The sequence below is a fragment of the Steroidobacter cummioxidans genome (assembly GCF_003104955.1).
In genome coordinates this window covers 1-48,100 of the sequence record NZ_LSRW01000086.1, presented here as the reverse complement: position 1 = coordinate 48,100, position 48,100 = coordinate 1, and the positions used below count along the sequence as shown (strand labels likewise).

43 protein-coding genes and 2 pseudogenes are annotated in these 48,100 nt (G+C 57.0%); 8 read left to right on the top strand and 37 right to left on the bottom strand.

Annotation, left to right across the window (positions count from 1 at the left end):
• The 7 genes and pseudogenes from D0550_RS30120 to D0550_RS30085 form a co-directional block, all read right to left on the bottom strand.
• Positions 1-596, bottom strand: a pseudogene (locus D0550_RS30120) (hypothetical protein); the annotation flags it as partial.
• A 323-nt stretch (positions 597-919) separates the two neighbouring features.
• Positions 920-1,816: a competence protein CoiA family protein gene (locus tag D0550_RS30115; protein WP_116812898.1), complete on the bottom strand. Its 897-nt coding sequence runs from the start codon at positions 1,814-1,816 to the stop codon at positions 920-922.
• Positions 1,817-1,960: 144 nt separating this feature from the next.
• Positions 1,961-4,459, bottom strand: coding sequence for an Hsp70 family protein (locus D0550_RS30110; RefSeq protein WP_116812897.1), 2,499 nt, complete (start codon positions 4,457-4,459; stop codon positions 1,961-1,963).
• Positions 4,456-4,833, bottom strand: a complete 378-nt coding sequence (locus D0550_RS30105; protein WP_116812896.1) for a hypothetical protein — start codon at positions 4,831-4,833, stop codon at positions 4,456-4,458. The genes D0550_RS30110 and D0550_RS30105 overlap by 4 nt, the downstream gene beginning before the upstream one ends.
• Before the next feature lie 4 nt (positions 4,834-4,837).
• Positions 4,838-6,958: a tetratricopeptide repeat protein gene (locus D0550_RS30100; protein WP_116812895.1), complete on the bottom strand. Its 2,121-nt coding sequence runs from the start codon at positions 6,956-6,958 to the stop codon at positions 4,838-4,840.
• A 196-nt stretch (positions 6,959-7,154) separates the two neighbouring features.
• A complete protein-coding gene (locus D0550_RS30095; protein ID WP_116812894.1) occupies positions 7,155-7,712 on the bottom strand; it encodes a hypothetical protein in 558 nt (185 codons plus the stop codon).
• A gap of 768 nt (positions 7,713-8,480) precedes the next feature.
• Positions 8,481-9,413: a hypothetical protein gene (locus tag D0550_RS30085; RefSeq protein ID WP_116812892.1), complete on the bottom strand. Its 933-nt coding sequence runs from the start codon at positions 9,411-9,413 to the stop codon at positions 8,481-8,483.
• Positions 9,414-9,529: 116 nt separating this feature from the next.
• On the opposite strand from D0550_RS30085, the gene D0550_RS34750 reads away from it, so the two are divergent.
• A complete protein-coding gene (locus D0550_RS34750; protein ID WP_153067419.1) occupies positions 9,530-9,946 on the top strand; it encodes a hypothetical protein in 417 nt (138 codons plus the stop codon).
• Positions 9,947-10,042: 96 nt separating this feature from the next.
• Here D0550_RS34750 and D0550_RS30075 read toward each other — a convergent pair whose 3' ends face one another.
• The 9 genes from D0550_RS30075 to D0550_RS30035 all read right to left on the bottom strand — a co-directional run bounded on the left by D0550_RS30075 (position 10,043) and on the right by D0550_RS30035 (position 18,564).
• The gene (locus D0550_RS30075) at positions 10,043-11,977 is read right to left on the bottom strand and encodes a helix-hairpin-helix domain-containing protein (protein WP_153067418.1); all 1,935 of its coding nucleotides are present in this window, start codon (positions 11,975-11,977) and stop codon (positions 10,043-10,045) included.
• Between the two features lies 1 nt (position 11,978).
• Positions 11,979-12,767: a PP2C family serine/threonine-protein phosphatase gene (locus tag D0550_RS30070; protein WP_116812889.1), complete on the bottom strand. Its 789-nt coding sequence runs from the start codon at positions 12,765-12,767 to the stop codon at positions 11,979-11,981.
• Positions 12,768-13,454, bottom strand: a complete 687-nt coding sequence (locus D0550_RS30065; protein ID WP_116812888.1) for a vWA domain-containing protein — start codon at positions 13,452-13,454, stop codon at positions 12,768-12,770.
• Positions 13,455-14,140: 686 nt separating this feature from the next.
• Positions 14,141-14,686, bottom strand: a complete 546-nt coding sequence (locus D0550_RS30060; protein WP_116812887.1) for a DUF2726 domain-containing protein — start codon at positions 14,684-14,686, stop codon at positions 14,141-14,143.
• 101 nt (positions 14,687-14,787) lie between these two features.
• Positions 14,788-15,132: a hypothetical protein gene (locus tag D0550_RS30055; protein WP_153067417.1), complete on the bottom strand. Its 345-nt coding sequence runs from the start codon at positions 15,130-15,132 to the stop codon at positions 14,788-14,790.
• 175 nt (positions 15,133-15,307) lie between these two features.
• Positions 15,308-16,078, bottom strand: a complete 771-nt coding sequence (locus tag D0550_RS30050; RefSeq protein ID WP_116812885.1) for a hypothetical protein — start codon at positions 16,076-16,078, stop codon at positions 15,308-15,310.
• 1,095 nt (positions 16,079-17,173) lie between these two features.
• On the bottom strand, positions 17,174-17,524 hold the full coding sequence (locus tag D0550_RS30045; protein WP_116812884.1) for a suppressor of fused domain protein: 351 nt from the start codon (positions 17,522-17,524) through the stop codon (positions 17,174-17,176).
• A 91-nt stretch (positions 17,525-17,615) separates the two neighbouring features.
• On the bottom strand, positions 17,616-18,047 hold the full coding sequence (locus D0550_RS30040) for a DUF7832 domain-containing protein (RefSeq protein ID WP_116812883.1): 432 nt from the start codon (positions 18,045-18,047) through the stop codon (positions 17,616-17,618).
• 121 nt (positions 18,048-18,168) lie between these two features.
• On the bottom strand, positions 18,169-18,564 hold the full coding sequence (locus tag D0550_RS30035) for a DUF4279 domain-containing protein (protein ID WP_161966134.1): 396 nt from the start codon (positions 18,562-18,564) through the stop codon (positions 18,169-18,171).
• A 154-nt stretch (positions 18,565-18,718) separates the two neighbouring features.
• Here D0550_RS30035 and D0550_RS37275 point away from each other — a divergent pair.
• A pseudogene (locus D0550_RS37275) lies at positions 18,719-18,919 on the top strand (phage integrase N-terminal SAM-like domain-containing protein); the annotation flags it as partial.
• A 789-nt stretch (positions 18,920-19,708) separates the two neighbouring features.
• On the opposite strand, the gene D0550_RS30020 reads toward D0550_RS37275, so the two are convergent.
• On the bottom strand, positions 19,709-20,116 hold the full coding sequence (locus tag D0550_RS30020) for a hypothetical protein (RefSeq protein ID WP_116812880.1): 408 nt from the start codon (positions 20,114-20,116) through the stop codon (positions 19,709-19,711).
• Positions 20,117-20,162: 46 nt separating this feature from the next.
• A complete protein-coding gene (locus D0550_RS30015) occupies positions 20,163-20,642 on the bottom strand; it encodes a zinc-ribbon domain containing protein (protein WP_116812879.1) in 480 nt (159 codons plus the stop codon).
• Between the two features lie 644 nt (positions 20,643-21,286).
• On the opposite strand from D0550_RS30015, the gene D0550_RS35065 reads away from it, so the two are divergent.
• Together D0550_RS35065 and D0550_RS30005 are read left to right on the top strand one after the other, a co-directional pair.
• A complete protein-coding gene (locus D0550_RS35065) occupies positions 21,287-21,460 on the top strand; it encodes a hypothetical protein (protein WP_161966133.1) in 174 nt (57 codons plus the stop codon).
• Between the two features lie 52 nt (positions 21,461-21,512).
• Positions 21,513-21,953, top strand: coding sequence for a hypothetical protein (locus D0550_RS30005; protein ID WP_116812877.1), 441 nt, complete (start codon positions 21,513-21,515; stop codon positions 21,951-21,953).
• A gap of 1,499 nt (positions 21,954-23,452) precedes the next feature.
• Here D0550_RS30005 and D0550_RS29995 read toward each other — a convergent pair.
• From D0550_RS29995 to D0550_RS29910, 16 genes are all read right to left on the bottom strand, one after another.
• Entirely contained in the window at positions 23,453-24,100 is a 648-nt protein-coding gene (locus tag D0550_RS29995) for a hypothetical protein (RefSeq protein ID WP_116812875.1), read from the bottom strand.
• 620 nt (positions 24,101-24,720) lie between these two features.
• The gene (locus tag D0550_RS29990) at positions 24,721-25,128 is read right to left on the bottom strand and encodes a DUF4279 domain-containing protein (RefSeq protein WP_116812874.1); all 408 of its coding nucleotides are present in this window, start codon (positions 25,126-25,128) and stop codon (positions 24,721-24,723) included.
• Between the two features lie 75 nt (positions 25,129-25,203).
• Entirely contained in the window at positions 25,204-25,581 is a 378-nt protein-coding gene (locus tag D0550_RS29985; RefSeq protein WP_161966132.1) for a DUF4304 domain-containing protein, read from the bottom strand.
• A 1,031-nt stretch (positions 25,582-26,612) separates the two neighbouring features.
• Positions 26,613-27,293 carry a phytanoyl-CoA dioxygenase family protein gene (locus D0550_RS29980; RefSeq protein WP_116812872.1) on the bottom strand — a complete coding sequence of 227 codons (681 nt, stop codon included), beginning with the start codon at positions 27,291-27,293 and terminating at the stop codon, positions 26,613-26,615.
• Positions 27,294-27,606: 313 nt separating this feature from the next.
• Entirely contained in the window at positions 27,607-28,107 is a 501-nt protein-coding gene (locus D0550_RS29970) for a DUF5063 domain-containing protein (RefSeq protein WP_116812870.1), read from the bottom strand.
• Positions 28,108-28,136: 29 nt separating this feature from the next.
• A complete protein-coding gene (locus tag D0550_RS35205) occupies positions 28,137-28,586 on the bottom strand; it encodes a hypothetical protein (protein WP_116812869.1) in 450 nt (149 codons plus the stop codon).
• A gap of 571 nt (positions 28,587-29,157) precedes the next feature.
• The gene (locus tag D0550_RS29955) at positions 29,158-29,733 is read right to left on the bottom strand and encodes a hypothetical protein (RefSeq protein WP_116812867.1); all 576 of its coding nucleotides are present in this window, start codon (positions 29,731-29,733) and stop codon (positions 29,158-29,160) included.
• Positions 29,734-29,819: 86 nt separating this feature from the next.
• Positions 29,820-30,317: a hypothetical protein gene (locus D0550_RS29950; protein WP_116812866.1), complete on the bottom strand. Its 498-nt coding sequence runs from the start codon at positions 30,315-30,317 to the stop codon at positions 29,820-29,822.
• A gap of 118 nt (positions 30,318-30,435) precedes the next feature.
• Entirely contained in the window at positions 30,436-31,203 is a 768-nt protein-coding gene (locus D0550_RS29945) for a hypothetical protein (RefSeq protein ID WP_116812865.1), read from the bottom strand.
• A 58-nt stretch (positions 31,204-31,261) separates the two neighbouring features.
• Positions 31,262-31,804: a hypothetical protein gene (locus tag D0550_RS29940; RefSeq protein ID WP_153067416.1), complete on the bottom strand. Its 543-nt coding sequence runs from the start codon at positions 31,802-31,804 to the stop codon at positions 31,262-31,264.
• Between the two features lie 331 nt (positions 31,805-32,135).
• Positions 32,136-32,444, bottom strand: coding sequence for a hypothetical protein (locus tag D0550_RS29935; RefSeq protein WP_116812863.1), 309 nt, complete (start codon positions 32,442-32,444; stop codon positions 32,136-32,138).
• 191 nt (positions 32,445-32,635) lie between these two features.
• Positions 32,636-33,319: a TonB family protein gene (locus D0550_RS29930; RefSeq protein WP_116812862.1), complete on the bottom strand. Its 684-nt coding sequence runs from the start codon at positions 33,317-33,319 to the stop codon at positions 32,636-32,638.
• A 610-nt stretch (positions 33,320-33,929) separates the two neighbouring features.
• Positions 33,930-34,241: a DUF3601 domain-containing protein gene (locus D0550_RS29925; protein WP_161966130.1), complete on the bottom strand. Its 312-nt coding sequence runs from the start codon at positions 34,239-34,241 to the stop codon at positions 33,930-33,932.
• A gap of 21 nt (positions 34,242-34,262) precedes the next feature.
• Complete coding sequence (locus D0550_RS29920) at positions 34,263-34,796, bottom strand: hypothetical protein (protein ID WP_116812860.1); 534 nt, start codon at positions 34,794-34,796, stop codon at positions 34,263-34,265.
• Between the two features lie 90 nt (positions 34,797-34,886).
• A complete protein-coding gene (locus tag D0550_RS29915; RefSeq protein ID WP_206606625.1) occupies positions 34,887-35,321 on the bottom strand; it encodes a ribonuclease E inhibitor RraB in 435 nt (144 codons plus the stop codon).
• A gap of 555 nt (positions 35,322-35,876) precedes the next feature.
• Positions 35,877-36,308 (bottom strand): site-specific integrase, encoded by a 432-nt coding sequence (locus tag D0550_RS29910; protein ID WP_116812859.1) that lies wholly within the window; start codon positions 36,306-36,308, stop codon positions 35,877-35,879.
• Positions 36,309-36,657: 349 nt separating this feature from the next.
• Here D0550_RS29910 and D0550_RS29905 point away from each other — a divergent pair, with 349 nt between their 5' ends.
• Complete coding sequence (locus D0550_RS29905) at positions 36,658-39,936, top strand: ELWxxDGT repeat protein (protein WP_116812858.1); 3,279 nt, start codon at positions 36,658-36,660, stop codon at positions 39,934-39,936.
• Positions 39,937-40,064: 128 nt separating this feature from the next.
• On the opposite strand, the gene D0550_RS29900 is transcribed toward D0550_RS29905, so the two are convergent.
• Complete coding sequence (locus D0550_RS29900; RefSeq protein ID WP_116812857.1) at positions 40,065-40,757, bottom strand: tetratricopeptide repeat protein; 693 nt, start codon at positions 40,755-40,757, stop codon at positions 40,065-40,067.
• 1,119 nt (positions 40,758-41,876) lie between these two features.
• Here D0550_RS29900 and D0550_RS29895 point away from each other — a divergent pair.
• The 3 genes from D0550_RS29895 (at position 41,877) to D0550_RS29885 (ending at position 45,010) form a co-directional block, all read left to right on the top strand.
• The gene (locus D0550_RS29895) at positions 41,877-42,266 is read left to right on the top strand and encodes a BlaI/MecI/CopY family transcriptional regulator (protein ID WP_116812856.1); all 390 of its coding nucleotides are present in this window, start codon (positions 41,877-41,879) and stop codon (positions 42,264-42,266) included.
• A complete protein-coding gene (locus tag D0550_RS29890) occupies positions 42,256-43,557 on the top strand; it encodes a M56 family metallopeptidase (RefSeq protein ID WP_116812855.1) in 1,302 nt (433 codons plus the stop codon). The genes D0550_RS29895 and D0550_RS29890 overlap by 11 nt, the downstream gene beginning before the upstream one ends.
• Positions 43,558-43,633: 76 nt before the next feature.
• Positions 43,634-45,010, top strand: a complete 1,377-nt coding sequence (locus D0550_RS29885; protein ID WP_161966129.1) for a S41 family peptidase — start codon at positions 43,634-43,636, stop codon at positions 45,008-45,010.
• Between the two features lie 105 nt (positions 45,011-45,115).
• On the opposite strand, the gene D0550_RS29880 is transcribed toward D0550_RS29885, so the two are convergent.
• Both D0550_RS29880 and D0550_RS35060 read right to left on the bottom strand, forming a co-directional pair.
• Positions 45,116-46,747 carry an NAD+ synthase gene (locus D0550_RS29880; RefSeq protein WP_116812853.1) on the bottom strand — a complete coding sequence of 544 codons (1,632 nt, stop codon included), beginning with the start codon at positions 46,745-46,747 and terminating at the stop codon, positions 45,116-45,118.
• A gap of 260 nt (positions 46,748-47,007) precedes the next feature.
• On the bottom strand, positions 47,008-48,100 hold a 1,093-nt coding region (locus D0550_RS35060; protein WP_161966128.1), incomplete at its 5' end, for an endonuclease/exonuclease/phosphatase family protein.

The window sequence follows — 48,100 nt, the reverse complement described above, 5'->3', positions numbered from 1 at the left end:
GCCACCTCGCCTTCTACGCGGTGCCAGCCATCATCCACGACGACCGCCTTCCCTATGAGGTTGCTTGCCTCTGGTTCCAGCGGAGGGACGTGCCCGACGAGTGGCACAGTGAGACTCACTGTCACTGACTGGTTGATTGACACGATGGTCACGGGATTGTCGGCGACGGCGGCGGATAAATTCAGGGCTTCTTCGACGTGCTGCACCCATTTCGTATCGTCGATCGTTACCGTCCGTGGATTCCGCAAGGCTCCGACGGTCAACTTCTCCGCCCAGTACATTGGCGCATACGTCTCACTGCCTTCCGAGTTGCGGCCGACGTATTCACGATTGACGTCGGTCATGACGGGCACGTTATCCGGAAGGTCGGTTTCAAGCCAGAAGGTAACTTGGTCGCCCTCGAGCTTCCCTCTGATCTCGAAACGATCCGCGATTACTTCGGGCAAAGGCGCGGGGGCCGATGCTCCTGAAGAAGACGCGGCTGGATCCGCAGACGCAGAGGTGGATGGCGGCGCGGAGGATCCGCAGGAAGCACCAAAGGCCGAGACCAGAACAGTGATCAAGGCTGGTCCTGCTTGCGTCAAGCGAACATTCATGTTGTTGCCGTCTCTGGGGGCAGCTTGTGCGAAGGCTGAAGTGTACCCGCAAGAAGCGGGTAGGAGTCCGTGACACGCGCACGTTCTTGGTGAACGAGAGCTGCCGACGGCTCGGACCCCCAGAGCCGGAGTACCTGGAAGAAGGCTCTGGTTTGCTCCCGACAGTGAGCCTCATCTTTGTGAACGCTACCCCAAGCGGTAGGCGGGATTCGACGGTTCAAAATAGGGGCTTTCGCGAACGGACGCGGCCGGCGATCAATTGCGCTTCCGTCGAGTTCGCGGTCAATTATGACCTTGAGCCCCTCCCTCTCCTTGATCGGAGATCATTTCGACTTACGCTTGGCAATGGCTTCCCTGAAAACGTCGGCCGTCTCCAACACAGTCGGGTATCGGCCATGGTGAGCGAAGAACTCCGCCATCGGGTTCTCGACGTCGCTTTTAGGCATGGATTTTACCGCTTGGCGAATGGGCTCAGCTCGACCCTCATTCGCCTTTGCGCGCACTGCTTGCTCACGGCGTTGGCGTTCTAGTTCCTGGCGATAGAGTTCTTCAAGCCGTCGCTCGCATTCCAACTCGCGTGGGTGGAAAAGCCAGCACTTGCCGGCGGTGTTGTTCAAGATGCGGGCTGCAAGCGCGGAACGCGATAGTCGAGCGTGCTCTGGCATCAACGTGAGTTCGAGCGCCGGAAGATTCAGCTCGCGAAGACGGTTTTGCTTCTCTGCGTCCACGGAGTGGTGAACTGCAATTTCGAGCAAAATCGTGCGAGCGGAGCCATCGCGCGCCTGCGTCGTGAGTACCACGTCCGGTACGACCTCCTCGAAGACGCGAGGTTCGATCAAGACCTGCGACAGGCGAGCTCGCCCTCCAGAGACAATCGTCTTTTCAAGCTTGACTAGCTGATCTCTAAGCGCCCGCTCGCCGCGCCAGGTGTAATCTGGGAGGATGAAAACCGAAGCGGCGCTCAGAATCTCCTTGGCGAGACGATGCAGGAGCGTCTCAAGCGCGCCGGTGCACTGGTTCTGCTGAGCATGAGCAAAATGATGAACCCGAATCTCACCCTGCTTAGCTATCAGCGGTTCGGCGCAACTTACGCAGCAGCAACCGCACGCCTTCCCGCGCGGCACGCAATCAACATGCACGAGCTCGCCCGACTCATTGAGGCCATAGCCAATGTATTGATCATCGTGCGGAAGATCACGGCGTGTCACTGTGCTGGCCATCGGCTGGTCTGCGGACTCAATCGTGCGGTGTTAACTCGCGCTCGAACATACGTAGCCCGTATGGACCACAACTCGTCGTGATAGTGACGCTTCACTTGACGGGAGGTGTCTTGCGCTCCTGGTGCGGCGGTGTGCTGCTGCCTGTCACATGATGCCGGTGTGTAGCCGAATCTCTTCGACTGTCCGCTCCCGATCAGGCAGCAGATCCAGGAGTCGCCCCACGACCTGGGCGAGGTCCTGCCAGCGCTCCTGACGCAGATGTGACTTTCCAGCTTCGATGAGCTGACGCGCCTGCACCGGATCATTCATGGAAGGTTGGTCAGACATCAGACGCTCAAACATGGCGATCTGGAAGTCGGGCAGCCGGATCAGGATGCTGTAGCGCAAGGCTTCCAGTTCTGACACCGCAGCCTCGATCCGCTCGGGGTTCGTAGACTCGATGAAGGCCGCCTCCGCGTTAACGACATCCGCAAGACGATGCCGATCGCGATCGTTGCCGTGTTTCTGGACGAGTTCGGCTGCGAGTTTGCGCGATTCCCGATAGGCCTTTCGACCGGCGTCCAGGCGCTTCGTGGAGGTCATCTGGAATACGGATTGCGCCACTTGCCGCTTGCGGTCTTCCAGCTTGAAGCGGTCATCCGTCACATCGTCACTGGCAAGCTTAGACGCCTGAGACATTAAGGCCTGCGTTTGCTCGAGGAGCTTGTCGAGTTCAGCGACCAACTGCGGCTTTTGATTGTCCTGCGCCGTTTCCTGCTCCTGCTGGATCAATTCCTCTAGCTGCATCAGCTCCGTCGACAGAATGGCTACCGGCACACTGCGCGCCTTCGGATCGAAGACCTGCGAGAACTCCTGCCCGGTGCCGTTTAAGTAGGCGGAGACGGTGAGGTCGCGCGATTCACTCATGGTGAATGACAAGTCCACTTCCGTGCCGCGCAACAAGTCCTTCGAGAGCTGACTGCCGGTGATGCGAAGTACACCGAGGGGTTTATTCGTGGAGGAGTGATGCTCCGCGGAGCCCTCCACGATGATGATGCGAATCTCATCGGTCGAGCCCTTCAGGATCGACTTGGCCACCTCCACCGTGCGCTTCGCTTTCGCCGGCAGCACCGTGTTACGGGTGAATACACATTCCAGTCGCGTGTCGTTCTTGGCCACGTCATCCTTAACGAGGCTCAAATCCTCGGGGAGCATCTGGCCGGCCACGCTGTAGCGGCCCTGTGCAATCTGGATCGTGTCAACGCCACAGGGGATCGCCGTGCCCTGCCCGTCCACCACCTTGAACGAAAAGACGTTGTAGGCGCCCGCACGCAGCGGCAGGTCCTCAGAGATCCGACTGGTCAGCGCCTTGAGTCCGCTGTCGAAAGCGCCATCATCGCGCTGGATGCGATAAAACAGTCCGGCGAGATTGCCTTCCGCCTTGGCATTGAATGCCTCCTCGTCGTCCTGTGAATTGCGATTGTAGTTCACCCGAAGCTTCAAGCTTCGGGCGGTTGGCGCCGCGGAACTCTGAGCGTCGCCTGCGATCTCGCGCGTGGCGGAGAAAAAAGCCGCGCCGACGGCGATCGCGTTCGTCGGGTCGATATCAGTATTCACTGGAATGCCGAGCAGTTCCTCGATTCGCTTACGCACGAACGGCGTATACGTCGTGCCGCCCACCATGAGCACGAACTTGAGGTCGGCCGGCTGCAGTGAGTTGCGGGTCAGGATCTTCTTCAGCATCACTGCCGTCCCATCGACCGCCTCCTTGATCAGCCCTTCGTATTCCGAGCGCGTAATCGAGATGAGGGCATCTAAGGACTTGCCGTCGTCGTCCTCTAGGTTTCGCACCATTCCGAGATCAATTTCGGCAGACGATTTCGCCGACAGCTCCATTTTGGCCTCTTCTGCCTTTTGCAGAAGCACGGGGTACAGTGAGGAATATCGGCCCGACTCGCTACGCAGCTGTGCGAGCAGGTCATCGAAGCGGCCGCGCCGCTCGAGCGCCGGAACAATGAGCTTCTCGACGATTAGCGCATCGAAGTCCGTACCGCCGAGGTAGTTGTCACCTTCATGGTCGACCACGGTGAGCTCGCCCTCGACGATCTTCACCAGGGCTACATCGAACGTGCCGCCGCCGAAGTCGTAGACGATCCATTGGCTGTTGCGCAGATCCTGCGCGCCGGTGCGATTGGCGTAGGCAAGGCTCGCCGCGATCGGCTCCTGCAGCAGGAGCACGTGCTTGAAGCCCGCGAGCTTGCCCGCCTCCTTAGTCGCGTTCGACTGCAGAGTGTCGAAAGAGGCCGGAATCGTAATGCAGGCCGCATCCACCTGTTCGCCCGACTGCACGAAGTTTTTCAGCTCCTTCAAAACGAAGGCCGACAGCTCCGTTGGTGTTTTAGACCCATTTACGGATTTAATCTTGAACGTCTCGGACGTGCCCATCTTGCGCTTGAAGCGGCTGACGACACTCTTCGCATCCTTCTCTGCGTACACGCGTGCGGTGTCGCCCACCATGATCCGATCGTTGCGGAAAGCGACCACCGAGGGCAGCGTCTCCTTGAACCCAATCGGGTTCTTGAACACTTCCACCTGCCCGCGGTTAAACCGGGCGATCAGGGAATTGGTGGTACCGAGGTCAATGCCGAAATTGATCGTGCTCATTGGGGTACTGATGGCGAGTTTTGGTGTGCTTGGGCGTCCGCTCGAACGACGACGATGCCTTTCTGGATCACTCGGGAGGTGGCTTCCGTACCGGCTCGAATAATGGGTTTGATGACTTCCACGACACTCAAGGAATCGGTGGCTTCGCCACTGATCGTGGCTTCAAGGTCGGTGCGCGTTTCATCGAACCGCTCGCCCATGGGATCTTCGTAAAAAAGAAGCGCGTTCTGCTCGATTTCTTCGCGGATGCGCTGCACATTGCGTGTCACATTTCCGGGGTCGCCATGCACGCGCAACTTGCTTTCGATCTCGTAGAGCTGGTTCAGCGTCGTGATGACGTACTTCACCAAAGGGATTTGCAGCACTTGGCTCATGGTTTCACTCGGGGTCGCGGGCCAGCAAGGGGAGTAAGACCGCGTTCTGCGTCAGCCGCATGTCGAACGCGATCTGGTTTTTAGGTGTCAGCTTGTCCCAGACTAGGACGTTGCCATTGACGACCTTCGACTCGATCTGGGTCCAGGGGACGTGCACCCGCTTGTTGGTGAACCAGCCGGCGCGCTCAAATTCGATGCCCGCTTTCGTGAGTTTGCAGGCGCCGACGAATAAAGGTTTGTTGGCCTTGAGCTGCTTATCGATGCGCTCCAGTACGTGAGGCACGACATAGCTAATGGCGGCATCGAGTAGCTTGCCAAAGTGCGTTCGATTCGCCTCGATGTCGGTGGCCGTCTTCCAGCTGAAGAGCAGTTCTTCCGCATTCAGATCCATGAATCCGACGGTGAACTCGACGATGCCGTTGTCGTTAAGTGCGCCCCAACGTAACGCTTGAATTTGCGTGACTGGAAGGTTGCGATCGCCTTGCTGGACGAACTCGCGCGTGATCTTCCACTCCGACTTGCCGCTCGTGAGATGAGCTTCATGTTTCTTCTGCTCTCGAAGCATGTCTTGCAGCTTCGAGTAATCCTCCTCGAGCTGATGATTGAGTGCAGTCGATTTAAAATGGAAGGCGCGCGTGAGCTCAAGGATGGAGGTTGCAAGAAGCGTGTCGTCGTGTTGATTGTGAGCGGCGAGCGACATGTCTCGGAGGGATTTGACGGCTGCATTCTGCAGATCCCGAAATGGGTGCGGCAGTAGGTTCAGGATCGCGACCGCCGGCAGTTTCGTCAGTGCTTCGACCTTCGCGAGATCGGGCTTCGTCTTCTCAGCCTCGCTCGCCGCATCGCGAAACGGTTCCAGCAGCTGCTCGACATGCCGCCGACCCGCTTCAAAGCACTGGTCCTCGTGTTCCGGAAGAACCCAGCGCCGGCCATCGAACAGTACTTCAAGGAGCGTAAGGTTGCGGGTTTCGAATGCCTTGTTCAACACCGCATTGTATTGACGAGCGAACATGGAGCTGAGCCACGGTAGGAAAGTGTCCTCGTCGGAATCCATCGTTTCCAGCAGGTCGATCGGGGAGCGTGTCGGCGCGGCGGTGAAGAAAGCGTGAGAACCTCGGGACAGAAAATCCAGCAATGGCTTCTCGTTGAACACCAGCCAGTGCGCCTTTCGCTTGGTGTCATCGTTGAGCTCTTCGCAGACGGCCAATGCCCGAGAGCGGTCAACCACATGATCTGCCATCCAGCCGAGCTTACCCTCTTCGAGCTCAATTTCGCTCATCAGCTGTTTCTTCAACCTCTGAAGCACCTTGGCATCGAGCATGTCGAAGGTGTAGTTGGTTTCGCGGATATTGAGCAGCTCAAACGGATTCAGGTAGGTGCTGAACCAAGCTTCCGCATCGAGGACCGAGTCGGCACCGGCACGAAGTTCGGTTCTCAGTTTGAGAAGGCGCGGCAGCACTTCCGCAATCTTCTTGGACGCCTTGGCGGCTGCAGGTTCTGCGGGATAACGGTGCTCACACAGGCGCCAGGCGTCGATCGCATCCACGTCCTGTGAGATCTCAGGATCGTTATAGACCAGGCCCATGTTGAAGAGGCTCGAAGCCTCCTCTTTCTTGCGGGCGCACTTGCGATAGCACCTCAGCGCATCGTGCGGACGGTCATGTCGCCAGTGCGCAGTACCTAGTCGAAGCACAAGTGAGTGGTGGTCGAGATTACCGAGTTCCTCCAGCCTCGCGAGCGCCCCGTACTCCCCTTCCTCATCCTTCTGCTCTTCGCACCATTCCGCGAGATTGAAGAGGGCGAGACCATTCTCTGTCCCAAGCCTGAACGCGTTGCGCAGCGGCTCCTCCGCCTCGTCCCGTCGACCCACTTCATACAGTGCGTTCCCGTACAGGGCCCAGGCGTCGGCGTAATCTGGGGCAAGTTCGGTCACCTTGCCAAAGGCCCGCGCCGCACCAGCGTGATCCTTCAGTCCAAGGCAGGCTCGGCCCAGCATCCACCACGCATTAGGTTCATTGGCATCCTGCCGCGTCGCTTCTCTAGCAGAGATCTGCGCTTCGTCATGGCGCCCACGACGCAACTGATCCTTAGCCTTCGCTACCAGCTCTTCTACGCTTAGAGTCATAGATGACCTTGAAGGTCTCCTTGAGTTGTGTTGGCGACTCGGCACCCGCTGAGCGCGCCATGTTGTCCAGTCATCATCCTGCACTGCTCGGGAGCGTTCAAGAGCCTTAAAGGGCTCTGCGAGTTATGTCGCAAAGGGAGCGAGCGTTGTTAAGACATAGATGTGGCGACAGAACGGCAGCGGGTGTTTTGATTGTTCAAAAGTCCGACGGTCCCACGCCTGAGCGGTGCTCTTCAAGCATCGCCCGCATGTACCACTGCTGATGAAATTCGTTGTGATCCTCCATCTGCCGAGATAGCACGCCCAAGATACCTCCGGTCCACTCGCCAAAGGCGTGCTCGCCGGTCGGCCGGTACAAGTTCGAAGGAAGCGTCCGGATCGTGTACATTGGGTTCTGCTCGCCGAACTCCTTGCCTAAAGTCTGAAAGTACTCCCCTTCGAGGAGAAATTTGGGTTCGCCACGATAGGCGAGCGTCACGCGCTCGTAGCGATGGCTTTCTTGCCTCTGAGCAAACTGAAATAGCAGACGAGTGACGTCGGCCATGCTCTTCTCGCGGTCAACTCGGCGCAGGTCAAACACAATCGAGCTCGGTACGAGGAAATAGTCGAAGTGAGCAAAGGCGCGGATGCCATCGTTGCGAGGATCCTCTTTCATCGCCTCTGCAAGGCTTCGATGAACGAAGAGGTAGTTCACGGTCAGCACGAGGACAACGCCTGCAACGATTGCGATCGTGAACTTCTGCCAGCCCTTCATGCCTAGTCTCCTCTACTGACCTTCAAGCCGCGGTTCTTGTGTCACTACGCCGTGGACTTCGCCTCGGAGTTGAGCGCCATTGACTGGCCGCGACACGAGCCAATCCGAGATTCTGTTGGCGATGTCTGCTCCGAAGTGACCACCTCTAGGGTATGCAAATCTTATGTTGTCGCACTCGAGTGAGCGCGGCGCCTCCCAAGCTCGCGCGCCGCGACAAATTACGACAAAACGTTCTCTTCGTTGGGCTTGTGGAATGAGAACTTCGTGTAGATACCGTCTAGCGATCTGAGCGCTAGGCAAATTCTTGAGAAATGATTCGGAGAGAAGCTTAGCGTTCTGCGACGCGTACGGACATACATTAAAGATGGCCACGTTCTTGACCAGCTCCTGTTTGCTCAGACGGATTCGCTGCACGCGTGAAAAGAACCACTTATCCCAGCGTGGTATCACTATTGGAAAGTCGTGCTCCCCCGTGATCTGCTGAAAGAGGATTCCTCTGCCTTCTTCCGTCTCCAAGAACTCCTTGTCTGGCCCCTCAATCCCTGGATTAAGAAAACAAGCTACTATCGGCGCTGTCTTTAGCCGCCCGTTTACATGTCCGGGTGGAATCGAAAGCTCGAAGATCTGGCGATGCTTATCGACAAGATACCGATCCGCAGGATGCACATGTTCGCCTGGCGGTAGTGTCTTCCAATATTCGAAGAACATCGCCTGCCTACCTGCCCGTGCTCATCTGTGATTTTCGCGTACCCTCGCTGCGTGCTTTGATCACGGCGCGTCCTCCGACACTTCGGTATAGCTCGAAGCGGCGCTACCGCGCCACTTCGCTGCCAACTCGGCATATACCTCTGCCGCCCGTTCGTTGACGGCGGGTGCGTCAATCTCAGGAGGCACCGGGTGCCCCTCCCGGGATCGGTCACGAATTGCCGATTCGCCGTACTCCAGCCTCGGAGCTATCGGCAACCACTCGCGCACAGCCCAGATGTGGGCGACTGCATGTAAGTACGCCAGTGGTTCCTCGGAGGAATTTTCCGAGAGAGCTGCTTGAGCGCTCGCGACGTGCGCGGCTGTAAACCACTGCTGCACTAGGCACGCGTCACCCACGCTCGCAACTATAAGGTGTTGTCTAAATCTAACGTAGATGAGCCCGAGTGGCAGCCCATTGCCGAAGTCAAAGCGCAACGAGTGCTGCGGTTCGGGCAGATGAAAGTGAAACACAGACGACGGTATGCGAAAGGCCAGTCGCTGCATGAAACATTTGCGGAGATACGCAAATTCCTCACTGGCGAGAAGTCCTTGCAGCCACTGTTGATACTCCGGCTTCTGGTGATTCCGCAAGCCGGCCTCCCAATACAGCAGGCCGTAGTAAAGCTTCGCGACCCAGTGGACAAAGGCTTCGCGGAGTGCCGTGTTCAGTGGCTCTGCAGAGGGCATGTGTAGTTTGGAAAGCAATTCGAGGTTCTGGTCCATCGACTTGATCAAGCCCAGCATTTGGTTCTCGAATTCGGACCCGACCTCATTGTTGCACGTGGCGTGCGCGGGAACTTTGATCCGGCTGTATGTCGTCGGGTTGGCAAGCGATGAAGCGAGATTCGTCTGCTTGAGATCCAGATACTGCAGGAACTTGTCTCCGAAGATGTGCTCCCGGGAGCGATTCCCAATGATCGGCTGACCGCAGAAGAAGCAAGCTTGAGAATCCATTCTTCAGACTCCGCTGTTTGCGAACATCACTTCAGGCTCCCTCACTCCATGCGATCCACGAGAAGATATCGGATAGGCATAGCATGCTACGGTGCTCGCACGGAGTGCGCGCGCCATTGCCGAAACTGCTGTATGCAGTACACACAAAAGTCGTAGATCGTGAGCACTATCCACTGAAGGCATTGCCAAACAAGTGGCAACAGGAAAGCAAGGATTCTCAAGGCCATCTCGGCGATCGCAACGACCATCATGATGCCCAGGATAATGAGCGCAGCGCCTCCGGCGTTCTTGCCCCAACTCTGGCGATGGCTCAGGCCCGGTATTCCGGTGCGAAGACTGAAGCCCTTCGTGCTGATGGATCCGTGGCGGCTCCGATGACTAATCGATGCACCGGATCCGCTCGTGTTCACGCCCCAACCGTTCCCAAGATTGATCCGTCGTTGAAACCGAAAACCCATTGCATCCTCCGAAGGACACTGTCGTCCGGTGAAGGGAGTCACTTGATGCGTTTGAATCCACAGCGCATTCGCTAAGCATCGCTGCGGGCCCGCGGACCTTTCTTGGAAAAGCCCAATTCCAGCCTTCATATATCGCTCGGCAGTTGTCGACAGCGGGAGCCCTCCCCGCACTCAGTCTTCAAGGTGTCTGTAATCTGCATCCGCCTGGGCATATGCGGCTGCAATGGACTCGGCGCTCTTGAGGAGCTGCTCGCGTTTGTGTTTGAGTTCCTGATGCAGACGCTGAAGATCCTGTGCACCTTGCACCAGCGCTCGCTCGAGCTGCGTACGCTGCTGGACAATCTTGCTCTCCAAATCTTGGATGTCACGGGGATCTACCGCTGAGTTCGGATCGAATTTGAAGCGCACCTCGACACTGCGCCTCCAATCCCTAAGCCGCCCGTATAGGGCGGGACCGAAGCCTGGAACGTGCAGCACCGCTGACTCAGTAACATCGGCCGCCGTCTCAATGTTGTAACTCTCGAGCATCGCTCGTTTAGCCGGCCCGATACCCGGAATCTTGGCGCTCTCGATCTCGAAACGCTCTAGGAAACGCTGGCGCGCATGCTTTTCACGCTCGGCGATGAGCGCTTTCATTTTCCGCTCGCGCGTCGCGGGTAGGTTCAACAATTCCGCGCGCGCCGTCTCGAGTTTCTTCAGTCGTTGGGCGAAACCCTCCGGACCTGTTTCGGCGCGCAGCCTTTGTTCCACTTGCGTGAGCAGGCTCCCCGCCTCCTCGCGCTTCCTGCGGAAAGCAGCGACTTCATCGCCTGCGTTCGCCCAAGAGCCAATGCCGAGCCACAATCCGAGCGCCGCCATGAACCACACGAAAGCGCCATCGGGAGCAACTGCCAACGCGATGATGCCGGCTATAACCACGGCGAGCCGCCCGCCAATCTTGCGTGCCTTACGCGAGGACTGAAGTTCGCGAGCTTGTGGACTTGGCATTGCGCTCGGCAGCGCAATCGCCGGGACCGCCCCTGGCGCGGGAATCTGTGTGATACGCGACCAGATGATGGCAAGATTGAATTGGCTGTCGGGCACCATCGCACCTAGCGGCGCGAGGAACAACAACGTGCCGGCGGAGGACTCGATCGCACACCACGGACAGCTTCCGACCGACGACACGAAGTAGTGCCCAGGGTGCTGAGAGCACCGCGTCGCGCTGGCTTCGAGCGACGTTAGCCGCGCCACCCAATCCTTTGCAGTGGGCCGAGGGCCGCTCTGAGCGGCTTGTTGGGAGAAGGCCCGTTCCCATAGCTCCGCTATGTCACTGGTGGCAACTAGAGCCGTGGGTGCAAAGGGCGGCGGTTCCATGAGATTGGACCGAGCATTGCGCCCGTAGGCATAGCGATACTCCGTGATCGCCTTCTCGATGGGCATCTCGCCCCTGCCGCTGTAACGTCCGGCGAAGGGATGCCGACCGATCATAAGCAGGTAGAAGACCAGGACCGCTAGGCCAAAGTTGTCGTGATTCGGAGTGCGCACCACGCCCGTGAATGGTTTGCCTTGCAGCTCAGGCGGCGTGAAATTCTCCACCCCCACTTCGCAAAATAATGTGCGCCCGTCGGCTTGAATCTGGAAGCTATCGCAATCGATCAGCTTCACGGTCATGTCCGAGCTAACACGAATGCCGCCGTGATTCACGTCGCCGATAACGCAGCCGAGCTCGTGTAGGACGGCGAAGGCGCGAGCGACGTTTGTCGCGGCTCGAATGAGGTGACGCCAGTTCGCCCCCGGAAATTCCGTGCGGCGGCTCTTCGGACCATACAGGGCATGTATGTCCTTGTAGCCCTCGACCTTCTGCATAAGAAAGCCACTGACCTGCCCATTGGCGGCTTGCAGTACATCAATTGGCCAGGCGGTGAGGGCGAGCAGCCGTGGATCCGCCATTTTCGGCATCAGCAGAAGCTTCTGTGACTTTTGCGATGATGGCGGTCGGTGATAAACCTTTGCGACAAGGTCCGTGCGCCCTGCAACATCATAGACGGACCCTTCGCCGCCTCGCCCAAGCTCGCGCCCAAGCACGATACGCCCGCTCGAACCTTTGAGCGTTAGCGCAGCCATATCAGAAGGTCTTTATCCGAGAGGCTAGCAGGAGCGTCTTGTCATCATCAGTGCGGGCGCAAACCGCCTCCGACGACAGATACGTTGCCAGCTTCTGAGAGAGCGCCTCGTCGAATCCCGCCTGCGGGAGGGCGCGCACTGGCGGGAGCATCTGATTGAACCAGCGTGAATGCACTGTGTTGGTCGAGTACTGAAGCACCAGCGGCTCGATGCCATCGGTGAACACGGCCACTTCGTGGACCGGGTTTGCGACAATGGTGAATTCGTAGTTGTCCAGTGAATCGGGCTCGGTGATAAAGCACGTCGTGTTGATGTACTCGCCGTGTTGCGGCCAGAAGATATAACACCACTCCTCAGGGCCTTCGCGAACGATCATGGCCCCGTCCCCCACCTGGACGAACACGGCGTGAGTCGGTGAGAGGATCGCTGCGAGCAACGTGCAAGCGTAGTCGCGCAGCCGCTCTCCATCGGCCGCGGCGCGCACATTTAGCGCCGTGACGACGTTATCGAGCCACTCACGCATCTTCACGCGATCAAGTGCTTCGATGCGGTGACCATCTGCAACGTAAAGCTCAAGGTTCGAGGCGAACTCGCGACACGCAAGTTCGGCTCCGAGATCGGAGAACTTCGCGCTTCCTGCGCCATCACAAGCCATTAAGAGTGCAATCTCACCTTGTTCCTGACTTTGGAACAGAGCGCATCTAAACGCATCCTGACAGGGTGAATTGCTCTTGGCGTGCGAAGTCCCGACGGCACTCGCCCCCGCAATACGCCATGCTTGAAGCTCCATTTATACCGTCGCCCACCCTGTCGGCGAGACCGGGTTCTCGACGACCACTTCCTCGTTCCCAACCTGCGAGCGTGACTTGGCGCCGAGCGAGTTGGATAGCCAGCTGAAGAGTTCGCGGAACTGCAGGCCTTTGAGCATCAGCGGGGTGCGCTCAGGCCCGGCGATCTGCTTAAGGATATCCATGTTGGCGCCCTGCACGCCGACCGCGAAGAACTGAAACTTCTTCTCTCGCTGGCCTCGCTGTAAAGAGGCGGCAGCATCCTGCCAGGCATCTGTCGGCGCGCCGTCTGTAATTAGAAAGATCCACGGTCGGTAATAGGCGATACCGAACTGCCTGTACTCCTGCTTTCGCTGCTCGACCAACGAGATCGCCTGAGTAATGGCGGCCCCCATCGGGGTGTCCCCATTCGCATCTAATATGGGAGGTGTAAAGACGTCCGGCGTAGCGAACGGGCTGAGGACCTGCACGGGCCCAAATCCCACGACCGAGACTTCCACGCGCTTGGTTGCCATCTCATCAGTCAGGAGTTCCCGCTTAAACTGGGCTAGGCCCTCGTTCAACTCGGCGATCGGGCGGCCCTGCATCGATCCGGACGTGTCCAACACAAGGACGCAGGGGCAACGATTTTCTGGGTTGTCGATGAAGTCAGTGGCCGTAAAGGGGACTTGCTCAAAATCCGTTGTCATAAGGGCTCCTCCTCTTGAGGTGGCGCCCGGCGGATTTGCTTTGCGCACCTCACCGCTGATGTTTCTTGTTGCGCCTCTCCAATCGGCGTGGGGCCGACGAGCGCTTCATGCGTCTATGATACGCCTAGCTACACACGTGCGTGCACGGCTTTTTATGGAGCAGTTCACAGCATGAGCGTAAGAGAAATCGACACCCGCTGTTCGCTGGCCTGAGGTCATACGTGGATGTGGGTAGGCGATCTGAAACAAAGAGAGGGTCGCGGGGAGGATTTGGTCGGGCTCCGCAACATCCAACACTCGATCGCATTGAGTTTCACCCGTTTTTCCGGCGAAACTCAGGCCCCTGCAGAGAGATTGCGTCGGTGACTGCTCGGCGATACTCAGCCCTCGCCACCGGGAAAATGGCTCCCTAAAACTCACCAAGAAGCCTCAAAAATCCCGGAGATTTTCAACGCCTCCTCGGTCTCGTACAACTGACGCTCACGATAGGAGCGAATCTTCTCGTACTCACCGTCATGCAGCATCTCGTCAAGCAGGCCGCCCGATTCCCTATCGTCGAAGAGTTCATAGAATGATTCGATAGGTATTGATTGATCCTGTAAAGCCTAATGCCGCGCGTAAGCCGTGAGCATCGGCACTTCGTCGGTGCGAGTTGGACGCCCGCAGGGCGCGGACTTTACGCGCTTTTAATTGCTCTGCCCAACATGCGGCACGGGTCCTCGAGCTGACGAGGTGAGAGAAGCGAAATGCTGATGAATCTCGTGAACTGAGTAGGCCCGCTTCGCCTCAACACTGAGAAGCGGGAGGCGAATGACGCTGCATACTTTCGCCAAGAACTCGTCCCGAGCTTGTACACGCCGGCTGGAATGCGACTTATCATTGAGCTCAACGGCACAGACCAACGATAGATCGCTGGCACGACACACAACGAAGTCAAAATGCTTTGCAGCGACTCGCTTCAACGCCACCTGACGTGCCGAATTAGATAAGCCGGATTTTAGACTTGCCACGTCCGCGACGCGGACTTTACCGAAGACCCGATATTCCGGGCCAACCGCCTGATCAAGAACGCCAAGGAATGATCTCTCTGCTGCAGAGAACAATACCTTGCTCGATTGGTACTGGAGATCGTCCGAGCTGGGTCTGCCATCCCGCTTCTTCATGGCCGCCACAAAGCCAGTCACGGCAATCAACACAAGAAGACCAACAACAACTAAAACCAGCTCTATCATTCCTCGCTCTCCTTGCCACTTAACGTCCCGGCTGAGCCGCGCGCAAAAGCGCAGCGCTTTTTTTAGTCGGGCGCGCTAGGCGCGAGAACTCGAAGCGGATGTTAGATTTCATCTTCAAACATCTTCGCGAAATCCCTAGGACCAGGTTTAGAGTTGAACGTCGGCCTCAGCGCCAGGATCAGTAGTAGCTCAAGCGTGAGCCTGTCCGTCCTGTCGGTGATCTGCATGAACCGAACGCTGGTCCAGGAATCCCACCAGGCGGTGGACTTGTGCGGCGATGTTTTATCGTGCATGCGCCGCTTTATTGGTCGGCCGGCCTCGCCGACATACAGTGCGGTTCCATCTTCAGCGAAGTATGCGTACACGGCTCCGGCACCTGCATCAGCCAACTTTCCTCGGGCGAGATATTCTTCGCGGGTTCCTGCAGCCGCTACAGAGAAGAACAAATCCTTCGCGTCCGAAGTGGTTCGCTCAAGTGAGACTCGCAACGCTGGGATGGAGGGCATTTCTGAAAGCTAACGTAGAGGTGACCGGCACGTTGCGGCAAGGGGCCGCACGGTGCACGATCTCCGACGGCACCGTGCGGCCCCTTGACGCAACGTGTCCGAGTCGACCGATTTGTTAGAAGGCATAGGGCACGACCTTTCGTGCGAGGGCAATGAAAGGCTCCCAGCCAGTGACGAGACCGACCACGGCGCTTGCAAATCCGACTAGAGCAGAGAATCCGGACACAACTTGGAAGGCCCGAGAAGCCCTGAATCTAGTTCCGGACGCTTCGGACACGAGCCCAACTGACTGCAAGATCCAAATTGGCACACCGAGAATAATGGAGACACCGCGCGCAAGCCACTTCAAAGGGTTCAAGAAGGATCTTGTATTCCGACGAACTCTCTCCTCAACCGTCCCCTGATGACGCAGAAGCGCGTCGTCGAGCAGCGCAGCGTACTGGGACTGCAGGCTCCCTCTCGAAAGGATGCTGTCGTCAAAGCACTTCCGGATTTCCATAAGTGCGTTTGGTACGACGACATAGTTCGGGACGATGTAGTTCGCGAACGGCGGACGGAACGATACGATTCCTTCGCTTCCAAGCTGCGCCTGCATCCGCGTGGCGTTCAGCGTAAGCCACTCATAGGTTTCCCGGTTTCCGCTTTCCAGTAGTGACGCGAGCTTCTGACGGAACTCGAAGACAAATAGGAGGGCCGAAGCGTGCCCTGCCCGCGCGATAGCTAGATCGAGGAGACCGACGGCAAGAATCGCCCCGAGCGCGGAGAAGACCCAGCTTGTGCCAGACATATCTGAGATGCCTTGTAACGCCGCCGTTAACCCGGAGCGCGCGTCTTCGCGCGCGATCGGGTTGAACGGCTTGTTGGGCCAAAAGTGGATCTGAACCAAAACGCCTCACGCTCTGCAAACCAGGCTTGGTTCTTCTCGGTCCGAAACTGAGCGAGCTGACGCATCGATATCCTATATCGTTGGAAGAGGCCGATAAGCTCACGCAAGGATCGATCCGAAATGGATTGCGACCTCACAGACATATAGATTATCTGACCTCTGCCGAAGACGGACGAAACAGCCGGGATTGATTCCGCCCACGCAAAGAAGCTCGCTTCGTCCTTCGCCGAGTAGAACAGCACTGCTTTACACTCGAGCTCGATCATCTGCGCCTCTGGCCCAACTTGATTTAGAAGTGCGCTCTGTGACGACTAACCTTGGGCGCTGCTAAATAACGTGGACGGGGACTCTCCCTAAGTCTACGTGCAACCATGAAAATTGACACGCGAACTGTCTACATACAGCACTAGCCACTTATGGAAACCGGAGGTCCAAAGTCTGAATCCGTGCAGTTGCTGGACCGGGCTGCGCGAGCGCATTCTTGGCTTCGGCGCTTACGTTTGCACCGCCCCGAGCACCCCCGGCGATGAGCGCCCTGGGAAGTCGATGCCTTCCTTACCTCATCTCGCCACGGAGCGGGCATGCGGCACACTCCGCCTACAAAGGCACTTGCGGACTGTTCCCTGCTGTATCGCCTGGTCCTCAATTTCGATCTGTCCTGGCCGCAAGATAATAGACCGGCCGAAAAAGCCCGATCCGGGCTCTCGTGGTCGCCTCCCGCGAGGGGATTTGCACCGCCCTTGGCACACATCGACGAGCCGGCGATGTGGCCAGCTAGGGATCGCCGTAAAATCGGCGATACCTCCGAGCCGTTGCTCAGCACATCTATTTCCCAGCCGCGCACAGCTGCTTGTATATTAGAATCGCCACGACAGCCGCAGCTCGAACGCCAGTGCCATATCCAGTGCCAAACTCGGGGATTCTTGAGGTGTTCCGGGGATCTCCCTCTCCCCACAATTCCGTAACTTACGAATTCTCCGATCCGCTACCGAGTTTTCGAGTCCGAGTTTCGCCGAAAAATCGGCGAAACTCACCCTTTACTTTGGAGCCCACGTCATCGAACAATGAAGGTTTGCAATTACGATGCTGTTTTAGTCACCACGTAACCCAGATCGGCTCTTCTTGCGTCGGCAGCACAGACGCAAGCCGGAAGGTCATCTCGAACCCAAACCTGCTGAAGTCTTTCCCGACTGCTTCCTCGTTGTAATAGAGATCGGTGTAGCCGTAAGTGCAGAAGTGCAGATGGTCGATTCCGCCGGCTCGACTTTCGTATGCACTAATTCCATCGATCCGGCCGGGGCCACCTAGCATTGCCTTAATGACCGTTCCCCAATGTTTCGGCTCTTGCGTGCCGTAAACCTCGCGTAAACGGGCGTCGATGGCGTCCCAGCCGGGAGCCGCATCTGAAATGCTGCCGTAGAGCTTCCGGTATTCCCCGAGATCCATATTTGATGACTAACGCTAGCGATGAGCCGCGAGCAAAGGCGCCGCGCTTTCGCGAGTCGGTCGACCAACGGGAGCGAACCCCACCGCTTTCTTAGCCATTTCTTGCCTTCCATTCGGCGAATCGCTTATCGAGAACCGGGCGAAGGCGATCAAAGTTCTCCCAAGTATCGGCGACGTAGTAGAGGTCTCGACCCGGCTCTCCGAGAATAGACTCGTAGTCCGCTAGATACTGGCCCTTCTCAAACTCGAAGTAGTCGCTGGCAAAGCTGTTACCTTCTTCGTTCAGGTCCTCGTCCGTGAACTTTCCGTCGCACGCTTCAAGAAAGAACACTCCCGGCGTTACAGAGCGACTCGCAAGTTTCGGGATGTCGTCGGGAAAGTCTTCGATGTGTATTGAGCCGGCGAGTCCCGAGAGTAAGGCCCAAGCGACGAACATTCCGGCATGGGTCGCGCCGGATTCTTCTGCCAGATCCTTTGGAAAATTGTCGGCTCCGTAGTGCCATGAGGCATCGTCGTACTTCACTTCTTCTCCCGAAGGCTAACGGCGCCGCTGTGCCGCGAGCCCCGGCGCTTCGACGGTGCGAGTCGGAAGCAGCGGCTTGTTGGGCCAAGCGCTCACGCGTGGGGAGTCCATATACAATTTGTTAGCTCTCTCCACGATACAAATCAACATCGATCGTTGCTCCGATGTCGTTCAGGAATGCGATCACTCTTTGGTCGAAGCCCAGGATTGGTGTCGACACTGAGTCATCCGGAGTTATCGTGAGCACGACTTCCAGTACCGCCTCCAAACCGTGCCTCTGCATCGCTTCACGGATGTTCTGTATGTGCGGCTCAAGATCAGCAACCAACGATGCCGACATCTTATACACGTCGATGACCTCGCCTCGCACCCTCTCGCTCGAGTACATCCATGAGGATTGCTTCGGAATAGGATTCGCCTTCCTGGCTGTCTTCGTCGGAGCAACGCCAATCGCCAGAGACTCCGGATCGAAGTCATCTCCGAATAGGCCGAAGTACACCCGCCCTTCGTTCAGCACTGCATTCTCCAGAGCTAACTTGATCTAGAAGTGCGCTCTGTGACGAATAACCTGGGCGCTGCTGAACAACCTGGAGCTCGACTCTCCGGTAAGTCTACGCGCAGCCATGAGAACTGACAGATTATCTGTCCATGCATACAGCATTAACCAACTTATGGAAACCGGACGTCCAACGCTGCAATCCGCGCGGCTGCTCGACCAGCTGCGCGAGCGGATTCGATACTGCCACTATAGCCTACGGACAGAGCAGGCATACGGCTTCTGGGTTCGGCGCTTCATTGTTCCCCCAACTCCGCCATCCATCGCGCGTTGGATCCCTCCTGAGGTTGAGGCCTTCCGTACTATCTCGTCGAACGGCACGCCCTGTCGACTCCATCCGGCAGTTTTTTAAATCGGGCGCGGCGGGTTTCGCCGGAAAACCGGCGATACTCCGAGTCGTTGCTCAGAACATCCGTCCCCAGCCACGCGCAACTGCTTGTATATTTCGAAAGCCACGATAGCCGCAGGGTCTCCGCACCGAACCCAAGTGCCAAATCCAGTGCCAAATTCTGAGATGTTCCGGGGATCTCATCTAACCACAATTCCGTAACCTACGAATTCTCCGAACCGCGGTCGAGTTTTCGAGTCCGCCGAGTTTCGCCGAAAAATCGGCGAAACTCACTCTTTGCTTTGGCGCGGACATCGCGAAGAATTGAAGGTTGCCATACCCGGCCTCTGTTTAGGCACCCTTCCCCTCGATCGCTGCAACTAGCACCCCGCGCTTGGATGCCCGATCACTTGAATAACTCCCGCACACGCGAAAGGAACTATCGCGCGAACTCGAGCCGCATATTAGGCATTCTGCAGCTCACAGTCCTAGCATCTCCCTCAAAAGATTCCCCTTGTCGTCATAAGAGTACGAATGCCACAGACCAGGCACGTAGACACGCCGTCCATCCTCGGATCGGGTGATTGGTATTGCCATTACACCCCAGCCATCCGGCGTCTTCACAATCGAGAATTCGCACGCTTCTCGTGACCGCTTCGAACAGTACTCCGCTGAATCTCGCTTTGCGACCTCAAGGATCGCCTTCTCCGGATGCTGGCTCGTACATGCAACGAGCCCCACCAGTTCCAGCGCTAATGTGATGGCAGCCTTCATTGCCTAACTCCACCGCTGTGCCGCGAGCACTGGCGTCTCGCCTGTGCGAGTCGGAACCAGCGACTTGTTAGCGCTCATGATTGCGACCTCGCAGACTCCACCACGCCAGGCGCGCATAACCGAGCACGCAAAGAAGCCGCCTAGCGTGTACATAGCGGCCTCTACAACCGCGCCCTGTGGGCCGTACTGCAACTCCATTGTTGATGTCATCAGACTGGCGAACGCAAACATTGCAATGATGATCGCGAAGCCCGCCAACGCTAGAGGCCCACCGGGCAAACGGTGCACAAATGTGGAAGCGAAGGAAACCGCACCGAGCACGAGCAGACCAGTGACTCCAATGATCAGCGCAATGATTCCCACAGCGATGACCGCTGATTCGTTCTGCATGAATGCTGCAATGGTTTCCATGGTCTTGACGCTAACGAGACTGTAGCTACGGCCTCAACGCCGCCGTTCAGCCGGTGCCCGTCTTCGGGCGATCGGCTGCAACGGCTTGTTCGGCAATCCGTTGCAGCAGCCTACCTAGCATGTTCTTGGTGGCCGTGTCAGGACGGTAACGCACATATTGCTCCTGTTCCTTCAACAATTGCAGCCACTTCGACAAGAACGCGCTGTCTTGCTGCAGCTTGGATTTCGAATCCGCCCAAGTCGTTTTGCAGCCGTCTATGTCTTGAGCGATGGCGAGTGATCTCTTCCAGCAGTCAGGGCACAGAGTTCTTCGCTGATCGATTGGTGCTTTCTGGACCTCATAAGCGCGCTTCTGATCTTGTGCAGTAAAGATCGCGGGCGCTTGGCAACGCCAACACGAGTACTCGATGTCGCGGTATTCCCGCGTCCATTCAGCTGAAACGGAGCGCTGGCTTGCCTCAGACCACTTCGACGGGTCCGCCGGAGCAACACCTGAAACTGCCACTCGCTTCTTTCCTCGTTTCATCTTGTAGCCGAACTTAGTTTAAAAGCGCGCTCTGTGACGAATAACCTGGGCGGTGCTGAATAACCTGGATCTCGACTCTCCGGTAAGTCTACGCGTACCCAGGAGAATTGACAGACGAACTGTCTATGCATGCAGTTTTAACCAACTTATGGAAACCGGACGTCCAAAGTTGCAGTCCGTGAGACTGCTCGACCAACTGTGCGAGCGCATTCGATACTGCCACTATGGCCTACGGACAGAGCAGGCATACGTCTTCTGGGTTCGGGTCTTCATTCGTTTGCCGCCTCCGCCATCCATCGGCGCTGGGTGCCGCTGAGGTTGAGGCTTTTCTTACACATCCCGCCAAACAGAACGCGTGGGACGTCGACTCTTTCCGGCAGCTATCGAAATGCGCGTTGCGAGTTTTTCGCCGAAAAAAAATCGGCGAAAAACTCACTCTTGGCTTTGACGCCCACATCGCAAAGAATTGAAGGTTTCCATACGGGCCCTGTTACCCCCTCGGCTCCCCCTCGATCGCTGTTAGCCCTTCCACACCCAGACAGAGCGGGCAACCAGCTTGAGCCATTTGTCCACTCACCTCACACCTCTGTCACTGTGTGTTTGGTGGAGGCAGCCACGGCCCACATGATTCAACGATCATTCTGATGCTTGCATTTTTTGGCAGTACGATCGCCTGCATCGTTGCCAGCACCTGGTCGCTGGTCGTGCTTTCCAGAAATCCAGCGTTGCGGAGCCAGGCCAATCTGCGGGTCTCGGGGCTCGCAACCACTTACGCCGTTGTGGCGGTTGCCTTCATCGTTATGCGCGTACTTGCGTGATTCCCGCGAACGCTCGAAAATTCGCACCGCTAAACGCAAACGTCCGACCTCCATGAGCCCATCCACCAAAGCCATCGTTCAGGGTTTCCTGCTCGGCTTCCCTTCCGCACTTCTGGTCACTTACCAGTCGATACGGCTGTATCCCACAGTTGCGGCGCTTTTTTTCGGTTTGCTGATCATGTGGCTCATTCTTGCCCCGATCGGAATGACCGCTGCGTTGGCGGGTCAACGGTTTGCAACGTGGCGCCCAGGTCGGTTTCAAACAACCGCATTGGTGACTGTCATGGCTGCCATTGTTGCATCACTCGCGGTGAATGCTTTGCTTCGCCTGCTGCTGCCACGTTTCACTGCAGAATCACTTCTTGGTGATATTTTTTGTGGACTCGTTACAGGCGGGATGGTCATGCTGTCGCTGACGAAGCAACAGGTCAAGGCAGCGACCCAACTCAGCGCTGAACACGGACGGGCCGGAGACGGCACGTCCGGTGGTTGAGTCGTCAGGCTCCTGAACGGAATCAGAGCATTTCACATGAAGCTTCTGCTCACATCTTCAGCATCAGGAACGCGAGCATTCGCGATGAGTTGATCGATCTCCTGGCAAACCGATCGCCGACTGCAGTGGGGCTGGCGGATCTTTGCCGGAATTCGTTGAGCAGATGCGCTCGCGGGGCGTGGCCTGACAAGAATCGATGAATGGCTGAGGCGGAAGGATTCGAACCTCCGAATGGCTGGCCACTAATGAGTATAAACTGAGCAAGGATTACGTCTTCTGGTTTCGGCGCGCAGCTTCTCCGCATCGAACGCCAGTGCCAAATCCAGTGCCAAATTAGGGGATTCTTGAGGTGTTCCGGGGATGTCGATCCCACCACAATTCCGTAACTTACGAATACTACGAATCGCGGTCGAGTTTTCGAGTCCGCCGAGTTTCGCCGAAAAATCGGCGAAACTCACCCTTTGCTTTGGCGCCCACATCGCGAAGAATTGAAGGTTGCCACACCGGCCCCTATTTAGGCGCCATTCCCCTCGATCGCTGCAACTAGCACCCCGCGCCTGGATGCCCGATCACTTGAATAACTCCCCAGCACGCGAAAGGAACTATCCGGCCCGCTGCAACTGCCTGTTAGGCGTCCGCGATCCGCCGTTGGAAGATCTAGATACCATAGCTCTTCGTCGGATTGTTCACCCTCTGCGTCAAATAGTTTCAGAGTTGCATCGCATCCTTCGCTGGACATCCGTCGTCATGGTAGTCCCCGCCACAGCCAACACAGAGTTTCACTTCGAAGCGCTCTATAAGTCGAACAAGCTGCTTCGCTGCGTCCAAATTGATCGAGATCAACTTCTGCCTAGACACAATCACCACCTGGATACACTGCGGAACTCAACAAATCTGGAATGGTGGCGCACAAACCAGCGCGCCTGACGCCTGCGCCCTCCAAGGCTCAGGCGCGTGCACTCTGCGCGTCGCTCTGGAGCCGTTTGTTAGGGCTCACTTCTCGCCCTGTTCCACTGGGGCACAAGATGGGTCCGGGAGCATGCCTTGGTTGGAAGGCACGCTCTTTACTCTCCAATGCTGCTTCAACCGCGACGTCACCAACTCTACAAACGCTTGTGCGCTTTTTGGATTTGGCTCATGTCCAAAGCCGATTCCCACCTCGTACAAGTTTAGCCCCATATTCCCTGCGATCAGCTGGCCGTTCTCACCCTCCAGCCCGAGGTGGATCAATTCGCCGGAGGTATGCATGTTCTCATTGGTAGCACCGATCTCTTTGAGCCCTCTCATGGTCTCGACACTGGCATCGATGTACTTCAGGCCTCGCTCCGCGGCAATCGATTGCAGGAGCAGCTTGAAGTTCGGGACTTCGCCCGACCCACCCAGACAAACTTGTATCTGTGCGAACGGTCCGCGACCAGGCTGACATCCGAAGAGCGCAGCTACTACTATGAGCGCGACCAAAGGGCGAAGAAGACTGTGCTTCCGCGGCATAAAGCGCCCTAACGCCTCGGCTGAGCCGCGAGCAAAGGTGCACCACCTTTGCGAGTCGGGCGCGCACTGCGCGCGAACTCGAGCCGATTGTTAGGCGGAGCCTGCAACTGAAGACCAACGATCATGTCAGTGACCCATAGAATTTCTTCGCCGCTTTTTTCGCAGAAGTAGCGCCACTCGCCACCGCTGCTCGCCAACTCCAGCACCTGTATGTCGGATAGATTCTTGTCCTTATCCAGTTGCCACAAATCAATGACGGAGGCATCGCCTCTCTGCAGCAGCGCGGCTGCAATGTACCGAGGCAGATTTTCAAGTCGCGTGCTCTTAATGACGTACTTGTTGAGGTCGGTATCCTCCGCCAAGGGAATGCTTGCCTTGACCCAACTTAGAAGAGTTGGTGTGTGAGGCCCGTACATATCTTCGGCAACCCAAGACTGCAGGAGACTGATGACAGAATCTGGAGGCATGAGTACGGCGTAGTGACCCGAGATCCAGTACAGCATCGGAGCGTCTGTGCGAGACTTCAGCTTCACCAAACGTTCCGTGCGCATCGTATCTGAGTTCTGTTGACCGCCACACACTGGTGGGTTGCCGCGATTGCTGGCGCAGCCAGCCAACATGGCAAGTAGGACCAGAATTGAGAGGACCATCTTCATATCAAGCCTAACGTCGCGGATAAGCCGCAAGCAAAAGTTCCTCGCTTTTGCGAGTCGGGCGCACACCGCGCGCGAACTTGACTCGCTTGTTAGATGCTCTGCTCATAAGCCAACCAGATTCACTGCGTCGAACTTTGAATCAGCTTCATTCGAAGAGGGCCATGGCGCGTTGCTTGTGCGACGAATCGAATCTCCAGCGCGAACATAGTCATTGAAGAGCAGATTCTCCACCGACCGAGGGCGACCAAAGTAGAACCACTCCCACCTCACGCGTGACGCACTTGGGATTCGCAGAGTAAAGCCCCGCGCCTTATGGACGTCCGGCTTCCAGACCGTGAGGCGTTCTCCTCCATCGAAACTCATGACGATGTGGTCTGCTCCTGCAGTGCACGATACGCAGGTGTGAACGTTGTCCATCGGTCGACCAAACCACTCGCCCCAAACCTGAAGTGATCCAGAGCGGTTGCGCTGTGGCAGCGCCTCGATCGACGCAGCGATTCGTTCTGTGAGAGTCATCTGGCATCTAACGGCGCCGCTGAGCCGCGCGGCGAGATGGAACAAACGAAACACGCCAAAGTCCCACCGCGTCGGCTCAAGCGGCTTCTTCGGCGCTGCGGCTTTCAAGGCGCATAGATGTCGAAACCAAGCTGAATGCCGCGGTCAGCGAGCTTTCGCATCGTTTCCGGCTCCAGCGTGACACCGCTGTTCGTGCGCTCTAGGAACAGCCCGCAGAAGATATCAACCGTGTACTCTGATGTGACTCGGCGCCACGCCGCGAGATCGGAACTCAACCGCGACAGCATCCATTCCACCTGGGTGTCAAGGTCTGCATCCGCCGAATCTGGAGCAGATAACCGCCAGGATCTCCGCTCTTCGTCTGACTCATGACCGAGCAGAAGCGAAACAGCTTCGCGTTTATCAGGCGGGCAATGGACACGCAGAGTCATTGTGGAGCGATCGACAGCACCTCCAAACCACTCGGTTCCTTCAGGTGCGCCGCTCGCAATGGCCGGAGGTACGGGTTTCATGGTGTTGCAGCCGAACGCCGCCGCTGTGCCGCGAGCAACGGCGCCTCGCCGGTGCGAGTCGGAACCAGCGGCTTGTTATGTGACCACTGCACGACGAACTTCCTTGAACACCAGACCACGCTTTGAGTCCTCTTCTGCCAACAATGCTGCATCTCGCAGGACCGCGCGCGCGGCAAACCATGAGAGTGCGTTTGCTGCGACCTTGCCCGGATCTTCGATATCAAGTCGAACACGTACATGGCACTTATTCTCGGTCGGCAATGCGTCGTCGCCGAGTGAACGAAAGTATGTTCCGAGGTTCACGTAGAAGATGCCGCCGCCCCATTGTGATTTCTGAACATTGAAGACGGCAATACTTTCCACCTGATCCCTGCGCCACGTAGTGCCATATCGCTTGAAGCCGCCCGATTTCAGCAGTGGCGCAATGGACTTCTTGAAGTATTCAGCGTCCATGTTCTGGCACATAACTTGTTTTAGAAGTGCGCCCTGTGACGAATAACCTGTGCGCTGCTGAATAACCTGGAGCGCGACTCTCCGGTAAGTCTACGTGCAACCATGAGAATTGACACCCAATCTGTCTATACATACAGCATTAACCAACTTATGGAAACCGGTGCCCGAAGTTGCATCCGTGCGGCTGTTCGACGAGCCGCGCCAGCACATTCGTGGCTCTCACTGTAGCCTACGGCCAGAGAAGGCATTACGTCTTCTGGGTTCGGCGCTTTGTTCGCTTCCACCCTCCCCCGGCCCCCTCGGGCGATGGGCGCCCCCGGAGATTGTGACCTCCTTACCTATCTCGCCACGGAGCGGCATGTAGCACCCTCCACCCCGCGAGCAGGCCCGGCAGCTGTTCTCTTTCTGTGATCGCCAAGTCCCTCGATTTCGATCTGCCCTGGCCGCAAGACATAGACCGGCCAAAAAGTCCGATCTGGGTTCCCGTGCCCACCTCTCGCGCGAGGGGATTGCACCGCTTTTGGCAAAACATTGACGAGCGCTGGCGATGTGGTCAGCTAGATATCGCCGGAAAATCCGCGATGCACCGAGTCGGCGGCATCAGCAGATGCGGGCCCCACCTCAACCGGATTGCGCTTGTTTATTAGAAGCCCATGACAACCGCATCTTCTTCTCTGCACCGAACCCCGGTGCCAAATCCAGTGCCAAAAACGGGGATTCTTTAGGTGTTCCGGGGATCTCGATCTAACCACAATTCCGTAACTTACGAATTCTCCGAATCGGGGTCGAGTTTTCGAGTCCGCCGAGTTTCGCCGAAAAATCGGCGAAACTTCTTGTCACATTTACACCCGCGGGGTAGAGGCTCGGGTCGCTACGCTGACGGGCTCCGGCAGCGTGCGACGTTGCCAGAACAGCCCGAAGCGAAAAGCATGCCTGGCGATGCCGTCGCTTACGCCAGCGCCCTCCGATACGCCCGCTCGCTGACGTATTGAGCAAAGCGGCGAGCACCGCGCACTGATCGCCATGACCTCTCATAAGGCAGCCTCAGCCCACGCAAGTGACGATGGCAACGACGCACCAGCGAACTCCAGGTGAATCACTCGCCGAGGCTTGAGTGATTTGGCCTTTCGCGAAGCATGAAGAATTAGAGGCCGGAACAACAACGCATCGCCAGCCTGTACCACACACAAATGCTTCCCGCTGCGCTCGGCTGCGCTTGCTGCTTCACCCGCTGGCAGACGACCTAAACGATGTGAAGCAGGAGACACCCACAACGCTCCATTCGTATCATCAGCCGGATCAAGATGTAGCCGTACACTCAACATTTGCTCGAGAACCTGCACCGGCGGCTGGACATGCACGACACCTTCCTTCACCGACCAGGATGGGTAGCCCTCGGCTTCCTCCTGACTTGCAACCGCAATGGTCAAGTCTTGATGCCACGCCACCTGCCAATTGGCATCCAAACTCTTGTTGAAGAGGATCGAGCGGACCAATATGGCTTGCGAACCGAGCACAGGCTCGACCAGAGAGCGAACCGTAGCAGACCGAGCCAGCGCAGCGACGCTTGGCGCTTTGGCGGCAAGTCCGCGGACGCCAGCTGGAGATTCAAGCAGCAATCCTTCGACATCCTGAATGAGATCGAGCCTAGCGCACTCATCCAGAACCCCAGAAGCTATCGCGAATCCGTCGCGCTCAATACTGTTGGGCACTAGGCGTTCCGGCACGGAAACCACACACCGCGAATGTTCGGCGGCCCCATGTTTGGCACTACATGCCCTTGATCCAAAGTGCGGACGTCAACATTCTCCGTGACGCTAACAATCTCGGCGTCCGCGGACGGTGGCCACTGCGCTGCCAACAGTGACCTAGCGTCTTCGTTTGAATACGCAGTAACACCGTACCCCAGCCCATGCTTGACGTGGAACCAGTACCTAACAAGCATCGCCGTCCTCATCCATGCTTGAAGTCAACAACAACGATGAGCCGCGCGAGGCGTTGCGAGCGCCGGCATGGAGGCGTTTGTTAGAGCGCACTATGCCCTTCCTCGGCCTCAAATGAGTGCAAGGCATGCAAAGCACTAACAACGTGGCGCCCCCAATGCACTCCAAAGCGAAAGGACCATTCGAATACCGCCGCCTCGAAGTGTCCGCGCTCGTACAGCCACAACCCGCCAGCAATGTCGCCATAGATATCGAGAAGATCATCGAACAGATCTCCAGTGAGTGGCTCATGATCTCGGTCATCAGTCGGCGTGAACACCTCCCAGTAGTACTGAAAAGGAAGCGACTTTAGGTTCGCCGCCAGCCGCTGACGCACCGCCTGGTCCTGACTCGGGGGATCTGGAGCCTCTTTGAGATCGACGCCGGGAAGGTCCAGTGCTGCAGCATACAGACGCGAAAGCTGCTTAAGCGATTCACGCTGCATCTGTTCGCTCGTCTTGCCATTGTGATCACTTTCGCACCAGGTCATGAACTCACGCGCATGCGCGGCAAAGACATCGACCTCTTTGGGATGCTCAATCATGCGTCTAACCGCGCCGGCCGCCCTGTTTGTTACGGAGCATGGCGTCGCTCCGCAGGCGTGAGCTGTTGACTTGACGTAACCAATGGCAGGCCTTCCGCAGTTTGCGTGAACCCGCGCGCTTCGAATTCAATCTGACCTCCGGGCCAGCTTATGGGAAGCCGCCACACTTGCGCCTCATAGTGCTCTCGCTTCTCTATTCGACGCTCGATTCCATCAATCATGAAGGGCCCGAAAGCGGCCGTCGCGGCGGCGTAGTCAATCGCGATTCGAAGAAACATGACGCTGTGAAAGACGAGCGTCGCAGGTTGAACCCGAAACCGCAGTCCACCTTCGTTACCCTTCAGCCACTCGAGAATATGGTCGATGTCAAGAACGAGCTCGCCTTCGCCATTCTCGCCCTCAACGCACCGAATAGCATGAACGTGATTGTCATGCCACGACATCCGCTCGAAGTCTGCGTCCGTCCAAATCTGCCGCATTCAATGCTCCGTAACTTGGACCTAACGAGTTTCGCCGGAAAATCGGCCATACTCCGGAAGTTGTTGCTGAGCGTATCCGTCCCGGTCGCGCAGCTGCTTATATTGTACGCGCCACGACAGCCGCAGCTTCTCCGCACCGAACCCCAGTGCCAAATCCAGTGCCAAAAACGGGGATTCTTGAGGTTTTGCGGGGATCCCAATCTCACCACAATTCCGTAAGTTACGAATACTACGAATCGGGGTCGAGTTTTCGAGTCCACCGAGTTTCGACGAAAAATCGGCGAAACTTCTTGTCACATTTACACCCGCGGGGCTAGAGGCTCGGGTCGCTACGCTGACGGGGTCCGGCAGCGTGCAACGTTGCCAGGGCAGCCCGGAGCGGGACATGATACCTGGCGATGCCGTCGCTTACGCCAGCGCCCCCCGTCGTCTGGCCCCAAGTGCACGAGCCCGATTCGCGAGGTACTCCCCTCGTTTCGCCTGACGCTGACGCTAACCCGCGGGCACCGCGCAAGCGCGATGCGAACCAACAGGCGACAGCCCTGTTGGCAAGTCGGTGTTGAGCATCTTGTTATACGCGATGATCCTGAGCACGCCGTTTTCGAACGAGTACGAAGCCTATGCAAAGGATGATCACGATGGCAATGATAGGGATTGCTCTCCAAACGTCGAATAGCCTCGTCACAAACAGGAGCTTCAGGAAGGAAAGGTTCATGTAGTGCTCAAGTCGGCGCCCGCCGTCAGACGTGAGTTCATTGGTATATAGCTTTGCGCCGTCCAACAATAGCGCGCTATGGGAACATGATGGCAGGACAAACATCTTGTAGCTTGGTGCGTTCGGAGTGGGCGACCCGATCATCAGGCCAAAGGTATCGTCGGGGTTGGCTAGATCGATTTCAGTCAACGGAAACACATAGGACATGCCTATCTTGAGGTCTTCCGCCGCGAAGGACTGATAGCACATCAAGCCTTCCACGATCTCGATGTCGCCCTTAAGGCTGCCCTTCAGTGATTCCGTGACCTCGACAACCATTGCCGCCGGCCGGAGGCGCTGGAACGAGTAGTCTGGCTCGGCGTGCTCTTTGACTCGCCCGACGACAATCGCCTCCGCACTCGCGAGAGCGCCTCCAATCGATTGCGTTCCCATACACGAGCACGCTCTCGCTGAAAGCGGTGCTGCCGAAAGTACAATCGCAATGAGCAGCAGAACTCGCATGGCGCCTGACGCTGTCATTAACCCGGAGCGCGCGTCGTCGCGCGCGCCCGGGTTGAACGGCTTGTTCGGCTCTCATCAACAAGCTCATTCAGTATCGCGATATCCTCGTTTGCTTCGCTGCGCCTTAGAGGACGAGTACAACTCGTCGCCTCGTAGTAGCCATCCTTATCAGGGCCGTATGCGAACACGAGGAAGACTCCCGATTCTGGGAACTCGTAGCCGCATAGGCAGCACGTGATCGCTGACTGAACAAACACGCGGTTCGATTTTTCCCCCTTCCATGCCTCCATAATATAGAACTGGGTTCTCTGATATTCGACCTCGAAGTCATCCTCTTCCATGAGCGCGAAGCGCTCGGTGCCCTCGATGCGGCCTAGAAAGACGAGCTGTGCTCTTTCGAATCGCTTTGCCACAGCTGTCCGCTTGTCATTACCCTCTCGGATACATGAGCAAGCACTTGCCACGCCGACAGCCCCGACCATCAGGGCGAGGATGCAGAGAATGGCTCTAATCATAGTCTTCGAGGTCGAACGTCGGAGTTGACCGGCACGCAGCGGCATTGCGCCGTAAGGGGTACGCTCACCAGCACGCCTTGCGGCGCAATGCCGCCGCGTGTCCGCGTAGAACGACCTGTTAGCGCTCATCGCCACCTCCGGATACGGCCAAGGCATCAACTTCGGTCTGCACACTGAGCAACTGGTTCCACTGCTCATGATCCACTTGATCCATCTCGCCGTGCACTACCAGATTCCTATAGTGACTTAGCCGTTCGAGCCGATAGGCTAGCTCTTTGGATAGGACTCCTCTCGAAACGAGCATGCGAATCACCTGCCGTAGCGAGACGTGACGAGTGGGCGATACAGAAAAGTCCTGCGACACGGCGTTGGGCTGATCTACATCTGCCAGAAGCCGAAGCTTCCTTTCCAGCCGAATGAAGGACGCCACAAATTCCCCGATCGGAATATCCTTTCCGCTCTTCTCGAGACCTTCGCCGCGGAGCAGCTGACTGGACTTCTTCCCGACCTTTTGCGGATCAGCGACTTTGAACAGAAACAAGACGGAGAGTACGATCGCGGACACATTGGCCAAGAATATGACCCCGACCACAACGGCTTGCTGATACGCGATACCAGTCCCGTGCAGGAGGACAAGTGCCAAGTCAAAGATCACGGCGAATCCCGTGAGCTCAGTCAGCACCCGAAGCTCTCCGTAGTACTCCTTCTTCAACTCAGAGTGGATGTCAACTAGGGTTTCGTCGCGCTGTTCCGCCAGGTCCATGCGTCCGACCACGAGCGTAAATGCGGCTAAAAGCAGCGCGAACAATGCCGCAATGGCTTGCGCGGATGAACTAAAGAGCCAATAGAGACTGTCGCCTTGCATGGATATGAGCGCTAACACCATGCTTGAGCCGCGTGTTGCTTTGAACGCATCGGCTCAAAACATTTGTTGGGTATTTCTCTCATACGTAGAAATTGAATTGCACGCATTGAGCCCTCCACACACCGCCGTTACGCGCCATTCGAATTCTCGCGAGCGCATCGTGAACCGACCAAGTGAATGACAGCAACACAAGAGCTTCGTCTCCAGCCCGGGAAAAGCCCGGAGAACTCACAGTCACGACAGTTCGCACCGGCACGCCATCAAACTCCAACGGCGGAAAGGACGGCATCTGGTCTCGGCGTTCTTCCTGACCAATTCGCCAAAGCTTGTTGGTTGAGACCAGCGAATCCACAAGCTTTTCCGTCTCCGCTCCCCCGACGAGAGCTGAATAAAGCTCTTGCGGAATGACGCACTTATCCTTCGGATTTTCAGAAAACCCCGCAATTGACTCCTGTGTCCAACGACGCGTCATTGGGCGTAGTAGAAGAATCCCCTCGGTACCAATGGCCTGTGCATCGAGTTGCCTAACCAAGTAGACCAATGCTGCGCCTAGGACCTCTTTGTCTTCGTTGTGTCTAGCGCAGCCGACAACACCAAGAGCGACCAAGATTGTCGCAAGCATCGTGCGCATATCTTTGGAACACCCAACGCCGCCGCTGTGCCGCGAGCACGGGCGCCTCGCCTGTGTGATTCTATACGAGTGCCTCATTGCCCAGAGCTGCCAGAACGACGCGGCTCGTACGGCTTGGCGCGAGCCATGAGCACACCTAGAAGAAGTAAAGGGACGAACAGCGGAAGCAGACCGATCGGATAGTCCCATGGCGTCATTTCAAAGAATGCAAGAACGACTAGAACAATGAAGAGACTTGCACTCAATGCCAATCCATAGCCGAACGCTCATGCCAAAAAATTGAAGGCAGCCCAGCGTTTCGCGCGTCACGTGCAAGGGCTTGTTATGTGTTCTTACGTTCGCCATGCCACATCCGATCCACTTCATGAGATTCGAAGCCGCCCGCTCTGACCAAGATCGAGCGATAGGTTAGATAAGCCGCCCCAGCTCCGACGGCGCCTCCAACAACGACAAGCCAAGCCTTGTCTTCCGGGAATTTTGATTCGAACGACAACCCGGACATCAACATCAATATGAAGATTGGCGCAAGCATGCAGGCGACTAGAACGAACAGCGCTAATAGCAGGGCAACCGCCTTCACCACAGCTCTACGCCTTGCTTGTTTGGGATCAGAGTCTGCCGGCAGTTTCATAGTGTTTCGAACACATAACGCTGGAGTTGACCGGCACGCAGTGGCATTGCGGCGCAATGTCGCTGCGTGTCCGTGTCGAATGACCTGTTAGACGATGATCTCACCGGTGCTCTCGTCAATCGACAGACGCTTTAGATCTTCCTCATACACGATCAGATCTTTGCCTTCGAATCCCTAGGCATTCGCCACTATTACTCGTGCAGTTTGAAATCCAACTTAAACATGAACCGACCGACCTCACAGTCGGTCGAGCCGGTCGCGCGGGAGATTGCCTCGACTGCCGCTTGATCCAGTCTCGGAAACAAGCTGGAGCCCGCGACGACGACATCCTTCGGCGGGCCAGCCTCGCGAGTCAGCGAAAACTCTAGGATCACCGGCCCTTCTTCAGCAGCACGGCGTGAAGTGGGCGGATAAGTGGCAGCGAGATCGACCTTGCTGGTATCGAGGTTCGATTTGCACGAACGCGTCAGCCTCGACGTGTCCAGCGCCCGAGCATTGCAAGTGACATTGTGTGAAGCGACCGCAACCTCGGGCAACGCACGTTCACTGAGCACGACACGACTCTCGCGTGGCATGAGAACAGCTGGCTTAACCATGTTCGGAAAACCTTCGCTGTTCAATCCGTCGTAGCGAATCTCGGCTTGGCACTCGAGAATACGGCCCGATTGATTCTCGATGACGAGGCTGTTGGTTACACACTTTGGTGGATGCTCCCCTGCACGACAGGGCACCGGAGCGTCCGCACGCTGAAGCTGGAATGTCCATGGAGGTGAAGGCGGTTGCGAAGAAACGATTTGGATCTCCGCCGCGGACGCCGACATCGGCAAAAGAATTGTTAAAAGAACCGTCAATCGGTTTCGGATGCGTTCGAGCATGGGTGTCGCTATCCAAAGGTGAACTGCGTGCCAAGCGTACGATACAGGAAAACGACCTCCGGGATCGCGCCTCTACGAAATGCAGAGCGATCTCCCACGAAGTCCGGGCGCTTCAGACCGTTATCTATAAGCTACCGATGTGGGCGAACCACAGCTCTCCGGGCACCGGATCTTCGTCTCAGAGACAACTCCTTCCGAAAGCAAGCGAGCGAACTCATCGCGACCGTGTGTTCGATCAGCTGCAGCTCCGCCTAGCTTGGGCGTCATCCCTTCGGATGCAGGCGAGATTTCCCCAGATAAGCAACAGCACCCTTCACGATACGACCACCGGATTTACGCCGCCTGAGCCTTGATCATCGAGACTTGCGCTCTTGCGCGCCCGCCCCGCTCGGCTTTGCCTCTCATCTGGTTCCTGTTCGTCGGCCCATCGCTTCGCTCCACGCTTCCTCCCCACGCTCGGTCATCCCCGCGCAGTTGCGCTTCGCTTCATCATCGATGATCTGAGGATAAGAGGACTTGCACCTCCTGGGTCATGCCCCTGCTGGGCGCACGCAAACGCGCCTCGCTTTTGCGAGTCGGGCGCGCCTGGCGCGCGAACTCGAGCCGGTTGCTAGATCTCTTCTGCCACATACTCAGCAAGATTGCCTAACACGGGTCCCTGCTCTTCGGGTCGCCACTGCATTGGAATGTGCCACTCTTGCTTGCCATCCAGTGAGACGAAGAGCGACAGGCCATCATCATAGGGCAGGAAGGAGTAGCCCATGAATACCCAGCTTTCACCGATTGGATGGGTATCGCGATCATAGTCGCGGAACTCGCGGGCCACCCGATATCTCTTTCCCGCCATCAAATGCTGGTGCTTTGAACCACAGTTGGGGGCCTTCAGGTCGCTCCAGTAGCCGATTGATTCCGGTCCGTACATTCGAAGATCTAACATTTGCGCTCAGGCGCGTGCGTCTTCGCACGTCGCCTGCAGCGCATGGTTAGGAGGCGATCGATGTGACAGCGCTTTTCCAATTGCTTCGTTGAACAGAGCGGCCGCGCGCTCGAGTTCTTCATATTGATTTGACCTAATCACCGTTCGGCTATGGCACAGCGCAGTCGACCACAACGTCAATCTGTGCCAGCGCGGACGCGCCACCAACAACATAGAGTCTTCGATCAATTCGATTGAAGCCGAGTCGCCGCGCCGCAAAGGATACTCCCTCTTAGTCAGCAGAAGTCCAAACAGCGTTGATTGGTGCTCTACCACCAATCGGTCATACCAGACATACCAGGTGGACTTGATGAGAAGCAGCGGAATTACCAGTGTAAGCGACAGCGGCACGACCGATCGATTTGCAAACGCAAGGGCTGCCATGAATATCAACAGCACGGGGATCAGAAGAGCGGCACCACCGTTCGTAAGCGTGATGCAACGACCCTCGACTGTATCTCGAATCTCGCCCAGATAGCGCCATGGCATGCCCACTTGCATGTCTTATCGACTCCTAACGCCCACGCCGTGCCGCGAGCACCGCCGCTTCGCCGGTGCGAGTCGGAACCAGCGGCTTGTTGGGCAACACCATCAATCCTTCCTATCGACTGGCCCCACATCCATGCCGTCGTAAGAGCCAAGCTGGTGATCCGCCGCAAACTTATACAGGCCCTTATTTCGCTTGTTGAGGGTATCCGGCGTGTGAACCTCAACCTTTTCGACATGCAGCCACCACAGATCCGGGTCATTCGGATCTTCCTTGTCCGATATGAAAATCTCTACGAAGCGATAGCCTTCCTTCTCCAAGAGTGGCGCGGCCTTCTCGAGCTTGGCTCTGCCCGCGTCCGTGAAGAAGTAACCCCAAAGCATCGGCTTAGACATATCCCACTTGGTATCTCTGCCGATGCTCTCGAACATTTCTACCAACGCCTCACGCGTGATCATCTTTCGTCCTTGCGCCCAAGTGGCTGCCGGAATCGCCAAAATCGCCATCAGCACCATTGCCAGTATGTAGCGCTGACGCATAACCATCTCAGGCCCAACTTGATTTAGAAGTGCGCTCTGTCACGAGTAACCTGGGCGATGCTAAATAACCTGGAGCGCAACTCTCGTATAAGTCTACGTGCAACCGGGAGAATTTCCACCTACTCTGACTATGCATACAGCATTGACCAACTTATGGAAACCGGAGTCCGAAGTTGCATCTGTGCGGCTGTTCGACTAGCCGCGCCAGCACAGTCGGTACTGCCACTGTAGCCTACGGCCAGAGAAGTCATTGCGCCTGGGTCCGGCGCCTTGTTCGCTTCCACACTCCCCTCGGCACCCTCTTGCGATGGGTGCCTTCGGAGATTGAGACCTCCTCTACCAATCTCGCCACGGGGCGGATGTAGCAGCACCCCGTCCACGAGCAGGCACCCGTAGATATTCTCTTTCTGTATCGCCAGGTCCTCGATATCGATCTGCCGTAACCGCAAGTTATAGACCGGTCGAAAAGTCCGATCCGGGTTCCCGTGCCCACCTCTCGCACGAGGGGATTGCACCGCTCTTGGCAAAACATTGACGAGCGCTGGCGACGGGGACTTACTGCCAAACTACCGCCAAATTCTGGGGACTCGCGGGGACGCTGGGATCACGAAGAAGGGAAGTGAGAGCACCTCTTCGCGGGCTCACTTCCATCGCTCGACGAATAGCTTCGAGATCCGCTTGCTGTGAGCCTTCAATCCAGATGCCGTAGACCCCCAGCATCGTCTGCACGCTGTGGCCATTTTGTTTTGCGACCCAGAGCAAATTCTCTCCGAGCATGAGATTACAGCTAACGAATGAGTGGCGCGCGTTGTAGGGCTCGCGATAGCGCGCTTTGCGCATCATCGGCAGCGTCCAACGCCAGCGGTCGTAGGGATGATTCAGATCCGAGATCGGTGTGCCGTCCTCACGAAAGAGGATATGGCCGTCCGCGGCCGCGAGTTCAAACATCGTCTTGGCAAGGTCAATGGCGATAGTTGCGATGGACATAGCCTCTCCTCGATGTTGATGTTCTTGTCGAATGACAGGAGCCGGTACCGGATGCAAAAACGCTCCAGCACGCCGACGTGCTGCGCGCTGCATGTCGTTCAACCTGCGCGACTTCGGGCGTCTGAATCAGGAAAGAGGCCCGAGCTTTCATCATCCAACTGGAGTGAGATCTTCATCTTCGATTTCGACCGGGACGGCAATCGCGGATCTTGCAGCAGCCGAGCTCGTCCTACGAGCGCGCGCGATGGTAGGCGGCTGCCATCGATTCAACTTGTCGAGTAGATCAAGGGCGGGTGCTAAGATGCGCGTGCCTCCCCCACTCACGAAATATGGAAAATAGACGCTAGTCATGAATGTGGGAATATTCTCCGGCTGGACTTCCGGACAGATCCGCCGGTTGCTCATCAGCTGCACGACTGCGGTGCTGACGCTTCCTCTCGTTGCCGCCGCTGCGATCCCGCAGCTGGTTCGTAACATCAATGATGCGGTGATTCCGCTCAGCTCCTTCTCCCGGCAACTAGGCACCCTCGGCGACGAGCTGATCTTCACCGCACGCGATGCGAGCGGCGTGGGGCTGTGGCGCACGAATGGCACGGCCGCCGGAACGTTACTAATCAAGCACTTCGGTCCTACTGGCGATGTCGTTACAAATGAACCGCTGAGCTTCGTGCAGATCGGCGCGCGCGGCTATTTCATCGCCAGTGTGCAGCGCGAGGGTTTCGAGCTATGGAGCACGGATGGCACGAGCGCCGGCACGGCAGTCGTGACCGATCTAAGTGACGGCGGAGTGGCACGCGCAGTCAGCATCAAGGGAGCCCTCGGCGACCGCCTGATCTTCACCGGCCGAGACAGTACTTTTTGTCAAGAGATGTACGTAACCAATGGCACAGCCGCCGGTACGCAGGTGCTTACCGCATTCAGCGACCCGAACGGGGGCGTTGGTCGCGGCTTCATCGTTGCTGGCGAGAAATTCTATTTCGACGCCAACGACGACGACTCCTTGCAGCGGCAGATCTGGGTGAGCGACGGCACCCCGGGGGGCACGCGTCAGATCATCAATCCTTTTTCCGGCTCGGGTTCCATACTCGACAATTCAGCGTCGTTCCAGCGTGTCGGCAACCGGCTCCTCTACATCGATCGAGCGCTGCTTTGGAGCGTCGATCTTGCGACCGATACCATCGATGCCGTTACGGCGAACGGGGGAATGCCGGGATCCGGGCCGCCGCGATTGACCACCAAAGCCCCGCTCGTCGCGTTGGACGGATTCGCGATGTTCATTGCCGACGGCAATGCGCCTGGCAGCCTGGAACTGTGGCGCTCGGACGGCACGACGGCCGGTACCTTCAAAGTCGGCGACATTCATTCAGGTCCGGCGCCGTTCCAAGCTCGAGAGGCACCGGTATTCCAGCGAGCGGGCAACAAGGTTGTGTATATTGCCGACGACGGCACGAACGGCCCGCAGCTGTGGGGCACCGACGGCGCGACCACGGTACGCCTGACCAACGCCACGCCCCCCAATTATTTGCCGATACAGGTCGCCATTCCGTTCGGCACGATCGGGGAGATCGTCTATTTCGCGCTTGCCGACCCGTCGGGCAGCGACACGCGCTCGATCTGGAGAACCGACGGAACCGCCGCCGGCACGCGCAAAATCACCGGCCTGCCGCCGATCGAAGAGACGGGCTACATCCCTGCCAGCGTCACCGGGGACGCGACCGACGTGTTCTTCGTGTTACGTGGCTCGTTGTGGAAATACGAGCCGGCGGTCGAAAGAGTCACGTTAGTGCGCGAAGGCGTGGCGGCCGGCCTTCTCTACTTCTACGATGGCCAGCGGCTGTACTTCTCGCACGACGAGGGCATGACCGGCGCCGAACCGTGGGTCAGCGACGGTACCCCTGCGGGCACGCGCCTGCTCCTGGAGATCCGCCCGCAAACTGAAGCGGACAACGGCTCCGGACCGAACGAGCTCGTCGACTTCGACGGCCGGCTCGTATTCGCCGCCGATGACGGCGTCCGAGGCCGCGAGCTGTGGATCTCGGATGGCACTTTCGACGGCACGACGCTGCTCGCAGACATCAATCCGGGCGCAGGAAGCTCCAATCCGAACCACCTCATTGCGGCAAACGGCGCGCTGTATTTTTTTGCAGTCGACAGCTCTGGTCTTTCGAGATTCATGCGGCTGAGCAGTGCCGCCGCTCAACCCGAGGCACTGGCAGTGGCCGCCCCCCAGCCAGAGAGTGTCTTCGGGCTGCTATGTGATTCGGACATGCCCGCGACTCTCGGTGGACGCGTCTATTTCATGGCCGCGCCGGGAAGTAACTCGTCTGAGTTTCACCTGTGGAGCAGCGATGGAACCGCCAGCGGCACGCGACCCGTCACCGACCAAGCCATACAGCCATGTCACCTTACAGCCCACAACAATCGTCTGTACTTCAGTGCGTACGGCGCCTCTGCATCTGGGGACCGGGAGTTATGGACTTCGGATGGCACGCACGCGGGTACAACCCGGGTGGCCGATCTGGTGCCTGGCCCCTCTTCCGGTCACCCGAGAGGACTGATCGCGTTCAACGGCGAACTGTATTTCACTGCCCTGCTCGCTGGGGCCGGCGAGCATTTGTGGAAGTCCGACGGGACGGCAGCGGGCACGGTGCGCGTTGCCGATATCGCCCAGGACTCGAATCAGAAGGTACACATCAGAGGAGTGTTGGACGGAAAGCTCCTGCTGGAGGTCGCCACAGCGGACTTTCCCACGCAAGGAATCTCTCACCCCCGCCAGCTTTGGACGAGCGGCGGAGCGATATCCGACACGTCCCGCATGTTCGACTTTCAGACCGACGGCAGCGCGGACCTGCTGGTCACGAGCAGCCGCGCCTACTTCGCTGCGCGGGACTCCTCCGGCTTCGAGCCTTGGGTGAGCGATGGGACAGCCGCAGGCACGCGCCTGCTGAGGGACATCAATCCGACGGGCAATTCCAATCCCGCCTGGTTCGCAGATTTCCGCGGCGTCACTGTGTTCGCGACGAACGATCCAATCCAGGGCTCGCAGCTATGGCGAACGAATGGCGCGAGCACAGGGACCGTGTTGATCGGCAACGTCCCGGCCTCGCCGCCGTTGCGTAATCCATGCTGCGAACCGCGGCGCTCGATCGTGCGTCAGCGCCTGACCATCGGTCAAAAGTTCTTTTTCGTCGCCAACGATTCCGAAACAGGCCAGGAGCTGTATGTGCTCACGAACGATGCGCCTGTAGCGGTCGCCGATAGCGCAACCTCCGCAGGCGGGGCTGCGGTAACTGTCCACGTTATTGCGAACGACGTCGATTCCGACGGTATGCTCGCGCCACAAAGCGTGCGCATAGTGACGCAACCGGCGCATGGCACGGCCACCTCGAATGCGAACGGAGCGATCGACTACACACCGGCCGCTGGCTTTTCCGGAACCGACACTTTCTCGTACACCGTGGACGATAACCAGGGCGCGCGATCGAATGCTGCCATCGTGACAGTGACGGTCAACGCGACCGCCGCAAGCAGTGAAAGGCGCGGCGGCGGCGGCTCGATGAACCTGCTGGAGGTGCTTGCGTTGTCCGCCCTGCTGAGAATCCTATCGCGCAGGCGCGGGAACACTTGAAGATTTCCTGCTTGACCAAGTGCGCAGCTTAGGCAAAGGCGTCAGCAGCCTGAAGCGGAAGTGCGCTCTGTGACGAATAGCCTGGGCGCTGCTGAGCCGCGAGCAAGGCGCCGCGCCTTATGGACTTGTTAGCGCCTCTTTGATCCGTACTGCTGAGCATATTTCTTCGCCAGAACTCGAGCTCTCTCTTGCTGCTCAGGAGTGAGTATTTGTAGGAGCTGCGCGCGATTCATCACTGCCATTTCGTCTCCCGCGTTAGCGGGCATGTCAATCCAGGCATACGCCTGGATATAGTCGAGGGGTACGCCCTGTCCCTGAGCGAAAAGCAGACCGTATTCATTCTGCGCCGGTACGTAGCCTGCCTCCGCCGCCTGCTTGTACCAACGCGCGGCCATCGAGAAGTCCTGCGCCACGCCAGTGCCCGTCCTATACGCTTGAGCGAGGTTGAATTGTGATTGCAGATCTCCAGCCTCAGCGGCCTTGCGACCAAATTCAACTGCCTTGCTGCTGTCCTGAGGTACGCCGTCTCCGCGGGAATACATGAGAGCGAGATTGGCAAGCGATGGTGGGTAGCCAGCTTCCCCTGCTGTGGAGAACAACTTCGCCGCCTTGCCTACGTCTCTATCTACGCCGTGACCTTGGTAGTAGAGGCTTGCCAGCAAATGGATACCTGCTGGATTGCCGGACTCGGCTGCTGCTGAGAATTCTTTGAACGCCGCGGCATGGTCGCCAGCGTTGTAAGCGCGAATTCCATCCTCGACGGAGGCATGACCAGCTATCGCCAACAGAGCACCCAACAGGAATATGGTTGTTCGTTTCATATCTTTTCGGTTCTAGCGCTAACGCCCACACTGAGTCGGAACCAGCGTATTGTTGGGCGGTGGCTTCACTAATCGGATCCCGGTGAGCTTGAAACTGCAATCATGAAGATTCTTGAGGCCGGTTCCATGATCGAATGAGGTGGACACCTGTTGCGATTGAGGCACCCGTGGCAAGGCACCCTAGTGGGATCAAGGAGCTCACACTTCCATTTACCGCGAACGGCGTAAATGAATAGATGAGAATCAACAGACCCGGAACTAGACCGACGCAGATAGTGGTTACTACGTTGGCTCGATTTCGTGCTTCAAGTGCTGCGTATATTGGCGCAATCAGGAGCGCAACCGGACCGATGCAATACAAATACACCATGAGTGCAAGCGCGACGCCCGCGCTGACAGCGATCATAGCAGCGTCTTCGCCTTCGAATGGGCGGTCGGTGCCGAGAAGCCCAACACCGACCATGACCATTGCGAAAAGCAGCGCACATGCCACAAGCGATATTTGGGCAGCAAGCTCAACACGCAACAACCGTCCGAGGTACGTCATAGTGCCGCTCAACGGTTGAGCTGAGCGGCGCGCACGCCGACGCCTGGGCTTGGCACTTGATCTCTCACGCGTCCGCTCCAGCAATGTGTTAGACAGCACCCGCGCGAACCTTTCGGCCCACTATGCAGGAAAGATAGCTTAGCGCCTCTGCACTCACTGCTATGACGACTGCAGCCGCGAATGGACGCACCGCCCTCCGGTAAGTCTACGCGCAACCATGAAAGTTCAAACATATCCTGTCTATACCAACAGTGCCAACCAACTTATGGAAACCAGACGCCCAAAGTTGCAATCCGTGCAGCCGCTCGACCAGGCTGCGCGAGCGCGTTCGGTACTGCCACTAAAGCGTACGGACTAAGCAGGGATACGTCTTTTGGCGGTGGCCATGCGCAACGTTGCCGAGAACCTTTCGACATCTTTCGCGAGCTTCGTCCGGAGTGAGCCTAGATCTCGAAGGGCTTGATTTGAGGCCGAGCGTCTTTACTGGGCAGCCGCGCCAGACCGGAACTTGACTCTATCGTTTACGAGTGTAAACATGCCAATCGTTTATGGCTGTAAACGCTGGCTCAAATATGCGCCGAGCCCCTTCTTCTCCTTCTATTACCGAGGCCGAGTCCGTGGTGATGGAAGTTCTCTGGAGCCACAACCCGGTACCCACAGAGGCCGTAGTTGCGGCACTCGAGGGCGCGCAGCACTGGCAAGAGGGCACCATCAAGGCGCTCCTGAATCGGCTACTCACAAAGAAAGCTATTCGCGCCGACAAGGATGGCCGCCGATTCCTGTACTCGCCCGTGATGAGTCGCGACGAGTGGTTGTTGACCGAAAGCAAGGGGCTGCTGGATCGACTCTTTGCCGGGCGAATAGCACCGCTCGCACTACACTTTAGCCGCCACGGCAAGCTCACCAAGCGAGACATCGCCGATCTCAAGCGACTCATCGCGGAAATCGAAGATGAAAAGTGAGCTCATTACGTATCTGGTCGCGCTGACAATCGCGTCGACGTTGTCCGTGCTCGTTGTTTTGGCGATTCGCCGCGGTGTGCGCCTCGTGTTTGGCGCGGCTGCAGCCTATTCGACATGGTTACTCGTACCTGCCGCCATGCTGGCCGTGCTGCTGCCTGCTCCGAGCGACGCGGATTCGACAATCGGAGTGTCCATACGGATTGCTCTGTTCTCCACGCTGAGCACTGCGATCGACAATTCCCCGGGTTCATCGCTCCATACCGTTCACCCGGTAGATTGGACGATGTGGGCAATCGGCGCGTGGTTTGTAGGCGCCGCACTCCTTGTTCTTTACCTCGCTCGGCTTCAGCGCACTTTCGTCAGAAGCCTGGGAACGCTGTCCGGCTCGCGGTGTGTACTTCGGGCAGAGCGGTCGGCAGGCTGTCCCGCACTCCTCGGCGTCCTTCGGCCGAAAATCGTCTTGCCGGCCGATTTCGAATCTCGATACACGCGGTTGGAGCGATTACTGATCTTTTCCCACGAGCGGGCGCACCTGCGTCGAGCCGATACCCTCTGGAATGCTTTCGTCGCTCTGATGCGCTGTCTCTTTTGGTTCAATCCTCTCGTTCATCTCGCTTCGACCTGCTTTCGTGTCGATCAGGAGCTCGCTTGCGACGCTGCTGTTCTGGGGGATTTTCCCCGCTCGCGTCGTACCTACGCGAACGCAATGTTGAAGACTGAAATGCTCGACGCCGCGTTGCCGGTCGGCTGTAGCTGGCAATCTGCCTATCATTTGAAAGAGCGACTCAAGATGGTCAAGAAAGCCCTGCCCAGTCAGAGGCGCCGTACGTACGGCCGCGTCGGTGTTGTCGTTGCTTCTTTGTTTGTCGGCTTCTCGGTTTGGGCCGCGCAACCCGCCACGGCAATCAGAGCGGCAGTTGACGATTCATTGCCGAATACCCAAACAGCCTCTTCGACGCTTGCCAAAGATGCTGTCCGCCTCATGTCAGCAGGTGTCATGACCATCGATCGCGACGGCAGCTTCACGCGAGTGACTGGAGCCGAACTTCAGCTGTTTATCGGGCCAGAAGCGCAGGTCCAGTTCCAGTCAGATAGGTTCTCCGAGGACTCAAACGGCAGTCGGACACTCGAAGGCCACGTCAGTATCACTGTCAACTCCAGGACCGTGCAGCCTGTGGTCGCGAGCGCAATGAAGGCTGTTGTCACGCCAGAGACGGGTGGCGGATTCAAGGTCAGGCTCGAGCGCGGGAGCGTCATTGGCCCGCCCGAGGACGGGCGCGAGCGACACTGATCTAACGAGAGTCACTCGCCGTCGGAGATACCGCGGCATTCCACAGCAACGAGGCATTCGGCCGATGAGTACCAGGATGATTCGTTCGCGTGCGGCTATCTACAGCCAGACTTATCTAACGACCAAGGTTGTCTTGGCCCTCGTCACGATTCTCGCGGTCTCGCCAGCACACTCGGAGCAAGAGTCCATCCCGGACACTCCGGCCGGACGGGTGCTCGCCGCGTGGCTCGAAGCCTTCAATAGCGGTGACCAAGCTCGCATAGGCGCTTACCAGCAACAGTACGAGCCGACTTCAGGACTTCCACTCGACGCGATGATGTCTTTCCGCGCGAGAACAGGTGGATTCGACATCGTCGCCATCAAGAAGACTGAACCGCTGTACATCGAGTTTCTCGTCAAGGAGCGGGCAAGCGACACCCGCGGCATCGGCAGATTCGACGTAACCAGCTCCAGTCCTCCCAAAGTCGCGACGTCGGGGCTCAGAGCGATTCCACCTGGTGCGGCAATCATCGGCTTTCAGATCGACGAAGCCACTCGAGATCGGGTGATCGCCGGCTCTATCGCGAAGTTGAACGAAAGCTATGTATTTCCGGAAGCAGCGCAGAAGATGGAGCAGATGTTGCGACGTCACCAGAAGCGCGGCGACTACGACGGGGTGAAGGATGGCGAGAAATTCGCGAGCCTTTTGACCACGCATCTTCAAGAGGTGAGCCGCGACAAGCATCTCCGCGTCAACTTCAGCGCGGCCCGCTTTCCAGACGAGCTCTCCTCGCCGAGCCCGCAGCATGTCGCCGAGAATCGCAGGTTGACCGAACGCGCCAACTGCGGTTTCGAGAAAGTGGAGCTACTAGCCGGGAATGTCGGCTACGTGAAGTTCAACATGTTTGCAGATCCGGCGCAGTGCGGCCAGACCGCAATTGCTGCCATGAATTTTCTCGCAAACGTCGATGCGATTATCTTCGACCTGCGCGACAACGGCGGCGGCGATCCAGCCATGATCGCACTGATCTCCACATATCTGTTCGAGCAGCCGACGCACCTCAATGACATCTGGAATCGTAAAACGGGTGCGACACAGCAGTATTGGACCCTGCCGGTGGTGCCCGGCAAGCGACTGGCCGCTGCGCCTGCTTTTGTACTGACGTCATTCCGAACGTTTTCCGGAGCAGAGGAGTTCAGCTATAACCTCCAGAATCACAAACGCGCGACCATCGTTGGAGAAAAGACTGGTGGGGGCGCGCACCCCGTGCGCGGCGAGCGAATTGACGATCGCTTCGTGATCGGAGTGCCGTTCGCGCGTGCGATCAACCCGATTACGAAGACAAATTGGGAAGGCACCGGCGTCGAACCTGATGTAAAGGTCCCCGCAGCGGATGCACTGGCTACTGCGCAGAAGTTGGCAGCCGAGAAGCTCGTGCCTGAGAGTTCCGCTCCGCGCGCCGCCGCGAACTAGGGCCAGCAGCAAGGCTTGAGACGCACGCCGGCTCCGGCCCTGATGGATGCGCGTGCGAAGGTCAGCGATAGGTACGTGACCTCGAGTATCCTGCCGGCCGATCCATCATTTATCTGTTCTACTTTCTCTGAATCCGGATGCAATTGGATATCGCCGCTCTCGACCAAAAGCGCGCTCAGTTATTTTTACCCCTGGCGCTGCCTGGCGTCTTTTGAATTCGTTCCTCTTTATCTTGGCGACAACCTCAGCAACTATCTCAGCAGAAAATCCCGCTCCGACAATCTCCTCTAAACTTTGATCCAGCTCGACATATCTTTCGATAATTGGGTCCAGTATGTCGTAGGCAGGTCGCGAGTCCGCATCCAATTGATTCGGCCTCAGTTCAGCACTAGGAGCTCGATCGATCATTCTTTGCGGAATAACCGGGTTTTTAGAATTGCGCCAGCGCGCAAGCTCGTATACCAGCGTTTTTGACACATCTTTCAAAGGAGCAAAACCACCGGCCATATCGCCATATATAGCCGCCGCACCAATCGCCATCTCGCTTTTATTGCTGGTCGTTAAAACCAATGTGCCGGTTTTATTGGAAATTGCCATCAAGAGCACACCTCGACACCGAGCCTGAATACTCTCCTCCGTTGTATCAACCGGCAGACCCTCAAATACTTCCGACAGCACGTCGGTGAACGCCACGAAAGGCTGCTCTATCGGAATAACGCGATAGCCAATCCCCAGGTTCTCTGCCATTGCCACTGCATCTTGTGTACTCATTTCAGCTGAATAGCGCGAAGGCATGAGTAAGACATTGACGTTCTTCGCACCAAGGGCATCAACCGCGATACTGGTAGTCAGAGCAGAGTCTATTCCACCTGACAAGCCAATAATCACACCTTCAAAACCGTTTTTTCGAACATAGTCTCTGACTCCCAGCACCAGACACTGATAGATACAGTCCAACTCTGAGAGCCGTTCTCTCGGCTCCTCTTTTGCGCGAAACTCCAGCGCCCCATTTGATTCAGATATCTCAACCAGGTACTGCCCTTCTTCATACTGAGGCGCTTGGAATACGACGTGGCCGTTTTTGTCGACGACCATTGAGCCTCCATCGAATACCAGCTCATCTTGCCCACCAACAAGATTGACGTATACGATGCCCAAGCCTGTTTCCGCCGCTCGCTTTCTCAATATCTGTTTTCGTTGATTGTCGATATTCGAGCGAAATGGGGATGCGTTCACGCTTATCAGCAATCTTGCCCCCATATCGCACGCGGACCTGGCATGTTCCACCCCCCATAAGTCTTCACAGATGCCCAAGGCGGTCGGTATGGAATCGAGTATTATTGTCGTTGTTTCAGACCCGGCGGAGAAGTAACGCTTTTCGTCAAACACACCATAGTTTGGCAACTGCTTCTTGTCGTAGGTTGCTTGAATCTTCCCGTCCTTTATGTAACTAACACTATTGAACAGCCGCCCTTCTTTAACTGTCGGATGACCGATCAGGACACCGATGCCCGCAGAGTATCGAGCGATTTTCGCCAGAGCATCAGCCGCGCGCTCCAAGAACAGCGGCCTCAATAGCAGATCCTCCGGCGGATAACCTGTAATCGCCATCTCCGGAAATACAACCAGATCCGCGTGCAGATCTTCACGAGCTTCACTGATACAACTAATTATCTTGCTCGTATTGGCGTCAATATTTCCAACGTGAAGATTGACTTGGGCAAGTGATACAAGCATTCGGCTTTCACCTCTCCTCTTCGGACAATGCAGCTCGCTACATCCATTATCTCGTGAGTCCGAGTTTTCAACGGCCGCGGCCCACCCCTCGCGCTCGCCCTCGGTGAGATCGTCGATGAAGACGTCGCCGCGAGTAAACGTTGTTTTCAGCCCGGACTGCCGCGATCGGCCGGCCACCGAGCTTGCAGCGACGGCGGAAACCGGGAGGGGCGAGCCGACTCGCGATGTGATGATGCTAACGCAGTCGGGCCGCCGTCAGATCAGAGACCCCTCAGCCTGAATTCGCCATATATAGGATAGTGATAACTCGCTTCCTTGAAGAGAAGATATTCATTCTCAATCATTGCGTGATAGTCCCTATTATCCTTCTTTTCCGATGGCGCGATTTCTTCTCCAACCAAATCCGGCTCGTCAATTCTATACGTCACTATGCTTTTGCCAGGCGGAGATTCGCCAGGCTTTTTCCCGCAACCCAGCTCGCCTCTATCAAAGTTTGGGTGAATTACCTTTCCTTGCAGGACGTCTATATTTTTAGAGACGATTATATAATCGAGGACGAGCCGCAATGGATTTGGTCGAAAATGAGGAGCTTCAGTTGTAAAGGCTATTTTCTCTGGATGTATCCAAGAAGTAGCTTTTCCGATAACACTCCTCAGCACACCGCTTCCTTCAGACGCTTGATTGTTTACATCAACATTCAAGTCGCCAACGATCATGTAGTAGTCGTCATCTTTCAGCGGCCTTATACCGAGCATATCTACGGCGTAATCCGTTTCGCCCGATACATACCACTCCAAAAACCTTAGCTGTTCAGCATTTCTAAAGCCATTGATAGATTTCGGGTTTCCGAAATGATACGAAGGGGTAGCATGAAGAAGGATGATATGGAGACTCTTCCCTTCAACGTCTATTGTTATATCTGAGAAGCTTTTGTCAAACAGCTTCATCTTTTCGGGAAAGTCAGCGCCGCCCGGCGTCTTGAAGCGACCGAAATCTACATTTGGATTGAAGTCTTGCCACAAGAGATCTGTGTATATCTTTTGATCTAAAATTTTGTGTTTAAAGACACCGCCGCTCGAGATCTGCCCCGGCAGCGTTCCAAAATTAACATCATCTGCATGCGCCAGCGCCTCTGGAGTGCAAGCATCGGCAAAGTAAGTCCCATCGCGCTTTGATTTTGCATTCATCCCCAAATTGGAAGGCGTGAAGAAGTGACTTTTGCAATCCAAGCTCCATTTCTCGATGAGCTTGCTGATGTTCAAACCAGTAGTGTCGAAATCCTTACTTGGAACATCTTTGAAGTCATATTGAATTCCATTCAAAGACAAGATGTCGAAATCAAACTCCTTTATT

What these genes read in the sequence shown, in the direction of transcription:
- D0550_RS29985 (WP_161966132.1), bottom strand. Translation starts at nt 25,581, where the DNA reads ATGGACGCTGAATACTTCAAGAAGTCCATTGCGCCACTGCTGAAATCG.
- D0550_RS30115 (WP_116812898.1), bottom strand. Translation starts at nt 1,816, where the DNA reads ATGGCCAGCACAGTGACACGCCGTGATCTTCCGCACGATGATCAATAC.
- D0550_RS35065 (WP_161966133.1), top strand. Translation starts at nt 21,287, where the DNA reads ATGCTTGCATTTTTTGGCAGTACGATCGCCTGCATCGTTGCCAGCACC.
- D0550_RS30015 (WP_116812879.1), bottom strand. Translation starts at nt 20,642, where the DNA reads ATGAAACGAGGAAAGAAGCGAGTGGCAGTTTCAGGTGTTGCTCCGGCG.
- D0550_RS30095 (WP_116812894.1), bottom strand. Translation starts at nt 7,712, where the DNA reads ATGAAGGGCTGGCAGAAGTTCACGATCGCAATCGTTGCAGGCGTTGTC.
- D0550_RS29940 (WP_153067416.1), bottom strand. Translation starts at nt 31,804, where the DNA reads ATGCTTGCGACAATCTTGGTCGCTCTTGGTGTTGTCGGCTGCGCTAGA.
- D0550_RS30045 (WP_116812884.1), bottom strand. Translation starts at nt 17,524, where the DNA reads ATGGATCTCGGGGAATACCGGAAGCTCTACGGCAGCATTTCAGATGCG.
- D0550_RS30100 (WP_116812895.1), bottom strand. Translation starts at nt 6,958, where the DNA reads ATGACTCTAAGCGTAGAAGAGCTGGTAGCGAAGGCTAAGGATCAGTTG.
- D0550_RS30020 (WP_116812880.1), bottom strand. Translation starts at nt 20,116, where the DNA reads ATGGAAACCATTGCAGCATTCATGCAGAACGAATCAGCGGTCATCGCT.
- D0550_RS30075 (WP_153067418.1), bottom strand. Translation starts at nt 11,977, where the DNA reads ATGGCTGCGCTAACGCTCAAAGGTTCGAGCGGGCGTATCGTGCTTGGG.
- D0550_RS29995 (WP_116812875.1), bottom strand. Translation starts at nt 24,100, where the DNA reads ATGAAGATGGTCCTCTCAATTCTGGTCCTACTTGCCATGTTGGCTGGC.
- D0550_RS29905 (WP_116812858.1), top strand. Translation starts at nt 36,658, where the DNA reads ATGAATGTGGGAATATTCTCCGGCTGGACTTCCGGACAGATCCGCCGG.
- D0550_RS29895 (WP_116812856.1), top strand. Translation starts at nt 41,877, where the DNA reads ATGCGCCGAGCCCCTTCTTCTCCTTCTATTACCGAGGCCGAGTCCGTG.
- D0550_RS29915 (WP_206606625.1), bottom strand. Translation starts at nt 35,321, where the DNA reads ATGCGTCAGCGCTACATACTGGCAATGGTGCTGATGGCGATTTTGGCG.
- D0550_RS35205 (WP_116812869.1), bottom strand. Translation starts at nt 28,586, where the DNA reads ATGCGGCAGATTTGGACGGACGCAGACTTCGAGCGGATGTCGTGGCAT.
- D0550_RS30005 (WP_116812877.1), top strand. Translation starts at nt 21,513, where the DNA reads ATGAGCCCATCCACCAAAGCCATCGTTCAGGGTTTCCTGCTCGGCTTC.
- D0550_RS29930 (WP_116812862.1), bottom strand. Translation starts at nt 33,319, where the DNA reads ATGCTCGAACGCATCCGAAACCGATTGACGGTTCTTTTAACAATTCTT.
- D0550_RS29990 (WP_116812874.1), bottom strand. Translation starts at nt 25,128, where the DNA reads ATGAAACCCGTACCTCCGGCCATTGCGAGCGGCGCACCTGAAGGAACC.
- D0550_RS29935 (WP_116812863.1), bottom strand. Translation starts at nt 32,444, where the DNA reads ATGAAACTGCCGGCAGACTCTGATCCCAAACAAGCAAGGCGTAGAGCT.
- D0550_RS29955 (WP_116812867.1), bottom strand. Translation starts at nt 29,733, where the DNA reads ATGGGAACGCAATCGATTGGAGGCGCTCTCGCGAGTGCGGAGGCGATT.
- D0550_RS30060 (WP_116812887.1), bottom strand. Translation starts at nt 14,686, where the DNA reads ATGATAGAGCTGGTTTTAGTTGTTGTTGGTCTTCTTGTGTTGATTGCC.
- D0550_RS30065 (WP_116812888.1), bottom strand. Translation starts at nt 13,454, where the DNA reads ATGACAACGGATTTTGAGCAAGTCCCCTTTACGGCCACTGACTTCATC.
- D0550_RS29885 (WP_161966129.1), top strand. Translation starts at nt 43,634, where the DNA reads ATGATTCGTTCGCGTGCGGCTATCTACAGCCAGACTTATCTAACGACC.
- D0550_RS29890 (WP_116812855.1), top strand. Translation starts at nt 42,256, where the DNA reads ATGAAAAGTGAGCTCATTACGTATCTGGTCGCGCTGACAATCGCGTCG.
- D0550_RS29880 (WP_116812853.1), bottom strand. Translation starts at nt 46,747, where the DNA reads ATGCTTGTATCACTTGCCCAAGTCAATCTTCACGTTGGAAATATTGAC.
- D0550_RS29945 (WP_116812865.1), bottom strand. Translation starts at nt 31,203, where the DNA reads ATGGTGTTAGCGCTCATATCCATGCAAGGCGACAGTCTCTATTGGCTC.
- D0550_RS29925 (WP_161966130.1), bottom strand. Translation starts at nt 34,241, where the DNA reads ATGTACGGACCGGAATCAATCGGCTACTGGAGCGACCTGAAGGCCCCC.
- D0550_RS29920 (WP_116812860.1), bottom strand. Translation starts at nt 34,796, where the DNA reads ATGCAAGTGGGCATGCCATGGCGCTATCTGGGCGAGATTCGAGATACA.
- D0550_RS30105 (WP_116812896.1), bottom strand. Translation starts at nt 4,833, where the DNA reads ATGAGCCAAGTGCTGCAAATCCCTTTGGTGAAGTACGTCATCACGACG.
- D0550_RS29910 (WP_116812859.1), bottom strand. Translation starts at nt 36,308, where the DNA reads ATGTCCATCGCAACTATCGCCATTGACCTTGCCAAGACGATGTTTGAA.
- D0550_RS30070 (WP_116812889.1), bottom strand. Translation starts at nt 12,767, where the DNA reads ATGGAGCTTCAAGCATGGCGTATTGCGGGGGCGAGTGCCGTCGGGACT.
- D0550_RS29950 (WP_116812866.1), bottom strand. Translation starts at nt 30,317, where the DNA reads ATGATTAGAGCCATTCTCTGCATCCTCGCCCTGATGGTCGGGGCTGTC.
- D0550_RS30085 (WP_116812892.1), bottom strand. Translation starts at nt 9,413, where the DNA reads ATGGATTCTCAAGCTTGCTTCTTCTGCGGTCAGCCGATCATTGGGAAT.
- D0550_RS29970 (WP_116812870.1), bottom strand. Translation starts at nt 28,107, where the DNA reads ATGATTGAGCATCCCAAAGAGGTCGATGTCTTTGCCGCGCATGCGCGT.
- D0550_RS29900 (WP_116812857.1), bottom strand. Translation starts at nt 40,757, where the DNA reads ATGAAACGAACAACCATATTCCTGTTGGGTGCTCTGTTGGCGATAGCT.
- D0550_RS30110 (WP_116812897.1), bottom strand. Translation starts at nt 4,459, where the DNA reads ATGAGCACGATCAATTTCGGCATTGACCTCGGTACCACCAATTCCCTG.